Raw genomic sequence first — 57,540 nt, 5'->3', positions numbered from 1 at the left:
GACTGCCGCCCCGCGCCGTTCTCCGGCGGCAGGAAGCGGCTCAGCTGGAGCGGCTGGACCGTCTCGGCGGCCCGCACCACCGGGTCCAGCCAGTCGGGCAGCCCCTCCTTGCTGAGCGCCACGCCCTCGCGCGGCCCGCCCGTCTGCGCCTTGCTGCTCTGTGTCACGGCATCCCCCGTCCGACCCTGCTCCCCCGTCCTGCCCTTTCCAACGCCCGCAGTCTCCTTGATCGTTCCGTTCTCCGTCCCCGAGCGGACCCCTGGGTCATGTCCCTGATACGGCGCCCAGCGGCGGCGCCGGCCGGCCGCCGGCGTCCAGATACGCCTGCGGTGGCTTGAGCCGCTGGCCGGGGAAACCGCCCTTCTCGTACTTGAGCAGCTTCCTCGCCTTCTCCGGGTCGGTCTCGCCCTCGCCGTAGGCCGGGCAGAGCGGGGCGATGGGACAGACGCCGCAGGCGGGCTTGCGGGCGTGGCACATCCGGCGGCCGTGCCAGATCACGTGGTGCGAGAGGTCGGTCCAGTCGCTCTTGGGGAACAGTGCGCCGACGGCCGCCTCAATCTTGTCGGGGTCGGTCTCCGCGGTCCACCGCCAGCGGCGGACCAGTCGCTGGAAGTGCGTGTCCACGGTGATGCCGGGCCGCCCGAAGGCGTTGCCGAGCACGACGAACGCGGTCTTGCGGCCCACGCCGGGCAGCTTGACCAGGTCTTCGAGCCGCCCCGGGACCTCCCCGCCGAACTGCTCCACCAGCCCCTTGGAGAGCCCTGTCACCGACTTCGTCTTGGCCCGGAAGAACCCGCACGGCCGCAGGATCTCCTCGACCTCCTCCGGGTTGGCGGCGGCCAGGTCCTCGGGGGTGGGGTACTTCGCGAACAGCGTCGGGGTGGTCTGGTTGACCCTGAGGTCGGTGGTCTGGGCGGAGAGCACCGTGGCCACCAGGAGCTGGAAGGGGTTCTCGAAGTCCAGCTCGGGGTGGGCGTACGGGTACACCTCGCCGAGCTCGCGGTTGATCCGGCGGGCCCGGCGGACGAGCGCGGTCGGCGACTCCGGCTTCCCGGCCGGCTGCGGCTTCTCGACGGCAGCCTTCTTCGCAGCCGCCGTCTTCTTGGCCGCCGTCTTCTTGGCCGCGGTCTTCTTGGCTGCCGCCTTCCTGGCCGCCGCCTCCTTCGCCGCCGTCTCCTTCACGGCCGCCTTCTTCACGGCTTTCACCGCTTTTGGTGTCTTTTTCGACTCAGCGGCAGCGGCATCGGACCCTTGTTCGCCCACAGCGGAATCACCTCGTACAACCACCCGCCCAGCCCCCTTGGCCTGTGCTCTCACCGGCGATTTGGACACCCGGCCAGCCTAAAGCCCGGCACCGACATCCGCCCCGGACCCGGAAGATCAGCCCCCGATTGGACCCCTGCCGCTTACCTCGGCACACCTGTGCGGCATCCTTGTGACAGATCACACTGTTTGGACCGTCCGGCAAAATGGGGAACACGGTCCCCTGGTACCAAGGGGGAGCAAGATCCCCTGAGCAGGTCGACAAGGAGAGAACTCGTGGACGACGTTCTGCGGCGCAACCCGCTCTTCGCGGCGCTCGATGACGAGCAGTCCGCGGAGCTGCGTGCCTCCATGAGTGAGGTGACCCTCGCGCGTGGCGACTCCCTGTTCCACGAGGGAGACCCGGGCGACCGGCTGTACGTCGTCACCGAGGGCAAGGTCAAGCTCCACCGCACCTCCCCCGACGGCCGCGAGAACATGCTCGCCGTCGTCGGCCCCGGCGAGCTGATCGGCGAGCTGTCGTTGTTCGACCCCGGCCCGCGTACGGCGACCGCGACCGCGCTGACCGAGGTCAAGCTGCTGGGCCTCGGACACGGTGACCTCCAGCCCTGGCTGAACGCCCGCCCGGAGGTCGCCACCGCCCTGCTGCGTGCCGTCGCCCGCCGACTGCGCAAGACCAACGACGCCATGTCCGACCTGGTCTTCTCCGATGTGCCGGGCCGCGTCGCGCGCGCCCTGCTGGACCTCTCCCGCCGCTTCGGCGTGCAGTCCGAGGAGGGCATCCACGTCGTCCACGACCTGACGCAGGAAGAGCTGGCCCAGCTGGTCGGCGCGTCCCGAGAGACCGTGAACAAGGCGCTGGCGGACTTCGCCCAGCGCGGCTGGCTGCGTCTGGAGGCGCGGGCCGTGATCCTGCTGGACGTCGAGCGGCTGGCCAAGCGTTCGCGGTAGTCGCCGTCTCCGGGGGCGCTGCCCCCGGCCCCCCGTTTGTCGGCCTGCGGCCTCGTCCTCGATCGCCGGACGGGCTCAGATGTGGTTGGTCCATGCCTGGAACGGTCCCGTCCAGAGGTCTCGACCCTCTGGGCTTCATCGAGCGCGAGGGCTCGTACGCGCGCGTGCCGCACGTTTTCCGTCCCGTGGTCGCTGCCGCCCGCGACCGGCTGCTGGACGTCTTCGGGGCGCGCCTGGACAGCGCCTACCTCTACGGATCGATCCCGCGTGGCACCGCGCGTGCGGGGCTCAGCGACCTGGACGTGGTGGTCGTGCTGTGCGAGGAGCCGGCCGACGCCGACCGGGACGCGGCCCGTGCCCTCGGCGAGGCCGTCGACAAGGAGTTCCCGCAGATCGACGGGGTCGGGACCCTGCTGTACTCCCGCGCACGGGTGCTCAGCGAGCTGGAGCGGTACGACATCGGCTGGTTCGTGGCCTGCTTGTGCACCCCGCTGCTCGGGGAGGACCTCGCCGAGTTCCTGCCCCGCTACCGCCCCGACTCCCTGCTGGCCCGCGAGACCAACGGCGACCTGGCCCGGCGGCTGCCGCGCTGGCGGGAGCGGATCGCCGCCGCCGCCGACACCGAGGAGGCCCTGCGGCCCCTGGTGCGCTTCATGTCACGGCATCTGGTCCGCACCGGCTTCACCCTCGTCATGCCCCGCTGGAACGGCTGGACCAGCGATCTGCGCGAGATGGCCGAGGTGTTCGCCGGCTACTACCCGGAGCGGGCCGGGCAACTGCGCCGCGCGGCCGAGGCGGGGTACGAGCCGGTCGGCGACGGCGCGGTGCTGCGGTCGTACGTCGACGACCTGGGCCCGTGGCTCGCCGCCGAGTACGCGCGCGTGCACGGCGTGAAGGCGCCCAGGCCCGAGGGCTGGGACTAGGGCAGGACCGGGACCGGAGCGGGAACTAGAACTCGGACTGGATCAGCCCGTGCTCGGTCAGGTAGTCCATCTGGGCCCGTACCGACAGTTCCGCCGCCGGCCACAGGGAGCGGTCCACGTCGGCGTACACGTGGGCGACGACCTCGACGGGGCTGCGGTGGCCGTTCTCGACGGCCGTCTCGACCTGGGCGAGCCGGTGGGCGCGGTGGGCCAGGTAGAACTCGACGGCGCCCTGGGCGTCCTCCAGGACCGGTCCGTGGCCCGGCAGGACGGTGTGGACGCCGTCGTCGACCGTCAGCGAGCGCAGCCGCCGCAGCGAGTCCAGGTAGTCGCCCAGACGGCCGTCCGGGTGCGCCACGACCGTCGTACCGCGCCCCAGGATGGTGTCGCCGGTCAGGACCGCACGGTCGGCCGGGAGGTGGAAGCACAGGGAGTCGGCGGTGTGCCCCGGGGTCGGTACGACCCGCAGCTCCAGCCCGCCGGTCGTGATCACGTCACCGGCGGCCAGTCCCTCGTCGCCGAGCCGCAGCGCCGGGTCGAGGGCACGCACGCGCGTGCCGGTCAGTTCCGCGAAGCGCACGGCCCCCTCGGCGTGGTCCGGGTGGCCGTGGGTCAGGAGGGTCAGCGCGACGCGTTTGCCGGCCTTCTCGGCGGTGTCGACGACGTTCCTGAGGTGGCCGTCGTCCAGCGGGCCCGGGTCGATCACCACGGCCAGGTCGGAGTCGGGCTCGGCGACGATCCAGGTGTTGGTGCCGTCCAGGGTCATCGCGGAGGCGTTGGGCGCCAGCACGTTGACGGCCCGCGCGGTGGCGGGCCCCGGGAGGACTCCGCCGCGCGGCTGGCCGGGCAGGGCTGCTGCGTCCGTCATGGTCAGGCTCCGCCGCTCGTCAGGTCGGTCGGTATGTGCTTGGTGAACTCGTCGTGGCCCGGCCAGGTCAGGACGATCGCGCCGTCCGCCAGGCGGGCGCGGGCCAGCACCGGGGTCATGTCCCGCGCCGGCGCCGCCGCGAGCGTCTCCGCGGCCGTGGCGTACGGCAGCAACTGGCGCAGGGTGGCGATGGTGGGCGGCATCATCAGCAGCTCGCCCTTGTCGTAGCCGACGGCCGCCTCGGCCGGGCGGATCCACACCGTGCGGTCGGCCTCCGTGGAGGCGTTGCGGGTGCGCTGGCCCGCGGGCAGGGCGGCGACGAAGAACCAGGTGTCGTAGCGGCGGCTCTCGAACTCCGGGGTGATCCAGCGCGTCCAGGCGCCCAGCAGGTCCGAGCGCAGGACCAGGCCCCGCCGGTCCAGGAACTCGGCGAAGGACAGCTCACGGGCGACCAGGGCGGCGCGGTCGGCCTCCCAGTCGTCCCCGGTGGTGTCGCCGACGACGGCGTCCGGGGCCGGTCCGGCGAGCAGGACGCCCGCCTCCTCGTACGTCTCCCGCACGGCCGCGCACACGACGGCCTGGGCGCCCGCCTCGTCGACGCCGAGCCGGTCGGCCCACCACGCGCGCGTGGGTCCCGCCCAGCGGACATGGTGGTCGTCGTCGCGCGGATCGACACCGCCGCCGGGATACGCGTACGCGCCTCCGGCGAAGGCCATGGAGGCGCGTCTGCGCAGCATGTGGACGACGGGACCGTCCGGGGTGTCCTTCAGGAGCAGCACGGTGGCCGCGCGTTTCGGGGGCACCGGCACGAGGGTGCCCGCCGCGTGTGCGCGGATGCGGTCCGGCCACTCCGGGGGATACCACTGTCCATCGGCCATTACCGGAGGCTATCCCGTAGGGAGCGAATGTTCGAGGGGGGGCTTCAGCGGGCCCCGGCCACAGCTGCGGCCCTGGCCACAGCTACGGCCCCGCCACCGCCACCGACACCGACACCGACACCGACACCGACACCGGCTACGGCTACGGCTACGGCTACGGCTACGGCTACGGCTACGGCTACGGCTACGGCTCCAGCTCGACCTGGACCTCGACCTCGACCGGCGCGTCCAGCGGCAGCACCGCGACGCCCACCGCGCTGCGCGCGTGCACGCCCTTGTCGCCGAGGACCTCGCCGAGCAGTTCGCTGGCGCCGTTGATCACACCCGGCTGCCCGGTGAAGTCGGTGGCGGACGCGACGAAGCCCACGACCTTCACCACGCGCGCGATCCGGTCCAGGTCACCGGCGACGGACTTCACGGCGGCCAGGGCGTTCAGCGCGCAGACGCGAGCCAGCTCCTTGGCCTCCTCGGCGGTGACCTCGGCGCCGACCTTGCCGGTGACCGGGAGCTTGCCGTCCACCATCGGCAGCTGGCCGGAGGTGTACACGTACACGCCGGACCGCACGGCCGGCTGGTAGGCGGCGAGCGGCGGGACGACCGCCGGCAGCGTGAGACCGAGTTCGGCCAGCTTGGCCTCGACGGTGCTCATCAGGGCTTCTCCCGCTTCAGGTAGGCCACGAGCTGCTCGGGGTTGGGCCCGGGCACCACCTGGACGAGCTCCCAGCCGTCCTCGCCCCAGGTGTCCAGAATCTGCTTCGTGACATGGACGAGCAGCGGCACGGTTGCGTATTCCCACTTGGTCATGGGGGCGACTGTATCCGCTGTGACGAACGGGACACGTGGGCCACCGCACGCCCGGTTGTCCACAGCCTCCCGCGTGAGTGTCCGGCCGACTGGTTAGTCTCGAAGACGTGAGCAGGCTCCAGGTCGTCAGCGGCAAGGGCGGGACCGGAAAGACGACGGTCGCCGCCGCACTCGCGCTGGCCCTCGCCACCGAGGGGAAGCGGACGCTTCTCGTGGAGGTCGAGGGTCGGCAGGGCATCGCCCAGCTCTTCGAGACGGAGGCGTTGCCCTACGAAGAGCGGAAGATCGCCGTAGCGCCGGGAGGCGGTGAGGTCTACGCGCTCGCCATCGATCCCGAACTGGCCCTTCTGGACTACCTCCAGATGTTCTACAAGCTCGGCGGGGCGGGCCGGGCGCTGAAGAAGCTGGGCGCGATCGACTTCGCCACCACCGTCGCGCCCGGCCTCAGGGACGTCCTCCTGACCGGCAAGGCGTGCGAGGCGGTGCGCAGGAAGGACAAGGCCGGGCGGTTCGTCTACGACTACGTCGTGATGGACGCCCCGCCGACCGGCCGCATCACCCGCTTCCTGAACGTCAACGACGAGGTGGCCGGGCTGGCCAAGATCGGCCCGATACACAACCAGGCGCAGGCCGTGATGCGGGTGCTGAAGTCCAAGGAGACGGCCGTGCACCTGGTCACGCTCCTGGAGGAGATGCCGGTCCAGGAGACCGCCGACGGCATCGCCGAACTGCGGTCCGCGCGGCTGCCGGTGGGCCGGGTCATCGTGAACATGGTCCGCCCGGAGGTGTTGGACGCGACCGACCTGGAACTCGTACGGACGGTCCCGCGCACGGCCGTGGCACAGGCGCTGTCGGCGGCCGGGCTCGGCGGGGCGCGGCGCGGCGGCAAGGCCGAGCAGCTGGTGGACCCGCTGCTCGGGCAGGCCGCCGAGTACGCCGAGCGGTACGCGCTGGAGCACGAGCAGCGCGCGGTCCTCGCCGAGCTGGACCTGGAGCGGCACGAACTGCCGCTGCTCGCCGAGGGGATGGACCTCGCGGGCCTGTACGAACTCGCCACCGAGCTGCGGAAACAGGGGATGTCATGACTCCGGACCCGGCCAAGGACCCTGCCAAGGAGCCGGCCAAGGACCCGGCACAGGACGGCGCACGCCGACTGGCCCACGCGCCCGCACTCGACGTCGATCCGCTGCTCGACGACCCGGACACCCGGATCGTGGTGTGCTGCGGCTCGGGCGGTGTCGGGAAGACCACCACCGCGGCGGCCCTCGGCCTGCGGGCGGCCGAACGCGGCCGCAAGGTGGTGGTGCTGACCATCGACCCGGCCAGGCGGCTGGCGCAGTCCATGGGCATCGACTCGCTGGACAACGTGCCGCGGAAGGTGAAGGGCACCGAGGGCGGCGGCGAACTGCACGCCATGATGCTCGACATGAAGCGCACCTTCGACGAGGTCGTGGAGGCGCACGCGGACGCCGAACGGGCGGCCGCCATCCTGGCGAACCCCTTCTACCAGTCGCTCTCGGCGGGCTTCGCGGGCACGCAGGAGTACATGGCGATGGAGAAGCTGGGCCAGTTGCGGGCCCGGGACGAGTGGGACCTGATTGTGGTCGACACCCCGCCCTCGCGTTCCGCGCTGGACTTCCTCGATGCGCCGAAACGCCTTGGTTCCTTCCTGGACGGCCGGCTCATCCGTCTCCTCACCGCCCCCGCGAAACTGGGCGGCCGGGCGGGCATGGCCTTCCTGAACGTCGGCATGTCGATGATGACCGGCACCCTCGGCAAGCTGCTCGGCGGGCAGCTGCTGAAGGACGTACAGACGTTCGTGTCCGCGATGGACACGACGTTCGGCGGGTTCCGCACGCGCGCGGACGCGACGTACAAGCTGCTTCAGGCGCCCGGTACGGCGTTCCTGGTGGTGGCGGCTCCGGAGCGGGACGCGCTGCGGGAGGCCGCCTACTTCGTGGAGCGGCTGGCCGCGGAGGACATGCCGCTGGTCGGTCTGGTCCTCAACCGGGTCCACGGCAGCGGCGCCGACCGACTGTCGGCCGAGCGTGCGCTCGCCGCCGCGGAAAATCTTGAGGAGCCCCGCATTGTGGATCAGGATGGCGGGAAAGCTGGACTTCGTAACTCTCCCGACACGTACGGCAGTTCAGAATCACCCGCGTCTGTGCCGTCCAAGTCCCGGACCGACGAATCCCCCTCGTCAGGGCCTGAGGACACGACTGCGGACATGACTGACGAATCCCCCTCGCCAGAAAGCCCGGACCGCACTGTCGACCAGCTCACCACAGGCCTGCTGAGGCTGCACGCCGAGCGCATGCAGCTGCTCTCCCGCGAGCAGCGCACGCGTGACCGCTTCACCGCGCGCCATCCCGAGGTGGCCGTGGTGGAAGTGGCCGCGCTTCCCGGCGATGTGCATGACCTCGCGGGGCTGCGGGACATCGGCGACCGGCTCGCGGCCGGCCGGCCGGAGCTGCCGTAGACCAGCCAGAACAGTCAGTCCGGTCCGGTCTAGCTCACCGCTGCGTAGTTCTCGTACACCTCGTCGCTGTCGAGGGGGACGATCCCGGTCCCCCGCTCGTACTCCGAGCGCGCTGTCTCCAGGAGCCTGCGCCAGGAGGTCACGGTGGGCCGCCGGCGCAGCAGTGCGCGGCGCTCCCGCTCCGTCATGCCTCCCCACACGCCGAACTCGACGCGATTGTCCAGCGCATCGGCCAGGCATTCAGTGCGTACCGGACATCCGGTGCACACCGCCTTGGCCCTGTTCTGCGCTGCTCCTTGAACGAACAGTTCATCCGGATCGGTAGTGCGGCAGGCAGCCTGCGCACTCCAGTCGGTTACCCAGCCCATACCGGCGCCGTCCTCTCCCGAATCGAGGCTCCCCCACGGCGGCAGCGGCATATTCACCGCCGCCAGTTGAGGACGTTACGGAAGGTGGGCACAGCGCAACACCCCCTTCGGGCCCAATCTTGAATGGCCCGAACGGACTATGGGTAAGCGGCAGATCACCCGCGGGAGTGAGCTGACGACATGCGTGATGATCGCGGCAAACCGGGACAGCTACGGTGCACCACAACGGACGCCAGCTGACACACAAGGCGGATTCGGACACGCCATCAACACATCACCCGAAAAAAAGTGGGTGGATTCCGAAACGATTCGGGGTCGCCGGACGTATTGATACATGGCCGCACTGCTGTGACAGTTGAGAGCAGCTTAGGCCAAGGCCTGTCCGCGTGTCCGGCGAATGGCAAGGTAGACCGTTCATGTCGTCGTGCCGTCAGGCGGCGTCGGCGGTGTCGCCCCCTGCGCCCGGCCGGGTCGCCCTCTATGTCACGATCCGGCACTCGAACATCCCGAGAGCCACCGCTCCCGCGGAACGGCCAGGACTACGGATTAGGCTGCCCCCATGCCAAAGAAGCGCTCGGGCGGTGGTCTGTCGACCACGCAGCAGGCCGCCAAGTTCCTCGGTGTCAGTGTGCTCGCGGGAGCCGTGATGGCGGGCATCGCGCTGCCCGCGGCCGGGGCCCTGGGCCTCGCGGCCAAGGGTTCGGTCCAGGGCTTCGACGACATCCCGGCCAACCTGAAGAGCCCGCAGCTCAGCCAGCGCACCAGGATCCTCGACAGCAAGGGCAACCAGATCGCCCAGGTCTACTCGCGTGACCGCACGGTGGTGGACCTCAAGGACATCTCGCCGTACATGCAGAAGGCGATCGTCGCGATCGAGGACTCGCGCTACTACCAGCACGGCGCCATCGACCTGAAGGGCGTGCTGCGCGCGCTGAACAAGAACGCGCAGAGCGGCGGAGTCGCCCAGGGCGCTTCCACGCTCACCCAGCAGCTGGTGAAGAACTACTTCATCGAGGAGGCCGGCGACGACCCGACGAAGGTCGCCGAGGCCACCCAGCAGACCCTCGGCCGCAAGGTCAAGGAGCTGAAGTACGCGATCCAGCTGGAGGAGAAGCTCGGCAAGAAGAAGATCCTTGAGAACTACCTGAACATCACCTTCTTCGGCGAGCAGGCCTACGGCATCGAGGCCGCCTCCCAGCGCTACTTCTCCCAGCACGCCAAGGATCTGAACCTCCAGCAGTCGGCCCTGCTCGCGGGCATCGTGCAGTCGCCGAGCCGCTACGACCCGGTCAACGACGAGGCCGAGGCGACCAAGCGGCGCAACGTCGTGCTCGAACGCATGGCGCAACTCGGCGACATCTCCCAGGCGGAGGCCGACAAGGCCAAGGAGGCCCCGCTCGGCCTGCACGTCACCCAGCCGAAGAACGGCTGCATCACCGCCGTCAAGGGCGCCGGGTTCTTCTGCAAGTACGTCGAGAACGTCTTCCTCAACGACCCGGTCTTCGGCAAGACCTCCGCGGAGCGCGCCAAGCTCTGGAACCAGGGCGGCCTGACCATCCGTACGACCCTGGACCCGCAGGCGCAGGACTCCGTGCAGAGCTCGATCAAGGACCACGTCTACAAGTCCGACTCGGTCGCGGCCGCCGCCACCCTCGTGGAGCCCGGCACCGGCAAGATCCTGGGGATGGGCCAGTCGAAGCCGTACGGCTACAACAAGAACGAGACCGAGTACAACTTCTCGGTCGACCGCGACTACGGCGGCTCCAACTACGGCTTCCCGACGGGTTCGACCTTCAAGCCGTTCGTGGCCGCGGCCGCCATCGAGGGCGGCAAGTCGGCGACACAGGAGTACTCGTCGCCGTACAAGATGAACTACCCGAGCCCTGTGCAGCAGTGCAACGGCAAGCAGTGGGTCAACACGGACAACGAGCAGGTCGAGAACGAGAACGAGTCCGAGGTCGGGCCGTACCAGATGAAGAGGGCGATGGCGAAGTCCATCAACACCTACTTCGTCCAGCTGATCTCGGACATCGGCCTGTGCCCGGTGGTCAAGATGACCGACTCGCTCCACGTCCACCAGGGCGACGGCTCGAAGCTCCCCGAGACCCCGTCCATCGCCCTCGGTGCGATCGGCCTCTCCCCGCTGACCATGGCGAGCGCGTACGCCGCCTTCGCGGACCGGGGCATGTACTGCACGCCGGTCGCCATCGAGTCGATCACCCAGAAGGTCGGCAACGAGCAGAAGTCCCTGGCCGTCCCGAAGTCGACCTGCTCGCGCGCGATGAGCCAGAAGACCGCGGACACGATCAACACCCTGCTGCGCGGTGTGATCGACTCCGGTACCGGTCAGCAGGCCGGCCTGGACGACCGGGAGAGCGCCGGCAAGACGGGTACGACGGACTCCCGCAAGAACGCCTGGTTCGTCGGCTACACCCCCAACCTCGCGGGCGCGGTCTGGGTCGGCAGCGCCAAGCAGAACATCGAGATGACCAACATCACCATCGGTGGCGTCTACCACTCCGAGGTCTTCGGCGCCGACACCCCGGGCCCGATCTGGAAGGACGCCATGACCGGCGCCCTTGAGGGCAAGTCGTCCGAGTCCTTCAACCTCGTCGACATCCCGGACGAGAACGACCACGACAAGGGCAACGGCAACGGCAACGGCAACGGGGGCGACGACACGGGCGGCCTGATCGGCGGTCTCATCGGCGGCCTGACGACGAACGGCGGCACGACGGACGGCTCGACGAACGGCGGCTCCACCCCGACCCCGACCTTCTCCCTCCCCGACGGCTTCATCCAGGGGAACGGCAACGGCGGGAACAACGGGAACGGCGGGAACCGGGGCTGATCTCCCCCAGGGAGGTTTCCCGCACTACCCCGCACGGCATGGCACTGCCTTCCACGACGGTGGGGCCGCACCTCTTCCTCAGAGGTGCGGCCCCACCGTCGTACCGCCGTACTGCCTGGTCCGCTCTCCGCTCACTCAGCCCTGGAGCCGCTTCTTCACCGCGGCGGCGACGCGGCCGCCCTCGGCCAGGCCGGCCACCTTCGGGTTGACGATCTTCATCACGGCACCCATGGCCCGCGGCCCCTCGGCGCCCGCCGCCTTCGCCTCCTCGACGGCCTCGGCGACGATGCCCTCCAGCTCCTCGTCGCTGAGCTGCTTGGGCAGGTACTCGGCGAGGACCTCGCCCTCCGCCTTCTCCCGCTCGGCGCTCTCGGCACGGCCGCCCTGGGTGAAGGCCTCGGCCGCCTCCCGGCGCTTCTTCGCCTCCTTGGCGATCACCTTGAGCACCTCGTCGTCGGAGAGCTGACGCTTCTCCTTGCCCGCGACCTCTTCGGTGGTGATCGCGGCCAGCGTCATCCGGAGGGTGGCCGAGCGGAGCTCGTCGCGCCCCTTGATCGCGGCGTTGAGGTCGTCCTGCAGCTTCGACTTGAGCATGGTGGTCATGGCACCGATTGTCGCAGGTGCCGCACCCGGACCGTCCACCGTTTTCCCCGCCCCCCGTCCCAGCCTCTCCCCGCCCCCGTCCCAGCCTCTCCCCCCTTCGCGGTTCCCTTCGCGGTCCCCTTCGCAGTGGCGGGCTCCTCTCCGCAGTGGCCGGTCTCAGCCCCCTCCCCGCGTCTGACACGATGGTCTTATGCGCGCTCGTTACGGAGTACCCCTGGGAATCGCGGCGTTCGGCGCCGCCGGTGTGTTGTACTCGGCCGGTTTCGAGGTCCGTTCGTTCCGGCTGCGCCGGGTGACGGTCCCGGTCCTCCCGCCGGGCATGCGCCCGCTGCGGGTACTCCAGGTCTCCGACATCCACATGGTCGGCGGCCAGCGCAAGAAGCAGCGGTGGCTGCGGTCGCTGGCGGGCCTCCGCCCGGACTTCGTGATCAACACGGGCGACAACCTGTCCGACCCGGAGGGCGTCCCGGAGGTGCTCGACGCGCTGGGCCCGCTGATGGAGTTCCCGGGCGCGTACGTCTTCGGCTCCAATGACTACTACGGCCCCAAACCCCGCAACCCCGCCCGCTACTTGCTGGAGAAGACGAGCGGCAGGCACGGCCTGAACGGCAACCCGCCGGTGGTCGGCGCGATCCACAACCCGTGGGAGGACCTGCGGGACGGCTTCGACGGGGCGGGCTGGCTGAACCTGACGAACACGCGGGGCGTCCTGAAGATCGAGGGCGTCTCGGTGGAGCTGACGGGCCTGGACGACCCGCACATCAAGCGAGACCGCTATCCGCAGGTGGCGGGCGGCCCGTCCGGTACGGCGGACTTCTCGATGGGCGTCGTACACGCGCCGTACCTGCGTGTCCTGGACGCCTTCACGGCCGACGGCTACCCCCTGGTCCTGGCCGGCCACACCCACGGCGGCCAGGTCTGCGTCCCCTTCTACGGCGCCCTGGTCACCAACTGTGACCTGGACACGGACCGGGTGAAGGGCCTCTCCCGCCACACGGCGGAGGGCCGTACCTCCTACCTCCATGTCTCGGCCGGCTGCGGCACCAGCCGCTACACCCCGGTCCGCTTCGCCTGCCCGCCGGAGGCGACGCTGCTGACACTGGTGGGACGGGAGTAGCCCGGGGAGACCGGACTGCGGAGACCGGGCCGCGGAGACGGGCAGGGGAGGACGGGCCGCCGGAGGCCGGACCGGGGAATAACCCACCCGGCGTAGACCAAAATGCCGCACATGCCCCTTTCTCTCTACTTTGAGGGCATGACGACTCCTCCGATACCCAGGGACATACCCGACCTCCCCGCGGTCCCGGGCACGCCCGTACTGATGCCCGGACACGTCCCGGCGACGGCGGTGGTCGCCCCTGTCCGCCGCCCCCTGACCGCGGTGTTCCGCCTCGCGACGGCAGTACTGGCGTCGGCGGGCGTGGCCCTGGAACTGCTGCTGGGCAGTCCCGACCGGATCATGAGTTACTTCGGAGTCCAGGCGGCGGTGCTGCTGGCCCTGGTCAGCCTCGCCTCGGCCCGCCGCGCCTGGCAGGCGGCCCGCCCCGTGCCCTCGGCCCTGACGGGCGCGGCGCTGCTCTACGCGGTGATCTCGTCCCTGGCCTACCACCTGCTCCTGGGCCACACGACCCCGCCGTTCTCGATGACGGGCGCGACGCACCCCCCGGTGGCCTGGCACGGCCAGTGGCTGGCGCTGCAGCTCCTCTACACGGCGGCCCCCGCGGCCGCGCTCCTGGACTGGCTGCTGCTCACACCGCCGGCCCGGCTGCACCTCCGCCAGACGGCCGCGTGGATGCTGTACCCCCTGGCCTACCTGGCCTTCTACCTCACCCGAGCCGAACTGCTCCTCCCCAAGACACCGGGCCGCTACCTCTACCCCTTCCTCGACGCCGAGCAGCACAGCTACCGCGCCACCCTCGCCAACGCCCTCCTCCTGGGCCTCTCCTTCTACGCCCTGGCGGTCCTCCTGGTAGCCCTGGACCACACCCGCCCGAACCCGGTCGGCCGCCGCCCCTAAACCGGATTTCGTCTCCAGCCACCGGTGGGCTAAAGTAAACGAGGTCGCCGCGACAAGCACCACAGCAGCGACACCGGGGTGTAGCGCAGCTTGGCAGCGCGCTTCGTTCGGGACGAAGAGGTCGTGGGTTCAAATCCCGCCACCCCGACAGCCAAAACAGCAGGTCAGGTCCGGTACTGAGAGATCAGTGCCGGGCCTGATCTGTTGTGTGGCTCCGTTTTGGGAGCCATTGGGGAGCCGACTTCGGGGAGCCGAACCGGCGCGGCGCAACAAGGACGCGGTGCCGGTACGGCGGGGTGTCCTCGGCGCTTCCATACGCGTGCTGTAGGGCGTCCCATTTGGTTGCCATGAGCAGCTCTCTGGCCGTCGGAAGCAGTCCGGACCACATGGGGGGCGCCACGTTCCTCGTCTCGATCCGTCACATGCATACACTGCCGAACAGCACTGACAACCGGTTGCGCCGGCGTGCCGGGGGATTCGGCACGCACACCTCGCTCGCTGCCGCCTTTTCTTCTCAAACGCTCGAACGACCTAGTATCCCAGCAGGTCGACGGCTCGCTGTCTGACAGATGCACTTCGGCAGGACAGCAGGTCGCGCCCGTACCTCGTTCGCGTGATCGCCGACGCCTGGACGGCCGAGCGGCCGCGCCGGGAACAGTCGGGCCGGCCTGCACGGTTGCATCGACCGAGGGACCGGCGCCGCACGGGCGGGGAACGCGGAGGCCACAAGGTCGTCCGCCTCACCGGGATCCGGGCCCCAAGATCGCGGTAGGCCCATCGCGACCTCGGACCACGACGTATTTCTGCAGGAGGACTGTTCCATGACTGACCGGCCCTTGACGCTGATGGCGGTACACGCCCACCCCGACGACGAGGCCACCGGAACCGGAGGGGTCCTGGCGCGGTACGCGGCGGAAGGCGTCCGCACGGTTCTCGTGACGTGTACCGACGGCGGTTGCGGTGACGGACCGGGGGGCGTCAAGCCGGGCGACCCCGGACATGAACCGGCGGCGGTCGCCTTGATGCGCCGTCAAGAACTCCAGGCGAGCTGTGACGTCCTGAAGATCAGCCATCTGGAGACGCTGGACTACGCCGACTCCGGGATGATGGGCTGGCCGAGCAACGACGCCCCCGGATCCTTCTGGCAGACCCCTGTGCAGGAAGGCGCGGCCCGGCTCGCGGAACTCATGCGGCACTACCGACCTGATGTGGTCGTCACCTATGACGAGAACGGCTTCTACGGCCACCCCGACCACATCCAGGCCCACCGCATCACCATGGCGGCGCTGGAGATGACCTCGCTGGCACCGAAGGTGTACTGGACCACGATGCCCCGCTCGATGATGCAGCGGTTCGGCGAGACCATGCGCGAGTTTCATGAGGACATGCCGGAGCCGGATCCTGCCGAGGCCGCCGCGATGGCCAAGATCGGCCTCCCCGACGACGAGATCACCACGTGGGTGGACACCACCGCGTTCAGCGGTCAGAAGTTCGACGCCTTGGCCGCGCACGCCAGTCAGGGCGAGAACATCTTCTTCCTCAAGATGGGCAAGGAGAGGTTCGGCGAGTTGATGGGCATCGAGACCTTCGTACGTGTCCAGGACGCCACGGGCGCGGCCATACCCGAGAATGATCTCTTCGCCGGACTGCGCTGATCCGTCCGCCCTGCCGGGGAATATGGTCAAGATCGGCATGACGCGCCGACTCGAACCTCTGGAGCAGGTCTACGAGTTGAGCGGCGCGGCCGTGCCTTTCCGGTTCGACTTGCACGCGCTGATCTTCAGCAAGGACGCGGTCGGCCTGGAGACGGAACTCCACCGGCAGTTCGCCTCGCAGCGGGTCAACCAGGTCAACAGCCGGAAGGAGTTCTTCCACGCCACCCCGGCGGAGGTGCGCGACGCACTGCAACGGTTCGCCGGACAGCATCTGATCGAGTTCACCGAGGAACCCCAGGCGCTGGAATGGCGGGCCGGCAGGCGCACGGGCGGCGAAGCCGGTGCGCCTGCCGCGGGCGCAGGAGGAGTTGCCGCCCGGACAGCATGAGGTGCGGCCAGGCATCACTACGACCGCCGTCATGGGCTGGCTGGAGCGGGCCGCGAAGCTGAGGCAGTGGAGCCGGGACGGGGTGCGGGCGCCGCGGTGGAGGCCGATCTGACGCAGCTGCTGGCGGAGTACGGTCCACCGCGCGGGACCACGCCCGCCTGCCCCTTCCGCCATCTGGTCAGCGGCGGGGTGTGGGAAGTGCGGACCGAGTACGGCGCCGGCAGCCCAGGCACCGGGGTGCGGGAACCACTCGGGTCGTCCTGACACCGGCGGACCGCTCCGGGCACGGTTCCGCAAATCCCTTGCTCCCGTGTCCGAGGCAGGCACTAGAGTTCGATGTGTTGCGTGATGTTCACAGCAACCGTACAAAGAGCGCGGTCGGCCTTCGGATCTCAGAGGCGACGAAGCCGCGCCATTCCCGTGGGGGGAATCCAGCAGTGAGAACACGCTCTTTGGTGTCGGCGGCTGTGTCCGCCGCACTGGGCGCCGCACTCCTCGCCGCGCCCGCGCTGGCGTACGCGGCCGACGGCGGCACACCCGGGCAGGACCCGGCCGCCACCGTGACCATGAACCCGGCGGCCGATTCGACGCCGTCGGACACGCCCACCAGCACCGCGTCCGACACTCCGTCGGACACCCCGGCTCCCGCCGATCCGACCGCGTCCGACACTCCGTCGGACACCCCGACGCCCGCCGATCCGACCTCGTCCGACACTCCGTCGGACACGCCGACGCCCGACCCGAGCAGCAGCGCGCCTGCCGACGGCACCGGTGCCCCGGTGTTCGGCACCGTCGGCTCCGACCCTTCCGACGCCGGCTTCCTGACGGTCGCCGTCTCCTCCGACTCGGCGATCACCGAGGTGTCCGCCGACCTGACGGAGCTGCACGGCGCGGACCCGTCGACCGTCGCGGTCACCGGCTTCACGCTCGTCTCCGGCACGCCGCAGGACGGCGTCTGGCGCTCGCCGCGCATGTCGCAACTGCCTTCGTACGGCAGCTACGACGTGACGGTCAGCGCCCAGGACAGCGACGGCGACAGCACCTCGGCGGCGCACGCCACCACCGTGGACGTCGAGCCGGAGCCGGTCTTCGCCGACCGCAGCATCAGTCCCGCCGCGCTGGACGTGGAGCACACGCACGTCACGCTCAGCGGCCGTATCTCGCTCTTCGACCCGATCACCGGCGACACCTCGCCGCTGGCCGGCCAGACGCTGAGTGTGGTGGCCGAGTACGCCTACAGCGCCGTCACCGCCGCCGACGGCAGTTACGCGATCGACGTGGCACCGAAGTTGAACGGCGACAACGCCACGTCCGTGCCGGTCTCCCTCTCGTTCTGGATCGCCAACCCCGACGGCACGAACACCTATGTGCTCGTTGACAGCAAGACCCTGCCGGTCGTGGTCAGCCCGAGCCGGATCCGGCTGGACCACTCCAGCGTCCAGATCAAGTTCGGCGCCAAGGCGTCCTCGTCCGGTGTCGTGGAGTATCTGTACGACGGCACCTGGCGCCCGGCCAAGGGCGTCGCGCTCGACATGGGTTACTACGCCACGACGACCAGCGGTGCCGGCGGGCGTTTCACGCTCACCGACCCGTACATCCCGTACGACGACACCACGTTCACGGTCGAGACCAGCTCCGACAGCTACCTGGCCGACCCGTATCTGACCGCCTCGCACGCGCAGTTCAAGGTCGACGTCATCAACAAGACGAGCATCTGCTTCTGTTCGAGCTGGATCGACGAGTACTCCGACCTGCACATCCAGGGCAGCATGACCGCCAGCAACGGCAAGGTGCCGCCGAACCGGAAGCTGTACCTCCAGCAGTCGGCCGACGGCAAGACCGGCTGGAAGTCGCTCGGCTGGTTCACCACGAAGTCCGACGGCACCTTCAACCTCGACGGGTACGTGGCCGTGCCGAAGGGTTACTGGCGGCTGTACTCGGCGGGTTCCTCGGACTACCAGCCCGGTTACTCCAACTCCGTGCACTTCAACCGCACCGCCACCAGGATCGCCGGCTTCAACGCCGGTCCCGAGCCGGTGCGCAAGGGCCACACCGTGACCACCACCGGCACCTTGCAGAGGCTGAGCGGCACGAAGTGGGTGGCGTTCGGCAAGCAGCGTGTCTACATCCTCTTCCAGGCCAAGGGCAAGAAGTCCTGGACGCAGTTGGGATCCGTCAAGGCCGACTCGCACGGTCACTTCACCGCCCGCTTCACCGCGAGGCAAGACGGCACCTGGGTCGGGGTCTACCTCGCGTCCGGCTCCTACGTGGACGCCGAGAGCTACCACGACTACGTGGACGTGCGCTGAGCAGTCTTCTCTGACGACCACCAAGGGCGCCCCGCGAACCTCCGGGGCGCCCTTCGCCATTGCCGCCGCTCGGCTGCACGCGCCACCGCTGGTGTCAGTGCCGCGCCCTGCGGTGGAGCCGACGCGCACGCGGACAGGGCGAGGTCGGCAAGCCCGCGTTCGTCGTCGTGACCAGGTCGCCGCCGCAGTCGGTGCGGCTCACCGGCCTCGACTGGACGTTCGTCACCACCGGTCTGCACGACGCCGTCACCTCCGCGCGTGAGCGCGCCGAGGCGGCGTCGTCGGGCAGTGGCAAGGACCTCGACGTCATCCTCATGGGCGGCGGCGCCACGATCGGCTCGGCTCTCGACGCCGGCCTGGCCGACGTGCTGTCCCTGAACCTCGCGCCCGTCGTGCTGGGCACCGGGACACCCCTGTTCAACGGAGCGGCGTCACGCGCACTGGTACAACGGACCACGACCTCCACGTCGACCGCGACGCACCTGACCTACGACGTCCTCTGACGACGTCGCCGCGGCCTTCGGCGATCCCACCGTGGCCCTCACCTCGGCTACGTTCCGCTTCTGCCGCCTCGGCTCTGGTACGGGCTGGTCAGGGCCTTGCCGACGGTGCCGGCCGACGTGTCGTGAGACTCAGCGAGTGGTGCACCGGACGGGCCCGTCGTCCTTCGCCGCTGGTTCAGGCGGTGCCGCTCGGTGGTCCAGGCCATGAGAGCGAGCGCGGAGGCCGCCGAGATCGCGCCGCCGAGGATCAGGGCGGAGCGGGGGCCGAGGGCGTCGGAGACGACGCCGACGAGGGGGGCGCCGACGGGGGTGCCGCCCAGGAGCACGAGGAAGTAGACGGACAGGACACGCCCACGCAGGTGCGGATCGACGTGCAGCTGCGTCAGGGCGTTGGCGGTCGTGGTGACGGTCACCGCGGCGAAGCCGACGGGGACCAGCAGTGCCATGAACGCGCCGTAGCCGGGCATCAGGCCCAGCGCGGCCTCCAGTACGCCGAAGGCGATCGTGGCCGTGCTCAGACGTCGTGCGGTGGGCGGTTGCCTCCCGTTGGCCGCGAGGAGCGCGCCGACGAGGCTGCCCGCCGCATAGGCGGCGGAGAGGCAGCCGAAGGCCGCCGCGCCGGAGTGGAAGACGGTGATGGCGACGAGGGAGATGGTGACCTGGAAGTTGAGCCCGAAGGTGCCGACGAAGGCGATGAGCGTGATCGGCAGGAGCAGTTCCGGGGTGGTGGCGATGTGGCGGAAGGCGTCGGTCAGGCGCTTGTCACCGGGGTGGCGTCGGCCGCGGGGCCCGAGTTCACCGGACGGAATCGTGATCAGCCCGTACAGGACTGCCAGGTAGGAGACCGCGTTGATCAGGAACACCGGGCCGGTACCGGCAGCGGCCACGGTCAGGCCCGCGGCGGCGGGTCCCAGGATGCGGGCGACGTTGAACTGGGCGGAGTTCAGGCTGACCGCTGCGGCCACCTGCTCGCGGGCGACCAGTTCCGGTATGAGGGCGTTGCGGGCGGGGCTGTCCACAGCGGTGGCGGTGCCGAGGGCCACGGCCAGGGCGTAGACGGACGGCAGGCTCACCGTGCCGGTGACGGTCAGGACGCCGAGCAGCAGGGACTGGGCCGCCATGCATGTCTGGGTGATCAGCAGGAGCCGGCGTCCGGGCCAGCGGTCGGCGAGGGCTCCCCCGGTGAGACCGAACAGGGTCTGGGGCAGGAACTGCAGTGCGGTCACGATGCCGACCGCACTGCCGCGGTTGTCGGTGAGCTGAAGGACCAGTAGGTCCTGAGCCGCTCGCTGCATCCAGGTGCCGATGTTGGAGGTCAGTTGGCCGAGCAGGTAACGGCGGAAGGCGCGGGCGGTGAGGGTGGCGAGGACCGGACCGTGCTCTCTGCCGCGTGATGGGCGACGCTGCGGGCTCATGCCGGTCGGCCCGCGTACGTGTCCGTGACGGGCGCGTCCAGGTCGTCGATGTGGTGGAAGGTCGGGTGGGGGTGCATGAGGAACGCGTGGTGGGAGATGTTCCACGCGTACGCACCGGCCATGGCGAACGCGATCCGGTCGCCGATCCGTAGCCGGTCGACCATGACGCGGCGGGCCAGGACGTCCTTGGGCGTGCAGAGTTGCCCGACCAGTGTCACCGGTTCGCCGCGGACCTCTGGCCGGTCCCAGGAGTGGTGCCAGGTCTGGTCGGGGACGACCTCGAAGGGCTGGTCGTGCTGTTTCGCGGCCGGGGTGCGCAGGTGGTGGGTTCCGCCGCGCAGGACGGCGAACGCCTGGCTGCGGCTGCGTTTGATGTCCAGGACCTGGGTGACGTACCAGCCGCAGTAGGCCGTGACCGAGCGGCCCGGTTCGATCCGCAGCGTGACGCGGGGGTGGCGCTCCAGCGTCCGGCACAGCCCGACACCGAACCCGGCCCAGTCGAAGAGCTCGTGGGGACGGCCGTAGTCGACGCCCATCCCGCCGCCGATGTTGACCTCGGCGAGGGCGGTCCCCTGTTGCTGCGCCCAGCGGTCCGCCCAGCCCATGACCTGGGCGACGAGGGCCAGGTGAGCGCGCGCGTCGAGGCCGCTGGCCACGTGGACGTGCAGCCCGCGCAGCCGGATACGGCCGTCGGCCGTGATGATCTCCAGGCATCGGTCCAGCTGACCGGGGTCCAGGCCGAAGGGGCTGGGGCAGCCGCCCATGACCAGTGCGACCGAACGGAGCATCACCGGCACGTTGACGCGCAGCAGCACGTCGACCGTGCGGTCGCCCAGCACGGTCGTGAGCGTGCGCAGTTCGTGTTCGCTCTCGACATGCAGGCGCTCCACGCCCGCGTCCAGGGCCTCGGCCAGTTCCGCCGGGGTCTTGCCGGGGCCGCCGAAGTCGATCCGCGCTTCGGGAAGGAGGCCGCGGACATGGCGGATCTCGCCGCCGGAGGCGACCTCGAACCCGTCGACGTGCTCGGCGAGGGTCTGCAGCAGGCGGGGGTCGGAGTTGGCCTTGGCCGCATACAGCAGTTCGACGCGGTGGGGCAGCGCCGCCCGGATGGCTCGGACGTGTGCGCGCAGACCGGGCAGGTCGTAGAGGTAGGCGGGCAGGTCCTCGTCGGCCAACTGGCGGACGTGGTGCAGAAGTGCGGGCCTCACGGCATCACCGCGCGGGGGAAGTCCGCGCCGAGCGGGCTGGGCAGGGGGACGTAGCGGGCGTGCCGGTCGGCCTGGCGGGCCCAGCGCAGCAGGAGGTTGGCCTTGGCGGGCAGTGGGACACCGGAGAGCAGGGCACGCAGGCGGGGCGGTTCACCGGCGGTGCGGGCGTACGCGTCGACGCGGTCACGGACCAGGCCCCACAGCGCGGGTTCCAGCGCCGGCCGAAGGTCGGCCAGGGCGCCGAGCACCTCGGCGGCGTGGTTGACCAGCAGGCAGTACGCGACCCGGTTCCAGCCGCGCTCGGCGTCGTAGGTCAAGGGCCCGCGGACGTCCTCCGGCAGGGTGGACAGGAAACGCTCATGGTGACGGGACAGGAGCTTGGTGCCCTCCAGGTCGCGGAACAGCATCTGCGCGGGCATGCCGTCCGAGGTCACGCCGACGACGACGTTCTGCAGGTGGGGTTCCAGGACGATGCCGTGTTCGAAGTACGCGGCCAGCACGGGTGGCAGCAGCAGTCCGAGATACGCCTCCCACCAGGCCAGGAGGTCGCCGTCGCCCCGGGCCAGCAGGTGGGAGACGTGGGCCTGGCTGGTGGGGTACTCGTCCGCGATCGCGGCGGCGAGCAGGGGGGTCACGCCCGGACGGAGGTGGGGCCGCAGGCCGGAGCGGACGATGACGCCGAACCCCTCGATCAGGTCGGTGTCGCCGTCGGCGGCGAGTGTGCGGTAGCCGGGCTCGGCGAGCAGCGCGCAGCCGGGGAAGCGGCCGGCGAGCCGGGCCATGACGGGCTGGACCAGCCGGTTCAGGGCGACCGCACCCGACAGTTCGTAACCGGCGTTCTTGCGGAGGCAGTTGGTGATGCGGACGTTCAGGCTGAACTTCAGGAAGGTGTCCGCGTCCGGCTGGTAGAGCGTACGCACGGACGCGGTGGGCACCCATTCGGGCCCGCTGTCACCGGCATCCACGACGGCGCCTGCTGCCATCGCCGCTCGCAGCCCCTCGTGGCCGCGCAGCAACCGGAACTGCCAGGGGTGGACGGGGAGCGTCACGTATCCCGGGTCGGCCGACGGGCAGAGCCTGTCCAGCTCGCCCGACTCGCCCTCTTCCCGTACGAGTTCGCGGCGTACGGCCAGGTGGCGCAGGCGGATGCGGGCTCCGGCCTCCGGTCCGTACGCCAGCCAGTCCGCTGTGTCCCCGCTGCGGGCCTTGGGCGTGGGGTGGAAGCGGTGTCCGAACACCAGCGCCTGCTCCGAAGCCGGATAGAGGTCCGGACAGAGATCCGGTCCCGGTGCCGGACGGGCCCGATGGTCCAGGGCGGCGCGGTGTTCCAAGGTGGTGCGGATGGTCGCGTGGCTGTCGGCGACCTGGTCCTGGAACTCCTCGTTGGCCGTGCCGGTGCGCAGTTCCAGTTCCTCCTGGACGTAGCCGGCCAGTTCCCGCCAGTCCACAGTGACCCATGCGGCGTCGTGGAGTCTTTGGACGGGGCCCTGGAAGCGGTGGGCACCGATCATCGAGACCCGGCGAAGCCGGGCCCGCAGCAGAAGGTCCAGGTGGGGCAGGCGCAGCAGGAGGTGGTCGTGGTCGACGGTCACCTGGTGCTCGGGGGCGGACACCTCGCGGACGAGGCAGTTGAGCAGGGTGTGGGCGGTGACGGCGTCGGCGGTCGCGTTCGGCAGGCCGGTCTGTGCCGCGGTTGTGGCGGCGGGCGCGATGGCGGAGGTGGTCATGGGGTGCTCCAGTGCGTCAGAGGTGGCGGTACCGGCTGAGGGGATTGGGGATGGGGACCCACTGGGCCTTGCCGGGTTCCTCGGCCAGACGCATCGCGATGGTGGCCTTCAACGGCAGGGTGTCGCCGAAGAAGACGGCCTCGTCCCCGTGGTCCGGCAGTTCGGCGTATGCACGGCGGCCGGCGTCGGCCACCGTCTCCCACAGCGTCCCGGGGTCGATGGCGCGGGTGCGGGAGAGGACGTCGACCAGCTCGCTGAAGACCCCGCTGAGAAGCGCGCCGAACAGTTTGGTGCGCAGCGCGTCCATGTCGTCGCCTGCCCTGGTGCCGGCCAGGGGTGGCAGGGTGCCCCCCCAGGCGGCCAGCCTGCGCGGGCTGATCCGGACCCCGTCCAGGTCCCGGTAGAGCACGCGTACCGGCTTCCCGTCCCGCAGGACGACCAGGGTGTTCTGGCCGTGGGCCTCCAGCGCGACCCCCATGGACAGCAGGGTCAACGCGGGCGGCAGTACCAGCGTGGCGAAGTCCCGCAGCCAGCGCACCGGATCACCCGCCACGACAGCGGCGCCGGTCGCGTGCACCGCCGTCAGTGGGACGGCGATCCCACCCTCGCCGAGGTGGGAGTCGGTGGACTCCCTGAGCATCGCGGCCAGGCTGTCGGAGGCTCGCCCGCCCACCCGGACCGCGCCGCCGCCCAGCTCCCGGAGCACCCGCAGGCTCTCACCGAACCCGGCTTTGTCGACGACTGCCGCGACCAGGTCCGACAGGGCCGGTCCGTCGGCCACCTCCGCCGGTGAGATGGTCCTCCGGTAGTTGGTGACCTGCACGTCCAGGGCGGTCTTGATGTGGTGGCCGGGCAGATCGGCCACCGGTGCGAGCGTACGCAGCGACAGCAGCGGCCGGGCAGGGATCGTCCGCCCCGTCACGGCGAGGTCGCGATGGGCCGCCAGCACGTGGTCCCGCTGCCAGGGGTGGACCGGGACCAGGAACGTGTCGCCGTCCCGCAGTTCCGCAGGCCATGTGCCCGCGCCCTGCCAGCGTTCGGCCGGGACGGCCAGCAGGGCCAGCTCGATCAGCGGGTGGTGCTCGGGCGCGTAGGCCAGGACCTCGGCGACGGACATGCCGGAACGGGTACGGCAGCACGGGTGCTGCGGATGGCCGTCGACCACCGCCTGCTCCGCATCGGCCGAATCACGCAACCGGCCCGGCCTCCCGGGATTCGCGGCGCGGGCCAGGGCGAGGTTGACGACACTGTTGTCCAGTTCGGCGGCGAGGCGACGCACCGCCGAGCCGGACTGCCCCAGCAGGGCGAGGAGTTGCGCCGGTCCGCGAACCGGCCCCGCGGGTCCCGACACGGTGAAGTCCCCGGGCGCCCGGGCGAACCGCTGGGCGCACACATCGGGCGCCGCGAGCCGGTCACCGTTCCGCAGCGTCACCACCAGTGCGTCCGCCTCACGCCGCCGGGTCCGCACGCCGGGCAGCGGCTCCCGCGCGAGGGCGCCCCACAGCCGCGCCAGGACGGTGGCCCGGGCCCCGGGTAAGGCCGCCGCGAACGGCTCGACCAGATCCGGGCGCACCCGCCGCAGTTCGTCGACCGTCCTCCCGGGCATCGCATCCCCCCTTCCCGGCGGGAAGGAGGGACTCATGGACGTGTCGGGGGTACCTGAGGGCATGGCGGATTCCCGGAAGTCGAGTGGTTTCTCCAGTACGCGGCGCACCTGACTCAGACCGCACGTCGGACACTAGGGGAAGGCGGGTAAGCGTCGATCAAGCAGGAATGCAGGTGATTCTCAGGAATTCCGCGGCGAATACCACGAAGCTCCAGAGAATCCGGGTCGCACACGAGTCTTGCCGTGACCCTGCGACGGCCGCACAAACACTTGCGCACAGTGCGGAGCGGCTACGCCTGCAACACGGAAACCCGCAGGTCATGCACTGCTCGCATCCGCCCACGAAAAGGCAATGACACAGAGTCGAGGCGATCACGACGTCCTGTTTCCTGACCATCTCCTGGCCACAAGCTGGCAACACGTTGGATGTCCCGGCACACCCCTCGCCCGCGCGGCCGCCATCCGGCTGAATTCCTCGTCGGCCGGCCGACGGCCCGGCGCGTTCCGCCGTCATACGAGGAACCCGAAGGGTCACTGATACGAGGGAACAGCGCGGCGGTTGCACAACGCGACACGGCTGCTGTTTGTGAGCCTGTCGGCATGCATCTGCTGCTGATCGAGGACGACGACCGGGTGGCCGGGCCCCTGCTGGAGGGACTGGGCCGTTTCGGGTTCACCGTGGAACACGCGAGAACTGGTGCCGACGGCCTGTCCGCCGCGGAGCCGGCGATGGTGCTCCTGGACCTGGGGCTCCCCGACATGGACGGCATCGACGTCTGCCGGGAACTGCGGGCCCGCTCCTCGGTCCCGATCATCATGATCACCGCCCGGGACTCCGAGACAGACCGGGTGCTCGGTCTGGAACTGGGCGCGGACGACTACGTGTCGAAGCCGTTCGGGGTCCGGGAGCTGGTGGCTCGGATCCGGGCCGTGGCCCGACGGACCCGGGCCGTGCCCGGCGACGCGGTGGATCCGGCCACGGCAGCCTCCGACGGCCGGGTCCTGGCTTCCGCGTCCGGCGCCCAGCGGATCGGTCCCCTCAGCGTCGACCGGCGAACCCGCCAGGTCCGCGTGGCCCAGGTGCCGATCGCCCTGGCTCCCAAGGAGTTCTCCCTGCTCGTCTGCCTCGCCGAGGATCCCGGAGCCGTCTTCTCCCGCCAGCAGATCCTCGACACGGTGTGGGAGCCGGACTATTTCGGTCCCACGAAGACCCTCGATGTGCACATCGCCGCCCTGCGCCGCAAACTCGGTGATCCCTCCTGGATCGAGAACATCCGCGGCATCGGGTTCCGTCTTGTTCCGCCCGCAGGCGCCGACCCGACCCCGGACACCCCGGATCAGGCCCGCAGAGCCGCCCGATGACCCGCCGTCTGCTGCTCAGCTACCTCAGCCTCATGGCACTCGTCCTGCTGGCCCTGGAAGTTCCCTTCGGTTTCGTCTATGCCCGCAACGAGCTGAACCGCTTCTCCCACACCGCGGAGCTGGGCGCGGTCACGCTCGCCTCCGTGTGCGAGGAGAAGCTCGAACACGGGCGGGCGTCGGACCTGCCGGAATTCGCCCGCGACTACGCTCGGCGCACCGGCAGCAGTGTGGTGATCACCGACCGAGGCGGCACGGTCCTCACCGACTCCGCCGGCGTCACCGCGGTGGGCAAGGACCTCTCCTCCCAGCCGGACATCGCCACCGCCCTCCGCGACCGGCCCGCCACCGGCATCCGCGACGATCTCGTCCCGGGCGTCAAGGTCCTGTTCGCGACCGTGCCGGGCGGGTCCGGCGACACCGCCCCGTGCGTCGTTCGAACCCTCTACCCGCTGACCCCGATCGCCGAGAAGGTCCATGCCACCTGGGCCGCACTCGGTGTCGTCGGCCTGGGCGTGCTGGCGGTGGTCGCGCTGATCGGCTTCGCGCTCGCCCGCTGGATCACGCGCCCGCTCCGGGCTCTGGAACGCGCCACGGCGCAGCTCGCCGACGGCCGCCTGACCGACCCTCCGGCCACCGACCGCGGCCCGCCCGAACTGCGCCGGGTGACGGCCTCGTTCACCCGCACGGCAACCCGGCTCCAGCACCTGCTCCACACCCAGCAGGCCTTCGCCTCCGAGGCGTCGCACCAGCTCAAAACCCCCCTGACCTCCCTGCGCCTGCGTCTGGAGAACTTCGAACCCCACCTCGCCGCCTGCGCGCAGGACAGTCTCGGCGACGCGATCGACGAAGTCGCCCGCCTCAGCCGCATGGTCCAGGGGCTGCTCGCCCTGGCCCGGCTGGAGAACTCGGCGATCACCCCGGAGATCGTGGACCTCGACGCCGTCGTCGCGGACCGCGCGGCCATCTGGACCGCGTTCGCCGGCGATCAGCGGGTCGGCATCGCGGTGGCCGGTACGAAGGTCGGCCAGGTGTGGACGGTCGCGGGCGCACTCGAACAGATCCTCGACAATCTGCTGTCGAACGCGCTGTGCGTCTCCCCGCCCGGCACCACGATCACCCTGACGACCACCACCGCGACGGCAGCCGACGGCTGCACGGTCGAGCTGCATGTGATCGACCAGGGCCCGGGTATGACCGAAACTGACCGGCAGCGGGCCTTCGACCGCTTCTGGCGTGCCGCTGACGCCCACCACGACGGCACCGGCCTGGGCCTTTCCATGGTTCAGCGGCTCACCGAGGCGAGCGGTGGGGACGTCTCCTTGAACGCGGCGCCGGGCGGCGGCCTGGACGCGGTCGTCAGGCTGCGGCCGGCGTCGGCGGTCCGCGCTCGCCCTCACCTCACGGCCCATCGCAAGATTCCGCCACTGCGTAACAGCGGCGCGGCAGGCGACCGGCCGAACGCCGGGACCGTCTCGGGTGGAGACCCATGACCGTGCCGGGCTCACGGGCTCCGTCGGCGCTGTTCCCGGCGCCCGTCACCTGCTTCGGCGACGGCCGCCGTGAGGCGTCGCGATCCGCCTCACGTGACGCCGTGCTCGTGCAGGGGGCCGACCTGCCAGCCGTGTGCCTGGCAGGTGTCGAGGATGCGGGGCAGGGCCGCGAGGGTGGTGCGCCAGGAGCCGGTGGCGGAGGTGCAGTCGGAGTCGTGCAGCAGGATGGTGCCGCCGCCGCGGAGGTCGCGCAGGACGGTCTCCTGGACGGACCGGGGGGTGGCCCGGCGGCGCCAGTCCTCGCCCCAGCAGGTCCACAGCACGGGGGTCAGACCGAGGCGGCGACAGGCGAGATGGGCGGCGGTGGTCATCACCCCGTACGGCGGCCGGAAGAGCGTCGGGGGCCTGCCGGTGGCGTCGGCCACGGCGTCGCGGGCGCGGGCGAGGTCGTCGTAGGTGGCGCGGGGCCCGCGGAGCAGCAGGGGGCGGTGGTGCCAGCCGTGGACGGCGATCTCGTGCCCGGCGGCGGCCATCTCCTTCGCCAGCCCGGGTGAGCGGACCAGCATCGAGCCGAGCAGGAAGAAGGTGGCACGCACCCCTCGCGCGTCCAGCAGGGCGAGGAAACGCGGGGTCGAGAGGTGGTCGGGGCCGTCGTCGAAAGTGAGGGCGACGTGGTCCGCCGGGCCCTGCCCGGCCAGCCGGGGCATGGCCCTGTTGCGCAGCGGCCCGAACGTGGAGATCACGGGTGCGGCGTTCAGGGCGGCCAGCGCGGGCAGCGCCGCGGCCGAGGCGAGCGCGGTGGCACGGGCGAGACGGGCCGGGGTCATCGTCCGTCTCCGTCCAGGTAGTGGGCTACGGCGGTGAAGCGGGCGGGCGTCTCGCTGTAGGCGTAGGCGAGCGGGGTGGCGACGCCCAGCGAGACCGTGGCCGCCACGGTGGCGGCCGTCAGGGCGATCCGCCGCCCGCCCCGCAGGCGCGTCGGCGCGGGCCGCGCGGTCGGCGTGGGACGGTGCCCGGTTCTGGCGGCGATGGCGGGCACCGGCCCCGGGGCCGAGCGGTGCAGTTCCAGCCCCACCGCGCGCTGGGTCCGGCCGCGCGGTCCGTGCAGGAGCTCGGCCAGCACCGGGCCGAGCTCCGCCGGGTCGCGTATCCAGGCCGCCAGGCCCGCCTCCTCCAGGGCGGCGGCGTTGGTCTGGCCGTGGCCGGGGATGCAGCGGTAGCTGGCCACCGGCAGCCCGGCGGCGAACGCCTCCAGCGAGGTCAGACCCCCGGCGTTCTGCACCAGGACGTCGCAGGCGTGCATCAGGCCGGGCATGTCCTCCACCCAGCCGAAGGCGTGCTCGATGCCGTCCTGGCGCAGCTGCTCCGCGAGGGCCTGGTTGCGTCCGCACACCACCACCGGCACCGCCACCCCGGTCTGCCGTATCTCGGCGGCGGCGCGCCGCACCGGGCCGACTCCCCACGAGCCGGCCACCAGCAGGGCCAGCGGCGCGCCGGCAGGCAGGCCGAACCGCTCGCGGGCGGCGGCCCGTTGCCCGGTGCGGGGCGGGGTGAAGCGCGGATGGGTGACAGGGCCGACGACGGTGACGGCGGCGGCCCCCTGGGCGTGTGCCTGCGCCGCCGGCACCGGGTGCACGGCCAGGTGTGCGTCGATGCCGGGCGCCACCCACAGGGTGTGGACGGAGAAGTCGGTCAGGTAGGTGAAGGCCGGAACCGTCAGCAGGCCGCGCCGGCGCAGCGCGCCAAGGACCTGACCGGCCCCGGGGTAGGTCGAGACGACCGCGCAGGTGTCCGGCGCGAGCGACCGCAGCATGCGCTGCTCGGCGGCGCGGAACAGGGCCCGCCACACCACGCCGGGGCGTGCCGCCCGGTCGGTGGCCGCATACAGGCGCTGATAGCCCTCCGGTGCCCAGGTCAGCATGCGGTGGTAGGCACCGCACAGCAGCCGGCCCGCACAGGCGGGCAGCAGGTCGAGGAAGTCGTGCCGGTCCACCAGGAACCCCTGATCGGCCAGCCTGTCGGCCAGTCCTGCGGCGGCGCCGTCGTGGCCCGCGCCGACGCCGGCGGAGATGATCGCGATCCGCCCGGCGGACGGGCTCTGCGGCGGTGCGGTGGACAGGGCGGCCACCTGCTCCGGCACCAGGTCGTCACGGTGGGGCACGGCCGATCAGCCTCCTGACGGGATACGGGGCACGGCCGGGCGTGCTCCGGGCCGGACGGCGCCGCGGGCAGGCCAGAGCCGCGCGGATGCGCGCACTCGGGCCACGACTCGACCGCGGTGGCGCCGTGAGGTGAAGCTACTACATGATGTAGAACTTAGGGAATGGCAATCCCGGCAGGGGGCCCGGACACCGTTCCGGCACCGGCATCCCGGGGCGAATGCCGGTCAAGCTACTACAAGAAGTAGAAGACAGTGGTGGAGAACCGAGGGGAGGGGCCCGCCGATGGCAGCAGGTCTCACGACCATGGCAGGAGCGCTGGATCCGCAGTCCATGCTGACGGCGTTCGGCGCCTGGGCCGTACTGGCCGTGGTCTTCGCCGAGACCGCCCTGCCCGCCGTGGGTGTCTTCCTGCCCGGCGACACACTGCTCCTGCCCGCCGGACTGGCGTGCTCGCTCAGCACACTCGGTGCGGCCCGGCTGTCCCTGCCCCTGGTGCTGGTGTGCGCGGGCGCGGGTTCGCTCGCCGGCGCGCAGACCGGTTTCTGGCTCGGGCGGCGCGGCGGCCGGTCGACGCGGCTGCGCCGGCCGGGGAGCCGGGCCGAGGCCCGGATGCGGCGGGCCGAGGTGCTGTTCACCCGCTACGGGCCGCGGCGGGCGGTGCTGCTGGGGCGTTTCGTGCCGGTGGTGCGCACACTGGTCCATCCGGCGGCCGGGCTGCTGGGCATGCCGACGGCCTCCTTCACCCTGTGGCAGTCCGTGGCCGGACTCGCCTGGTCGCAGTCGCTGGTGCTCGCCGGTTACGTCCTCGGCGAGAGCGGGCGGCACGGAGTGGCGTACCTGGCCCCCGCCGTCGTCGCGGTCGTCGCCGCCGGGTTGCTGCCTCCCGCCGTCGAGTGGCTCCGCACCCGCCGGGCCGGCCGCACCCCGGCCGGAACGTCCCCTGACGCGCCTGCGGCGGACGCGCGGACCACCTTCCCGCCGAACCGCGGGCGGGCAAGGCGCCGGTGACCGTCGGCGGCCGGGCCGAGCGGTGACCGCACCGCGACACCGCGAGTAGGCAACAGAGGCCGCGTCCGCCGCGGAATCGCCGCCGCGCCCTTCACCGGCCGCCCGGGCCGAGCTCGATCGCCCCCGCACCGCCCCGCTCAGGCGCCGCCCCACCACACTGTCCGGCCGCCCGGGCCGAGCTCGATCGCCCCCGCACCGCCCCGCTCAGGCGCCGCCCCACCACACTGTCCGGGCGCAGCGTCGACGCTTCCCGCGCGCCGCCCGTCAGGACAAACGCCGATCCGGCACACACGGTGGGGCAGCACCCCCACGGCTCGGCACCTACAAGATGTAGTAGATTTGCCGTGCGATCACCCTGGCGTCACCGCAGGGACACCAGCACGCAACGCACGGACACCGGCCGCGTGGCCGGTGCGGGCCCCGACGCCGTCGCCCCGTGCTCATCCGGTACGCGTTCGACGTACTCAGACGGAAGGACGTCTCGCTATGACCGCGGCCGCCACCGCGCAACTGGCCTTCGACGGATCCGGTGTCGACGGCTCGTGGTTCACCTCGGTCACCGACTTCGCCCGTGACACCAAGTGGCTCAACACCCCGATGGAGCTGTGGACCAACCTCGGCCTCGGGGTCTTCGCGATCCTCATGGTCATGGGCTGGTGGTCCGCGCGGCGCCGCGGCGCACAGGCGATGACGCTGGCGCTGGCCGCGCCGGTCGCCGTGCTGACCGCCTTCGCCGCCGCCGAGGTCGTCAAGAAGATCGTGGCCGAGGTACGGCCCTGCCGGTCGATGCCCCACGCCTACCTCGTCGACAGCTGCCCCGCGCCCTCCGATTACGCGTTCCCCAGCGGGCACGCCACCGTGGCCGCGGCGACCGTGGCGGCGCTGTTTCTCCTCGACCGCCGCCTGACCGCCGTCGCCGCCGCGTTCGCCGTGCTGGAGGGCTTCAGCCGCGTCTACGTCGGCGCCCACTACCCGCACGACGTCCTCGGCTCCGCCGTCCTCGCCCTCCCGGTCGCCTTCCTCGTCAGCCTGGCGCTGCGCCGCTGGGCCACCCCGCTCGTCGGCCACCTGGGCCAAGGGGCGCTGCGTCCGTTGCTGACGGCGGAACCCGCCATCGTCACGCGGCCCGCCCGGCAGGCCGCGTCGACAGGTGATCCGCGATGACCCACCACGCCTGAAGGAGGGGCCCGGGCGCCGGATCGTCGGCAGCCGGCCTCACAGCATCTTGCGCCGTGCCAGAAGGACCGGCACCAGAAGTGATCAGAAGTGCTGTTCTCCGGGGTCCGGGCGGTCATGGCCGACGCAGCAGGCGTCCGGCCCGTGCCCATGGTCGTCGTCCTGGCCGGTCGGCGCAGCGGTGGCGGTGTCAGCGTGTGCCGCGCACAGTGCCCACTGCGCGCTGTCCAGCATCCGGTCGCTGTCGGAGGCGGCGTTGGCCAGGCTCGCGCAGCAGATCGCGAGCAACAGGCCGCCCGCCAGCAGGGGCAGGCTGCGCCGGGTGGGCGGCGGGGCCAGCAGGGCCCGTACCCGCTGGGGTACCGCCCCGCCGGTCACGGCCAGCGCGGCGGAACGGGGTGCGCCGGCGGATGCCAGGGCCGCACGGCCCACGGCGTGGGCGACGACCGTGCGGTCACCGACCCGTTCGGCGGCCTCCTCGTCGGCCCAGCGTTCCAGGACGAAGTTGCCCGCGACGGCCACGGGCCTCAGCAACGGGTTCAGAGCGGCGGTGAGCCGCCACACGCTCTGGAAGACGTGGTGACGGCCGCGCAGATGGGCCCGCTCATGGGCGAGCAGGGCCTCGCGCTCGGCGGCGCCGAGACAGCGCAGCATCCCCCGGGAGACCACGATCCGTCCCGGCGCCCCGGGCAGTGCGAAGGCCCGTGGGACGGCGTCGTCGAGGACGGCCAGCTCCGTCCGCCCGGGCAGTTCGGCGCACTCCCGCCGGGCCTGTACCAGGTGGCGCCCCTGCCGGACGGCGGCCACACCGAGCGCGGCGACGCCCACGGCGAGCACCAGGGTGCTGACCGCCGCGACGGTGGCATAGACCGGGTCCTCGGAGCGCAGCGCGGACGCGGACCACCGGCCCTCCGCCGCGATCTGCGGAATCTGCGCCACGCCGGTGAAGGCCAGCAGGGCGAGTGACCCCGCCCATCCGGCCGCCGTCACCAGCGCGGCGCAGGCCAGCGCCCAGGCGGCCGGGCGCGGCGGCAGCCGACGGGCCACGGGGGGCGCGAGGACGGCGAGCGCCACCGAGACGAGAAACGGGATGTAGACGCTGATCAGCACCGGCTCACCGCTTCCCGCGTGGGCGCGGGCTCTCGGGGGGTGTGTCGCCGTGCCCGGAGAGCAGCTGGTGCAGCAGGTGCTCGTCCTGCGCGGACAGCTCCGAGACGAAACGGGCCAGCACCGCCTCGCGGTCGGACCCGCCCTGCAGCAGGGAGTGCATGCGCTGGGCGGTGTGCGACGCCTCGTCACGGGCCGGCTCGTAGGCGTAGCCACGGCCCTCGCGGTGCCGTACCAGCATGCCCTTGTCGTGCAGCCGGGACAGGATCGTCAGGACGGTCGTGTAGGCGAGGTCGCCGGGCAGCCGTTCCCGGACGTCCCGCGCGGTCAGCGGGCCGTCGGCGGCCCAGAGCGCGGCGAGCACATCGCTCTCCAGTTCGCCGCGCGCCCGCCTGCCGGATGCCTCGTGCGCTTCCGTTTCCTCGTCTCCCCGGCCTGTCACCGCACCGTCCGCCTTCCCTCGCCGTCGGTGCGGACAGGCTACCCGCTCACCTCCTACTTGTCGTAGGACGTGTCCTTGCGGGAGACCGCCAGGTAGCCGACGAAGCAGGCGATGGCGAGCGTCCATGCGGCGGTGACCGGTCCGAGGCCGAATCCGAGTCCGCCGCGGGCGTGCCCGAGTGCCATCCAGTCGGCGAGGGAGGCGCCGAGGGGGCGCGTGATGACGTAGGCCGTCCAGAAGGCGGGTACCGCGGCCAGGGCGCCGAAGCGATGGGCGAGCGCGGGCAGGCAGATCGCGACGGCGAAGAGGACGACCGACCCGAGGTAGCCGAATCCGGCGGTCGCGGTGAGGTCGCCGGCGGCGGTGCCGAGGGCGAAGGTGGCCAGGACGGCCGCCCAGTAGAAGAGCTCGCGGCTGCGGGTGGTGATGCTGTGGATGGACAGGGTCCGCTCGACGGCGTACCAGAGGGCGAACACCGCGGCCAGCGCGACGAGGAAGAGCGGCGTGGACACGGTGTAGGGCACGCCGAGGCCGACGTGCAGCACGTCGGCTGCCATCGTGCCGAAGACGCTGACCATGACGACGGCGGTCCAGTAGATCCAGGCGACGTACCGGCGGACGGTGAACTGCACGGCCAGGGAGGCCACCAGGGCGAGTGCGCCGAGCCCGACGGCCGGTATCGGGCCGAGGACCTTGGCCAGCAGGTCCGACGCGGTCTCGCCCATCCCGGTGGTGAGCACCTTGATGATCCAGAAGTAGGCGGTGACTTCGGGCACCTTGTTCGCCATGGTGCGCAGGGGGGCCAGGGGCCGGTCGTCGAGGAGACGCTCTGTGGTCATGGTCCGCACGATGACATGGCCATATCCCGGTGCCCCCGGCGCCTTTGCCGTCGCTTGGGGACTTCTGGTGCATGAATTTCACCGCCGGGCGGCGAACCTGACCACAACCTGAACGCCTCGTCGAAGTCCCTGGTCAAGACGGTCAAGAGGGTGATATGGACGGCACGCCCGCTGTCGTGATCGTCATCGGGGTGCCGGTGACCGCGATGAGAGACGTCCGTGACCGCACCGCACGGAAGCCGCCCAGGGGTGTGACGACGCAGTCGGCGGAGGCGTGCGGGGCGAGGGTGACGGGGCCGGCCGTGACGGTCCACCAGCCGGAGGCGTGGTGCGCGGGCCTCGGACCGCCGCTCGCATGGCGTCCGGCCGAGCGGCTACGCCCGTGCGCTGCGGTTCCTGCCTTCCTGGACGTGCGCATAGGCCATGAGGCCGAGCAGGACGGCCAGCAGGACGGCCGAGGACCCGGCGGTACCGAGGTTCAGACCGCCCTTGGCGACCGGCTTGGTCAGGAAGTCGCCCGCCGTGGCACCGAGCGGACGGGTGAGGACGAACGCGATCCAGAACAGCAGGACGTTCGGCACCACGGGCACCTTCATCAGGACGGCCAGCACGGCGAGCAGCCCGGTCACGAGCAGCGCGCCGCCCGCGTAGCCGAGGCCGGAGCTGTCCGAGAGGAAGTCGCCCATGGAGGTGCCGAGCGTGTTGGAGACGAGGATCGCCGACCAGAACAGGGCCTCGCCACGGAAGGTGACGATGTCACGGATCTGGAAGGTCATCCCGCTCAGCCGCCAGACGGCGAAGATGACCATCAGGATCGAGAGCAGGATCGCCGCGCCGGCCGGATAGCCGAGGCCGAGACCCTGCGGTCCCCAGCCGAGCGAAGTGGCGCCTTTGGACAGGTACTCGGCGCTGGCGTCGCGGTTCATGAAGTCGGACATCGTGGTGCCGGCCATGCTGGTCGACAGGATGACCGTCCAGTAGAAGAACGGGTTGTACCGGCTGGAGCGGAGCTGGACGACGAGCGTCACCACGAAGACCAGGAACAGGACGACCGTGGTGACGAAGTAGCCGAGCTTCAGGGTCTGGGAGAAGAGGTCTCCGGCGGTCTCGCCCAGCGTCGTCGCGGCGATCTTCATGATCCAGAACGCGAGGGTGACTTCCGGCAGCTTCTTCATCACCGACTTGGTGGCGCTCGCGGCGTCGAGGTCGGTGAGGACTTCCTGCTTGTGCAAGGTGGGGGGCTCCTTGTGTGGTCGAACGGCAGGGCGCCCGCCCCGCGTCGGGGGCGGGCGCCTCGCCGGATGGGCGACCGCGACGAAGCGATCACCGGTCAACGACCTTCGCAGCGCCGACCTGAACACATCCTGAATGCCTACGGCGTGCCTGTTCAGGCGGCGTGGCGCGCGGTCCGGCGCGGCGACGCCACGTCCTTCCGGGGCACCGCCGGACGCCGGAACCGCCGCCGATCAGGTCCCTCGGCGCATATCCGTGAGGAGGGTGCGGAGTTCGGCCTCCTGGCGGGCCGGCGCCATCGGCGGGTTCGAGTGGTCGATGCCGAAGGTCTTCAGGACCTGGTCCATCTGGGCGTCGAGGAACGTCCAGCCGGTGTTGTCCAGCGGCTGCAACGATGCCTGGTCGGCATCCCAGAGGTCTCGCAGCGACTGGGCGGCCGCGTGGGCCCCGGTCGCGTTCCCCGACTGTGCGTCCTTGAGCGAGGTCGATGCGAGTGTCCTCAGCGCGTCGACCTTCGTGGACGGGAATTTCTTCACGGCCTGGCCAGGGGCGAGCTGGACGGTGGAGGTGGCGTCGGTCTCCGGCGCCGGCCCGACGTGCGGCCGGCTGTGCGCCCAGCCCAGAAGGGCCCCGGTGGCGACGGCGAGGAGGCCGAAGCCCGCCAGCGCGATGCGCTCCCTGCGCGGGTCGCCGGCGATCTGCGGGGTGTGCGCGGCGTCGTAGGTCTCGGTCACGTCGGAGCGCGTCACCGTCAGGTAGACGACAGTCGCCAGGATCAGGCCGAGGAAGATCAGGCTGGTGGTGAAGGTGCCCAGCGCGAGGCCGGTCGGCTCGCCCGGCTGAGCGACCTTCGGGGAGGCGAGCCAGTCACCGATGTTGGCGCCCAGCGGGCGGGTCAGGATGTAGGCGAGCCAGAAGGACAGCACCGGGTTGGCGCCGGACTTCCGCAGCAGCGTGATCGACGCGATGAGGCCGAGCGGCAGAAGGACCGAGACTCCCGGGGTCCAGCCGGTGAGCTCCAGGGTCCAGTCGCCGGTCGCGGTGCCGAGCGCGAAGGTGACGAGAACGGTGAGCCAGTAGAACGACTCGCGCGACGGCGTCGTGACCGAGTGGATCGAGAGGGTGCGCTCGCGCAGCCACCACACGCCGAAGACCACGGCGAGCAGGACCGAGAACACCGCGGAGCTGATCCACAGCGGTACGTTGAGCTGGTCGGTCAGGATGTCGGTGTACAGCGTGCCCGTGACACTGACAACGACCACGGTCAGCCAGTACGGGAACGGGACGTACCGCTTCAGCCGCAGCTGGACCCCCAGAACGACCACGAACACCGCGGTGAAGATCCATGCCGTGTTCACCAGGCCGACGCCCAGCTTCATGTTGATCCAGTCGGCGAAACTCTCACCGACGGTCGTGCACAGGATCTTGATCACCCAGAACCAGACGGTGACCTCGGGAACCTTGTTCAGCATCAGCCGCCCACTGCGGCGCGTGCGGGCTTCGCTCGTCGTTGTCATGCGGCGAGGCTGGCCCGGCCAACCTGCACACAACCTGACTACGCGACCGCCTCCGGCATGGGGAAGGTCACCTCGACCCGACCGTGGCCATCCGCGATCGCCCGGACCGCCACTCCCGCGGACGCGGCGAGACGCCTCACCACGGCCAGCCCCAACCCGTTCCTGTCGCCGCCGGTCACACCCGCTTCGAAGACCCGGTCGACCTCCGCAGGATCGAATCCCGGGCCGTCGTCGAGGACATCGATCACGACGCCCTGGGGCTGGATGCGCGACGTGACCCAGACGCGCGAACTCGCATGTCGCAGGCCGTTCTCCAGCAGGGGCGACAACACCGCCACGACGAGTTCGGCTGCCACGGCGACATCGACGTCGGCCGGGACGGCGAGCTCGATGGAGCGGCCGGCGATCGCCTGTCGCGCCGCCGCCCTGAGATCGCAGCGGCTACCGCCGTCGATCCGTGTCCTGGCGGCACCCAGAATCGTCGTGATCGCCGTGTTCAGGCGGTCGACCTCGGTCAGAACGGTCTCCGGTGCCAGATGATGACCGGAGAGTTGCGCCAACTGCGCCTCGCCGCGCAGGACCGTCAAGGGCGTCCGCAACTCGTGGGCGATCTCGTCGGTGAGCCGACGCTCGTCCGCGAGCGCGTTGTCCACGCGGTCGAGCAGGCGGTCGAGCGTTCGTCCGAGCTCCCCGAATTCATCGCGGGGAACGCCGAGGTCGAATCGGCGCCCGGGTTCGTGATCGCTCCAGTCGTCGGCGAGAGCGGCCATGTCGTGAACCACCCGCAACGCACGGCCCACCACGAGATGTGCGACGACGCCCGCGAGCAGGATCGAGATGCCACCCAACATGAGCGACATCGCCAGGCTGCGCTGCTCCGACGTCTCGTACGGCGCCAGATCCACCCTGACGACGGCCATGACGCGGTGGCCTTCGAGCCGGATCGGCTGGGCGTACAGAAGGTAGCCGCCGGCCGTGGTGGTCCGGGACCGCCCGGAACCGGCAAGCGCCTCGACGCGGTCACGGAGGCTGCCCGGCACGATCCCGTCGACGAGGTTCCCGTCGGCATACACCCACGAGACCGTGTCCAGCGCCTCGTTGCCGCTCTCGATCAGCACGACGTGGCCGCCGCGTACGGTCACGTTCGCCGCCACCGACTCCGCACGCGTATGCGCCAGGGCGTTCGCGTCGGCGTCGGTCACCCGGCTCAGCAGCACGTGGGAGACCACCACCAGCACCGCGACCACCGCTGTCGCGATCAGAACCGCGAGCGCGACGACCCGCCCACGGAAGCCCGTCACTCCCATCGATAGCCCACCCCGCGGACCGTCGCCAGGCGCTCGGCCACGCCCAGCGCGCCGAGTTTGGTCCGCAGCCGGCGAACGAAGGAGTCAAGGGTGTTGTCGCTCACCTGCGCGCCATGCGGCCAGCCGGCGGCGACGAGGGCGTGGCGGCGTACGGCGTCGCCCTGCGAGGCGATCAGCCTGCCCAGCAGCCGGAACTCGGTCGGCGTCAGGCTCTCGCTTGTCGAACCGCAGGTCACGACATGTCTCGCCGGATCGAGAACGACGCCCCTCGGTGGGATCGTCGCGGTTGTTCTGCGCAGCAGGGCGCGGACCCGCACCAGCAGCTCCGGGACGTCGAACGGTTTCGTCATGTAGTCGTCGGCTCCCGCCTCGAAGCCGCCCACCTTGTGATGCATGCCGTCCAGAGCGGTGAGCATCAGCACCGGGGCGTCGACGCCGCGTGCCCGCAACGCCAGGCAGACATCGCGGCCGTCGGCGTCCGGGAGCCCCAGATCCAGGACGATCAGTTGCGGGACCGGCGCGAGCTGCCGCAGCAGGCCGTCCGCCGTGGAAGCGACTGCGATCGTGTGGCCGTCATGCTCCAGTGCGCGCCTGAGGACGTCGCGGACCGCTGCGTCGTCTTCGCACACCATAATAAAAGCCACACGCAGACCCTAGGTACTCCCCCGAAACTTCTCCATTTTCCCTGGTCAGCGCCCCTGTCGAGCGTTGTTCACCCGTCGGCGCCCCCGCGATCGCCCGGCCGTCCGCCCGCGCCCGGAGCGCGGTCAGTGCACGGCGCGGTAGCGGTGCTCGGGGCGTCCGGTGGCTCCGTAGCGCAGTTCGAGCCGGACCATGCCCTCCTTGACCAGGTAGGAGAGATAACGCTGGGCCGTGGCGCGGGAGACACCGGTGCGTTCGGCGGCTTCCGCGGCCGACAGGGCGTCGTGCGCGGCGCGCAGGGTCTGGTGCAGCAGGGCGAGGGTCGGCGCGGAGTGGCCCTTGGCGGGGACGCGGGGCACGGCCGGCGGGCGGGCGGCGCTGAACAGCGCGTCCACATCGGCCTGGTCGGTCTCCGGGACCGCCCCGAGCGCGTCCATACGGTGCTGGAGCTCGCGGTAGGCGGTGAGCCGTTCGGCGAGGTCGGGCGCGCCGAAGGGCTTGACCAGGTAGCCGACAGCACCGAGTTTCATCGCGATCCGCACCGAGGTGATGTCCCGGTCGGCGGTGATCATGATGGCGTCGGGGCGGTCCCCGCCCTCGTCTCCGCTCAGCCGGCGCAGCACGTCGAGTCCGCTGCCGTCCGGCAGGAAGATGTCGAGCAGCAGCAGGTCCGGGTGGAGATCGTGCACCGCGTCCAGCGCCGCGTCCACGGTCGCCGCCTGGCCGACCACCTCGAAGCCCTTGACGCGGGACGCGTAGTCGCAGTGGATGCGGCTGACCCGGAAGTCGTCGTCCACCACCAGGGTCCGGATCACCAGCGGTCACCTCCCGCGGTGCCGTCCGGCGCGCCGACCGGCACCGGCGGAGCCGTCGTGAAGAGAGCGCCCTGTGGGGGCGGGGCGGTGTCGGGCACGGGCAGGGTCAGGGTGAAGACCGCACCCGGCCCCTCGCTGACCGTGATCGTGCCGCCGTGCCGCTGCACCAGCCGGTGGACGAGTGCGAGTCCGAGGCCGCGCCGCGCGGTGCCCCGGTCCGGACGGGTCGACCAGCCGTCCTCGAAGATCGACTCGGTGGTGCCCGGCGGGATGCCCGGCCCGGTGTCGGCCACCTCCACCCGCACCACGTCGACGGCCTCGACCAACGACAGCCGCACCTCGGGAACGCCCGGCCGCGCCGGTCCGGACGCGGACGCGTCGATCGCGTTGTCCAGCAGGTTGCCGACGATGGTCAGCAGCCGGCGCAGATGCGGCGGGTCCTCACCGAGGGCGGAGTCGTCGCTGAGGACGATCCGCACCCCGCGTTCCGCGGCCACCGTGATCTTGGCGACGATCAGCCCCACGAGCAGCGGATTGCCGATCCTCTCCCGTACGGATTCGGTCAGCGCCTGCTCGGCGCCGGCCGTCTCGACGGCGAACTCGTAGGCGGCGTCGTGGTCGCCGATGTCCAGCAGCCCGGCCATCGTGTGCATCCGGTTGGTGAACTCGTGCTGCTGGGCGCGGAGCGCGTCGGTGAGCCCGCGCACCGAGTCCAGTTCCCGCAGCAGCCCGATGAGCTCGGTGCGGTCGCGCACGGTGACCACGGCGCCCAGTTCACGGCCGTGCAGGGCCACCGGCATCCGGTTGACGACCAGGCAGTGGTCGTCGGTGAGCACGCTGATGTCGCTGCCCGCCACGGTGCCGTCCAGGGCCCGGCGCAGACGTCCGTCCGGCAGCACCTCCTCCAGCGTGCTGCCGAGCGCGGTACCGAGGCCGAGCAGGTCGCGGGCCTCGTCGTTGACCACCGTGATCCTGCCGTCGGGGTCGAAGGCGACGACTCCCTCACGGATGCCGTGCAGCATCGCCTCCCGGTCCTGCAGCAGCCCGGCGATCTCCTCCAGTTCCAGCCCGAACGTCGTCCGCTTGAGCCGCCTGGCCAGCAGGAACGCGGCCGCAGAGCCCAGCGCGACGGCGATGGCGCTGTACAGGCCGAAGGTGGGCAGCTCACGCCACAGCTCGCCCAGCACGTAGTGCTCGGGTATGCCCGCGGACACCTCGCCGACCAGCTTGCCGGTGGGCCCGTACAGCGGAGCCTTGCCGTTGGCGGAACGCCCGGTCGCGCCCTGGTCGGTACCGACCTGGGGCCTGCCGTCCAGCACCACGATCGGATCGCCCGTCGGTTCGCCGACCAGCGCCGGGTCGGGGTGGGAGTGCCGGACACCGCGCAGATCGAGTACGACCACGTACGACGCCCCCGACGCCTTGCGGATCCGTTCGGCCACGGTCTGCACCACATCGCCGCCACCCCCGTACTGCATGGCGTGCCGGATCTGCGGCTCGGCGGCCGTGGTCTGCGCGATGTCGAGCGCCCGCTGCTCGTAGGCGCGGTCGATCTCGCCCCGCTGCGCGAAGGCGAACAGCACGAAACCGATCAGCCCGGTCAGCGCCAGGATGACCAGCTGGTTGGCCAGGATCCGCGCGGAGAGCCGCCCCTTCCCGCCACGGCCGACCGGGATACGGATGGGTTTCACCGGTGTCTCTCGCCTGTCGTACGGCTGCCGGGCGCGGCCTGTGTGCCGTACCCGTGGTGGCGTGATTGTGCCCCCGTCCTCGGCCTTCTGCCCACCCCCGGCTCACTGAGCAGAACGAGCAGAAGTCCGGCTAACACGGCTAACGCGGGATACGGGTGAAACAGCGACGTAACACCCGGTGGCCCCTAGCGTCTGCCTTCCTCGACCCCCGAGGTTCGACCCCCGAGGTCAGGAAGGAGACAGCCGCAGATGGCTTCACGCAACTACGCCGCGGTGAGCCCGGTCGCCGAGAAGGGCGGCCAGGACAGCGCGCGAGTCGAGATTTCAGGGCTCACCAAACGATTTCTGACCCCTGCGGGTGAGGTGTTCACCGCGCTGCAGGACGTTTCGTTCACCGTGGAGCCCGGGCAGTTCTGCGCGGTGGTGGGCCCGACCGGCTGTGGCAAGTCGACGACGCTGGGCATGGTGTCCGGGCTCGACCGGCCCAGCGAGGGCTCGGTCAGGGTCGGCGGCCGTGAGGTGGACGGTGTCACCGACGGCGTCAGCTTCATGTTCCAGGCCGACGCTCTGCTGCCCTGGAAGACCGTGCTCGGCAACGTGCTGATGGGCCCCGTCTTCCGCGGGGTGCCCAAGCAGCAGGCGCAGGCCTCGGCGCGCGACTGGCTGCGCCGGGTGGGCCTCACCGGGTTCGAGGACCGCTACCCGCACCAGCTCTCCGGCGGGATGCGCAAGCGCGTGGCGATGGCCGCGGCACTGATCAACGAACCCCGGATCCTGATCATGGACGAGCCGTTCGGCGCTCTGGACGTGCAGACCAAGGCGATCATGTCGACCGAACTGCTCGGTTTGTGGGAGCAGATCCGGCCATCGGTCATCTTCATCACCCACGACCTCGACGAGGCCGTGGCCCTCGCCGACCGGGTCGTCGTCATGACGTCCAGCCCCGGTTCGGTCAAGGCGGTCTTCGACATCGACCTGCCCCGCCCGCGCGGCTCGGTCCAGGAGATCCGCTTCCAGCCCCGCTTCATCGAACTTCAGCACCAGATCTGGGACTCGCTGCGCGAGGAGGTGGAGCGCGCCTACGCACGCACCGCAGGAGGTACGGCATGAGCACGGCGTCCGCAGTTTCCCCCGCGTCCGTCAAGGACGGCGCACAGCTTTCGGCCGCGGCCGCCGCCAGAAGCGCCCGCCGGCGGCGCGTCGCCCTGGTGTGGGCCGGCCGTGTCGGCCTCGCGGTTCTCGTCATCGGTGGCTGGCAGGCGTTCACCACCTGGGGGATCGTCGACCCGTTCTTCTTCGGGCAGCCCTCCGGCATCGCCAGGCGGCTGGTCGACCTGCTCCGGCACGGAACCGAGTTCGGATCCTTCTACGCGAACATCTGGACGACGATCCAGGAGGCACTCGCCGGCTTCGCCGTCGGGGCCCTCACCGGCGTGATCTTCGGTGTCGCGCTGGGCCAGAGCCGCTTCCTCGCCGACGTCCTCGGCCCCTACATCAAGATGGTCAACGCGATCCCGCGGATCGTCCTCGGCTCGATCTTCATCGTCGCGTTCGGCATCGGCGTGCTGCCGAAGATCCTGCTCGCCGCGGTGCTGGTGTTCTTCATCGTCTTCTTCAACGCCTTCCAGGGCGTACGCGAGGTCGACCGCAACATCCTCGCCAACGCCAAGGTGCTCGGCGCCTCCCAGCTGCAGATCATCCGGCACGTCACCGTGCCCTCCGCGCTCACCTGGATCATCGCCAGCCTGCACAGCGCCTTCGGTTTCGCCATCGTCGGCGCCCTGGTCGGCGAGGTGCTGGGCGCGCAGAGCGGCCTCGGTCTGGTCATCAAGACCGCGCAGAACAACTTCGACCCCAACGGCGTGTTCGCCACGATGCTCGTCATCTCGGTCATCGTGCTCGGCGCCGAGTGGGTGATCGGCAAGCTGGAGCACCGGCTGCTGTCCTGGCGACCGCCGGCCCCCTCCGAGGCGTCCAACGCGCTCTGACGCGGTCCCTCACCTCATCTCACCTCATCTCACCTCATCTCACCTCATCTCGCCTCACCTTCCCTCACCTTCCCTCACCTCCCCTGCTCTTCCCTGTTCGACCTCAGAAAAGGAATGTGGCCAGCCATGTCCAGACGACCCGCCACCGTCGCCGCGTCGCTTCTCGCCGTTCTCACCCTCGGCGCGGTCAGCGCCTGTTCCGGCAGCTCCGGCAGCACCACCGCGAGCAGCGGCTCCGGCTCCACACCGACCGTCAAGCTCATGGTCGGCGGCATCGACAAGCAGATCTACCTGCCCTACCAGCTCGCCCAGAACCTCGGCTTCTACAAGAAGTACGGCGTCGACGTCCAGCTCAGCACCGAGCAGGACGGCGGTGTCGGCGCCGAGGAGGCGATGGCCTCGGGGCAGGTCGACATGGCCGGCGCCTGGTACAACCACACGATCGAGTTCCAGGCGAAGGGCAAGGCGGTCGAGGACGTCGTCCAGCTGTCCGGCGCGCCGGGCGAGCGGGAGATGTGCACCAAGAAGTCGGGCGTCACCTCGGGCGCCGACTTCAAGGGCAAGACCCTCGGCGTCACCGACCTGGGCTCGGGCACCGACACGCTCACCCAGTTCCTGGCCGCCAAGAAGGGCGTCAAGACCAGCCAGTTCCACCGGATCGGGGTCGGCGCGGGTTCCACCGCCATCGCCGCCCTGCAGAACGGCAAGGTCGACTGTGTGATGACGACACAGCCGACGGTCGCCGCGATCCAGAAGAAGGGTGTCGGCACCTCCGCGATCGACCTGGCCACCACCCAGGGGGCCAAGGCGGCCATGGGCGGCGCCTACCCCGCGGCCAGTGTGCTCGCCCGCACCGACTGGGTGAACTCGCACAAGGACACGGTGCAGAAGGTCGTCGACGCACTCGTCGCCACCATGCACTGGATCAACACGCACAGCGCGGCCGACATAGCGAACAAGCTGCCGACGTCGTTCGTGTCGAACCAGTTGGTGACCAAGGCCGACTACATCACCGCCCTGACCGAGGACAAGGGCCAGTTCCTCCCCGACGGCATCATGCCGGCCGGTGGTCCGAAGACCTCCCTGGCCACGGAGCAGCTCGTCGGCAACGTGAAGGGTTCGGTGGACCTCAGCAAGACGTTCACCAACGACTTCGCCGTCCAGGCCAACAAGACCGAGGGATTCAAGACCACCACCACCCCGGCAGGACCGACCGGCTGACCCCGCCCCACACGGGGCCGCCCAGGTGACAGCCACCCGGGCGGCCCCGCAGGGCCGCCGAGCCGCCAGCGGACGACGCGTACGTGGCCGTCGCAGGAGGTCGGCGCCGAGGTCCGCGAGCGGCTCAGTGCGATGACTTGTCCCAGCGCGGGCGACGCCCCGACGCGGCTGCTGTTCGGCCGGCCTCCGGAACCACCCCGACGGTCACCCGCCCTGCCGCACCCCGGGTGCCAGGTACGCCCGGAGCACGCCGACCCGCTCCTCGGGCCAGGCGCGCGCGTACGCCGGCGGACGGCCACCCGGCGCGGTGAGGACGGCGAAGGTCGTGCGGCGGGCGGCGCGGGTCAGCTCGGCCACGGTGGTGCTGGCGTCGTGCCCCTTCGTCTGGGCGGAGCCGCAGCCGGTGTAGAAGGCGACGGGGACCGCCTCGTAGCCGCTGAGCAGGCACGGTTGCCGTACGCCGAGTGCGTGGAGGGCGGCGGCGGTGCGGGCCCAGTCGGCGCGGGAGGCGGCCGAGCTGTGCACGGTGTGGTCCAGGACGACGTACTGCACGGCCAGATGGCCTGCCAGGCCGACCGCCACCAGGCCGGTGACCAGGATCCGCCCGGCCCGGCGCGCCGGGGCGGTGACCAGGTGGACGAGGCCGTGGGCGACGGGGAGGGCGAGCAGGGCGTAGGCGGGCAGCAGGAAGCGGGGGGCCGCGTAGCCGATGAGGAACAGGTAGGGGACCGCGGCCGTGACGGCGCAGACCAGGGGGAGCAGGACGGGCAGCGCGCGCCGGGCGCGGACGGCGACCACCGCGCCGAGGACCGCGAGGACGGGCAGCGCGAACCACCACAGGGTCACCAGGGGGCTGGGGGCGGCTCCGGTGCAGGGCCGGCACAGGGTGCGTCCGCCGAGACTGCGCAGCTGGTCGAGGACGGCGAGGTGCCAGCCGAGGCCGCCCTGGACGGCGGAGGCGTCGGACAGGCGCTGCGCGAGGCCGCCGTAGCTCGTGTACGCCTCGATCACCCACTCGCCGGCACCCGCCACCAGCCCCATGACCAGCACGACGAGCAGACGCGGGCGGCGCGGGGAGAGCAGGGAGAGCGCGAGCAGGGGCAGCACGACGTAGACCGCGTCCGTCGGACGCATCCCCGCCATCAGCGCCGCGCCCGCGAACACACCCCACCAGGCCGCCCGGTCCCGTGCGTTCGCGCGGGCGCGCAGGAAGCAGCCGGCGCAGGCCAGGGCTCCGATGGCGACCCAGTAGTTGGGCATGGCCTGGGGGCCGTAGAACAGCGTGACCCACAGCGAGGCGAACAGGGCGCCGGCCATGGCCAGGACGCCGGGCCCGAGGTGGCTCCGCCACACGCGCAGGGCGAGGTAGAGGGCCAGGCCGGAGAGGACGGCCAGGTAGCTCCGGAGCAGGTCGGTGGAGTCGGACCACGATGCGATCGGGGCGACGAGGAGCGAGATGCCGCGGGAGCGGGGCGCGCTGAAGTAGGCGGCGGGCACATGGCCGCTGACCTGGCTGACGTAGACGGTCTCGTCCCAGCCGAGGCCGAGATCCGGCCGTACGACGAGGACGAGTTGAGCGAGCGTGAAGGCGGCCGCGACCGCCCCGAGCCCGGCCTCGCCCCGCGCACGGCGAGGCCGGACGGCCTGCGCGGGGAGGCCGGTGCGGGGCGCACCGGTCGTAGTGGCGTTGGAGCCGTCGGCCATCTGGCACCTCTCGTCGTCACCCGCCACGGAGCCGGATCCTCCTACAGCGCGTAGGAGAACAGTCCACCCTACGTCTTGTAGGGTGAGAGCCGGGTGAGAAGACGCCTGCGCGCTTCTCCGTAAAGTCCGTATGGCGGACGACGGCCGACGCAAGGCACCTTTCGGTCAGCCGGTACCGGGTCGGGCGATTCCCTGGTCGTAGGCGAAGATCACGGCCTGGACGCGGTCGCGGGCGCCGATCTTGGCCAGGACGCGGCCCACATGGGTCTTCACGGTGGACTCGGACACGACGAAGCGGGCGGCGATCTCGCCGTTGGTCCAGCCCTTGCCGATGGCGACGAGGATCTCGCGCTCGCGGTCGGTGAGGGAGGCCAGTCGCGGGTCCTCGCCCGGGTCACCTCTTCTGGTGGGCACGAGCCGGGCGTACTCGTCCAGGATGCGGCGGGTGAGGGCCGGCGCGATCACCGCGTCGCCCCCGGCGACCGCGCGGATCCCGGCGAGGAGTTCCTCCGGGCGCGCGTCCTTGAGGAGGAAGCCGCTGGCTCCGGCCCGCAGGGCGGCATGCACGTACTCGTCGACGTCGAAGGTGGTCAGCACGAGGACACGGGAGCGCCCCCCGGCCTCGGCGATCCGGCGGGTCGCCTCGATGCCGTCCATACCGGGCATCCGTACGTCCATCAGCACGACGTCGGGACGGAGTTCGGCGGTCCTGCGGACGGCCTCCACGCCGTTCGCGGCCTCACCGACCACCTCCGTGTCGGGCATGGAGTCGAGCAGCACCCGGAAGCCGTAGCGCTGCAATTGCTGGTCGTCGACGACGAGCACCGTGGTCACCGGGTGCCTCCCTGCGGTGCCAGGTCGAGGGCGGCCTCCACGGCCCACCCCCCGCCGGCCGCCGGTCCGGCGCTCACGGTCCCTCCGTACAGCGCCGCTCGTTCGCGCATGCCCACCAGTCCGTGTCCTTCCTCGTTCCATGGTCCGGGATCCTTGGCCGGTCCGTTGTCGCGGATCCGGAGGACCAGCCGTTCGTCCCCGACGACGACCGACAGGTTCACCCGGGTGCCGGCGCCGGCGTGCTTCAGGGTGTTCGTCAGAGCTTCCTGGACGATGCGGTAGACCGTGAGCTGCACTCCCCGGTCCAGGGCGTCCACCTCGCCGACGGTCCGGTAGACGATCTCCAGGCCGGCGGTGCGTACGCCGTCGCACAGCGTCTCGATGTCCGCGAGGCCGGGCTGGGGGCTGAGTTCGGGCGTCCGGCGGGTGCCGTCCGACGCCTCGCGCAGGACGCCGAGCACGCGGCGCAGCTCGCCGAGGGCCGTCCTGCCGGTGTCGCCGATGAGCTGCAGGGCCTCCTTGCCTCGCTCGGGAGCGGTGTCGGTGGCGTACGCACCGGCGTCGGCGAGGGTGATGATGACGGAGAGGTTGTGGCCGACGATGTCGTGCATCTCGCGGGCCACCCGGGCGCGTTCCGTGGCGGTCGCGAGCCTGATCCGCTGGTCGCGCTCCGTCTCCAGCCGCGCCGCCCGCTCCCGCAGCCCCGCGAGCTGCGCCCGCCGGGTCCGCACCATCAGGCCGACGGCCAGGGCCGCGGTCGCCGTGCTCAGCAGGAAGAACAGGGCGTCCCAGACGGAGATGGCCGGCGAGACCCGCACCGCGACCAGCACCATCCCCGCCGCCATCACCGCGGCGGCCCATGGCAGCCTGCGCAGCCGCCCGTGCAGGGCCAGGCTGTACAGGGCGACGAACAGGGCGACGTCCGCGCGCAGCGCGGCATCCAGCGACCACTGCAGGACGAAGACGGCGGCGATGGCGACGAAGGCCGCCATGGGCCGGCGCCGCCGCCACAGCAGCGGCAGCACCAGACCGGCCTGCAGGGCCAGCACGGCCGCCAGGGGGAGCTGGGTGAAGGCGAACTGGAACCTGTTCCGGCCGTCCCCGTCGCCGTCCCCGGCCCCCGAGCCACCGTGGTGCAGCAGGTCCGGCAGGCAGAACATGAGGAAGACCAGCGCCGCGACCGCGGTGTCCAGCATCCACGGACGGGCGCGGTCCGCCTGCCGCAGCCGCTGGCCGGCCCGGGCGAGCCGGGCGGCCAGCGGTCCCGTTGCCCCGATGTCCCCGGCGGGGGTGGGCGTCGTCAAAGTGGTCACCTGCCCATGGTGCGGGCCGTCAGACGTCGCTGCGCACCAGCCGGTACGCCGCCCCCGCCAGCGCGAGCACCGTCCAGCCGAGGAACACCAGCAGTCCGGCGCCCGGCGACAGGGTCGTGGCGTCGTGCGTGAGGGCGAACATCGACTCGCCCGCGTTGGACGGCAGGTAGGGGCTGATGTTGTCCTGCCAGGAGCTGGGCAGCAGGGAGATCAGGCCCGGGATCAGCATCAGGCTGGCGACCAGTACCGAGATGCCGCCGGCCACCGACCGCAGCAGGGCGCCCAGGGCGGTGCCGATGACGCCGACCAGGCCGAGGTAGAGCCCGGCGCCCAGCAGGCTGCGTACGACGCCCGCGTGCGAGAGGCCCATGGCCGCGGGCGTGCCCGACACGAGCTGGCTGCCGAACAGGAAGGCGACGAACACGCCCAGGGTTGCCACCACCAGCGCGACCAGCCCGAACACGGCCGCCTTGGACCACAGCACGGGCAGCCGGCGCGGTACGGCCGTGAGCGTGGAGCGGATCATTCCGGTGGAGTACTCCCCCGCCGTGACCAGCACGCCGAGCACGCCGAGGGCGAGCTGGGCGAAGTTGGTGCCGAAGAGGGACAGGCTCACGGCGGTCGCGGTGGCGAAGTCACGGTCCTGGTGGCCGGAGCCGATGCCGGACTTGTAGTGGTTCGCGGCGATCAGGCCGAAGGCGACGAGGAAGAGCAGGCCGAGGCCCAGGGTGATCCAGGTCGAGCGCAGCGACCACAGCTTGGCCCACTCCGAGGCGAGCACGCGCCGGCCGGTCACCCGGTAGGCGGGGCGGGCCGGGGTGGCCGGGGGCGCCTCGACGGGCGCGGTCAGGGTGCTCATGCCGCACTCCCCTCGGTCACGCGGGTCTCGATGCCGGTCGTCGAGCCGTGGTACTCCACGGCATCCCTGGTCAGGTTCATGAACGCCTCCTCCAACGACACCGTGCGCGCGGTCAGCTCGAACAGCGCGATCCCGTGCTCGGCCGCCTTCAGGCCGATCTCCCGGGCGCTGAGCCCGGTCACCTGAAGCTCCTCGGAGCCGGCGCGTCCGGTGATGTCGACGCCGGGACCTGCCAGTGCCTCCCGCAGCCGGGCCGGCTCCTGGGTGGCCACCTGCACCGTGTCGCCGCCCGCCTCCCGGACGAGGTCCGCCACGGTGGTGTCGGCCAGCAGCCGCCCGCGCCCCACGATGATCAGATGGTCCGCGACCAGGGCCATCTCGCTCATCAGGTGCGACGACACGAACACCGTCCGGCCCTCGGCGGCGAGGGCCTTGAGCAGGTTGCGGATCCAGAGCACGCCCTCCGGGTCGAGGCCGTTGACGGGCTCGTCCAGCATCACCGTCTGCGGATCGCCCAGCAGCGCCGCCGCGATACCGAGCCGCTGCCCCATGCCGAGGGAGAACGCGCCGGCCCGCTTCTTCGCCACGCTGCCCAGCCCGGCCAGTTCGATCACTTCGTCGACCCGGCGGCGCGGAATGCCGTGGGTCAGCGCGAGCGCCAGCAGGTGGTTGTAGGCCGAGCGGCCCGGGTGGATCGACTTCGCCTCCAGAAGCGCCCCCACCTCCTGCAACGGCGCCTGGTGACGGGCGTAGTGCTGCCCGTTGACGGTCACCGACCCGCTGGTCGGGGCGTCGAGCCCGACGATCATGCGCATGGTCGTGGACTTGCCGGCGCCGTTGGGCCCCAGGAACCCGGTCACCGTACCCGGCTGCACGGCGAAGTCCAGCCCGTCGACGGCCGTCTTCTCGCCGTACCTCTTGGTCAGCTGCTGTGCGTCGATCATGCGCGTCTCTTCCTGTCGGAACCGGCGCCCGTCTGTCGCCCTCGACGCCTCACCGTCCACGCTAGGAGGCGAAACGCCCCGACTCGGTGGTACCGGGGACTGATCCACGCCCCCCGGGTCGTACCGCGGTACTACGCGCCGCTGCGACTGCGGTCTCACCGGGCGGGGGCCGACGGTCAGCGTGTCCCCAGGGACGTGTGCGGACTGCCGTGTCCGGACGACCGTCTCCGGCCGCTCGTGTGGGCCGTGTCGGGCGGTCGCGGGGGGCCGCGCCCGCATTCGAGAACGCGACCTCGGGTGTGCTGTGTCCGCGGTGCGGCGTACGCTGGCAGGTCGCTGTCGCAGTGCGCGGGGGAGGAAGCGGGAGTTGGCTACGGGCAGAGCGGCTTCGGACGTGTCCGCTTCATCCGAGGACGGTTCATGGGGGCGGTTGCTGGCGGACGTGGCCAGGAGCGGGCGGCGGCTGCGGCGCGCGGAGCTGGAGTCGCTTCGCGAGTACGGCGATCGGGCCGCCGAGGCGGGGCGGGGTCTTGCCGAGCTGGTCGACGAACGGCTGGCGGCGACCGGCAGGGTCTGGGAGGGGCAGCCGGTGGACGCGGCGTCGATGGCGGCGCTGCGGGCGGCGGTGGCGGCGCTCGCCGCGGGTCACGGCCGGGCCTACCGCGAACGGCTGCACCGGGAGGAGGCCGGGCGGCGGGAGTTCGTGGCCGACCTGCTGAGCAGCCGCAGCGACCTGGGACGGCTGGCCGAACACGCCGAGCGGTTCGGGCTCAATCTGGCCTGCGCCCATGTCGTCGCGGTCGCCGAGGGCGACGGCTACGACCTGGAGGACCCCCAGGTGCGGGCGCTGGAGCGGCAGTTGCTCGGCCGCTTCGGCGAGGCGGAGGTCCTGCTGGCGGTGAAGCACGGGCGGCTGGTGTGCATCGTGCCCGCCGGCCCGGCCGAGGCCGCGGCGGTCAAGGCCTTCACGGAGCTGACGCTGGGCCGACGGGTCGTCGTGGGCCGTCCGCACAGCGGGCCCGGCGGTGTCGTGCACTCCTACGAGGAGGCGCGGCACGCGTTGGAGCAGGCGGCCCAGCTGGGACTGGAGGGGCAGCTGCTGAACGCGGCCGACCTGCTGGTCCTGCCGGTGCTGCTGCGGGACCGGGAGGCCCTGGAGGAGTTGGTGCGCGGGGTGCTGGGCCCGTTGCGGAGGGCGCGGGGCGGAGCTCAGCTGCTGCTGGAGACCCTGATCGCCTACGCGGAGTCGCGCTACGTCGCGGCGGAGGCGGCCCGGCGGCTGGGGGTGAGTGTGCGCGCCCTTGCGTACCGCATCGCGCACATCGTCCGGCTCACGGGACTGGACCCGGACGACGCGCTGCAGCGGTACACCCTGGAGACGGCGGTGTTCGGCGCACGGCTGCTGGGGTGGCCGGATCAGTCGGCGGACGGATAGGCGGTCGCCGGACAGACGGACGCCGGATAGGCGGCGCACAACGCGTGCCAGCGGGCCGTCTGTTCGGGGGTGGACCGGCCGCGGAGCCGGGCGAGTCCGAGCAGGTTGGCCTCCGCGGCGCTGCCCAGGGTCCGGGCCTCGGCGAGGTAGTGGTCGTCGAGCAGGGCCTCGACCTCGGCGTCGCTCTGGACGGGGTCGATCCGGGCGGCGAGCTGGGCCATGGTGCGGTAGGAGCCCTGGAGCAGGAAAGGCGGTTCGCGGCGGGCGGCGTCCTCCTGGGCGGCGGAGGCGATGTAGGCGCTGTTGACGGCGAGGACGGTCCGCTGGACGCGGCGCAGACGGGTGAGCGTGGCCAGCACCCGGTCCAGGTCCGGTACGGGGTGGGTGAGCTGGTCGGCCTGTGCGCCCGGGTCGCCGTCGGCGAGAGCGGCCAGCAGGGCGAGGTCGGCCGGGGCGGCTCCGGCGAGGGGGGCCAGCACCGGGTTGGCGGCGAGGGCGTTCTCCAGGAAGGAGAGCGCGAACAGTTCCTGGTGGCCGGTGAGCACCTCGCCGAGGTTCCAGACGTCGGCACGGTTGGCGAGCATGTCGGGGATCTGGAAGCGCTGCCCGTTCGCGGTGTGGGGGTTTCCCGCGAGGCAGACGGCGAACCGGCGCCCGCGCAGGTCGAAGCTGCGGGCGACGCCGCCGCTGACGGCCTCGACGCGGCGCTGCGCGTCGCACAGCGGGATGAACTTCTGCAGCAGTTCCGCGGAGACGTGCTGGATGTCGTCCACGTGCAGCAGGACGTTGCTGCCCGCCTCCAGGGCGAACACGATCTTCTCGACCTCGCGGCGGGCGGCCGCGTCGGGGGCGCGGTCGGGGTCGAGCGAGGTGGTGCCGGCGCCGAGCGCGGGGCCGTCGGCGCGGACCATGAGCAGGCCCAGGCGGTCGGCGACGTACTCCAGCAGGCTGGTCTTGCCGTAGCCGGGCGGGGAGAGGAGGAGCAGCAGGCCGCTGCGGTCGGTGGGGCCGGTGGTGTCGAGCGTGCCGAGCTGCTTGGCCAGGTTGTCGCCGACGAGCGGCAGATACACCTGGTCGATGAGCTGGTTGCGGACGAAGCCGGCGAGCGGACGGGGGCGGTGGTCGTCCAGGCGCAACCGGGCCCGCTCGGCGGCCAGGACATCCGCGCGCCGGCGCTGGAAGGCCCGGAAGGCCGGGACGCGCTCCTCCCTGAACACCCTTGCGTGGTGCGGAAGTTCGTCGATGCGTACGGTCAGCTTGCCCGCGCGGACGCGCGGGTGGGTGCCGAGCAGACCGTCGACGGTCTCGCCGACGGGAGCGGTGATCTCGTAGCGCGGCAGGTCGGGTGCGCACAGGTGCGCCACGGCCTCCGGCACGCCCTCGCCGTCGGCGCCGTCCACATGCATGGCCGCGTACGAGCCCAGCCACGCGGCGGCGAGTTGGTGCCGGGCGGGCAGGTCGGGGCCGAGCACGCCCAGGTCCGCGGTGAGGACGGGGGCGGCGTCGGTGTGGCGGAAACCGTCCAGGAGGGTGCGTGCGGCGACGCCGGTGGCGAATCCCTCGTGCGCGTCGGCGAGTTCCTCCTGGAGGTAGTCGCCCACCCGTGGCACCGGCGGCAGTCCGGCGGCGGCGGTGAACGCGGTGACCGCGTCCGAGAGTTCGGCCGCCAGATCGGACGCGGCGGTCGTCGGCGCCGCGCCGTCGGGGCCGAAGTGGACGCGGGCCAGCGCCAGCGAGCGGGCGCGGCGCTGCCAGGCGGCCCGCTGGGCGTCGGTCGCGCCGTGCGCCCAGAACAGCTGGGCGATCGCGCGCACCTCGGCGGGGTGCCGCAACAGCCCTGCGTCCGCCCGCAGTCGGAGCAGCGCACCGAGGATGGCCGCGGCGTCGTGGTCGTGGACGCCGCGCTCGTACCCCTCGTCGTAGCCCCGCTCGGCGGCGCGGCGGACCTGGTCGAGCAGCGGTTCTCCCGGTGCACCGGCGGCCGTGGACAGCAGCGAGGCGGCCAGGTACTCGGCGCGGTACAGCGTCGGCGACTCGCTGACCAGGGGCTGCGTCCAGAACTCGCGGCCGGTCAGCAGCTCGGGGAGGTCGGCGGACCGGCGGTAGCCGGTTCCGGTGACGACAAAGGCCAGACCGTCGTCACCGTCCGGCTGGAGGGTGAGTTCCACCGGTTCGCGGCGGACGGCGAAGCGGTGGCGGCCAAGGCGGACGGTGGCGCCGCCGTCCTCGGACAGGTCGGCGCGGTCGCGCAGCTCGCGCAGGGCGGTGCGGACGGCACCGAGCAGGCCGTCCTCCAGCTCCTGGGCGCGCACCTGGTCGTCGAGGGCACGCAGTTCCCCGGCGGCGGCGCGGACGCGCAGCGCCATCGGGTCGGCGGCCTGCGCGGCGTGGATGTCGGCTGCCGAGCCGAGCCCGGCGAGCCTGCGGCGCAGTGCCTCCAGGGCCCGCCGGGCGGAGGCGACGGCCCGGTCGGCGCGGGCGGCGGCCTCGTCCAGCAGGGTCTGCCGCCGGGCCGCGAACGCCTGCCGGATCTCCTCCCGGCGCAGCGCCAGGTCGGCGGCGAGGTCCTCGGCCTCGGCGAAGCGGGCCTCCAGCGCGTCCACCCGCAGCAGCAGGCGGGCGAGCTGGTCGTCGCAGGCGGCCGGGGTGTCGGCGGCGGACAGGGCGGCGGTCGTCGCCTGGGCGAGCAGCGCCGACTCGGCGGCGTGCGCGGCGCGGTGCTCGGCGTCGAGCAGGGCACGGCGGCGGGTGGTCAGCACCGCCCGGGCCCGGTTGACCGCCGCGAGGACCTCGCCGATGGCCAGCAGCACGGCCGTGCCCGCGCTCGGGTCGGCATCGGCCGCGCCGGTGACCAGGTCGGTGACGGTGGCCAGGGCGTCCGCCTGCTCGGTGAGGCGGTCGGCGAGCCTGGCGGCCTCGGCGGCGGTGGCGATCGAGGCTGCTTCCTCGGCGGCGAGCCGCGCGGCCGCGAGGGGGGCGCCGAAGGCGTCGGGACCGGCGAAGAAGGCGAAGGCGCGCTCGGTCGCCGCCGCGAGCTCGGCGGCCAGGTCCGCCTCGACCCGGTCGAGTGCGGCCAGGTCGAGCTGGGGCAGTTCGCGCAGTGTGCGGGTGCGGCCCTGGGCCCGGCGCAGTTCGGTGAGGAGGACGGTCCAGGCGTCCGCGTCGGCGGGCGGTTCGCCGTGGGAACGGCGGACCAGCGCGGCGGCCTCCGCACGCGCCCGGTCCAGCGCCTGCGCGGCGCGCGCGGCGAGCTTCCGGACCCTGGCCTGCTCGGCGACCAACTGCTCGGCAGCGCCCCGCAGTTCGGTGAGCGGTTCGAGCAGGCCGGTGTCGGCCAGCCAGTAGTGGCGGTCCGCTGCCTTGGCGCAGGCGTCGAGGATCAGCTCGGGGGAGGCCGTCGCCGGGTTCCCCTGCTGGTTCTCCGGTTGGCTCTCCTGGTGGTTCTCCCCTTGCTTCTCCTCTTGGCTCCCCTGGTGGTTCTCCCGTTGGTTCTCCTGTGCGACGGCGGTCGCGCCGCGGACCACGTCGAGGCAGTCGGCGATCCCCGCGACCAGGTCGGCGTTGCCGATCCGCGCCAGCGGGCCGTCCCCGACCGGCTGGGCGGCGGCGTGCTCGGCGGACTGGAAAGGGGTCTGCCACAGCTGGAGTTCGTGCGTGCGCACGGGCTCGTGGTCCGGTCTGAGCAGGATGAGGGTGCCGTCCGGCAGCAGGGCGTACGCCGCGCCGTGCAGGGCGCTCGCGGCCTCGCGGCGGACGGTGTTCCACGGCAGCAGCAGGACCTGGGCCCGGCCCGGCCGGCACAGGACGTACAGCAGGTCCTCGCCGTTGGGTGAGGGGAGCACCGCGTCGAAGCGCAGCTCGTCCGCGGCGGACGCACCGCCGCCGATACGGAACGCCCGATGGCTCCCGTCCGCCAGCTCGTAGCCGCCGGGGAAGATCAGGCCCTGTTCGGCGGGCAGCAGCCTGGCACCGCGGCCGAGGGAGTCCTGTCGACGCACCGAACCGGTACGGGTGTTGACGACCAGGTAGCGGTCCGCCGCCTCGTTGTAGGGGCGGACCCGCAGGAGCAGCAGGGGACCGGTCGCCGCGTAGGCGACCGTGGCGTCGGCCAGACTCTGCAGCGGCTCGTCGACCGCCTCCTCGAACAGCGGGCGGTCGCCGGGGTGGGCCCGGACCGTGAGGCTGCCGCCGGTGGTGGCGACCGAGACCGCCCCCTCGCCGCCTTCGATCAGGATCCTGCCGTCTGCGTGGTACTCGCGTCCGGTCGTCGTCCACGGCAGCTCGGAGCCGGGCGGCTGCGGCAGGTCGCGTTCACCGTGGTTGCCCAGGTACTCGACCCGGTCGGCCCCGTCCGCCGCCGACTGCCAGCTCAGGACGCGCAGATCGCCCTCGTTCTCGCCGGTGCGGAACACGGCGAGCAGCCGCCCCGACGCCGTACGCCTCAGGTCGGTGAGGCGTGCGCCCCGGTAGTAGCGCAGCAGCTCGGCCAGGTCGCGGTGGAACCGCTCGTCGTCGAGCAGCCCGGGGACCTCCTCGGGCCCCAGCCGCGAGCCGTCCAGGGCGTGCAGCGACAGCAGGCCCGCGTCGAGGCCGGGCGCCGAGGTCCCGAGCAGGAGGACGTCGGGCCGTATCGCGACGATGCCGCGGGCGGTGCCTTCCCCGGCGGTGCGGGGGCGGGCCGAGCCGACCAGCTCCAGGGGGCGTGAGCCGAATGCCTCCTGTCGACGGGAGTTCAACTCGGCTGCACGTCGCCCCAGTTCTGCCGCGCGGTCGGACAGGCGTGCCCGCAGGATCTGGTAGGTGCCGTCCTCGACGCCCATGGCTGTCCCCGTTCCTCCTCGTCGTCGTCGTTCGTCTGCCGCGCCGTCGTGGCTGGTCGCGCAGTTCCCCGCGCCCCTTCGGGGGCGCTTTCGTCGTCGCTACTTGGCAGTGCCGTTGGCGAGCTGCACCGGGTCGGCCGGGACGGTGTTGCCGTCCGTCTGGCCGCCGAGCAGCTTCATCAGCAGGGCCAGGTTCCACGGGCCGCCCGCTGCCAGGCCGCGCAGCACCTCCGTCGCGTCGTCGCTGAAGCTCTTCTCGCCGTTCAGCCAGTCCGCCCCGAGGGCCTGCATCGTCTGGGAGCCCTGCACCGCGCCGTCGACGGCCTTGCCGAAGGACACCGCGCCGACCAGCCGCTCCAGGAACACGCTGTCGCCGCCGACGATGTCGATGTCAGCGCTCTCCAGGCCGGCGGCCAGCACCGCCGCCTGGGCCTCCGCCACCTTGCTCTGGACCTCCAGCGCGGCCATCCGGACCTCCTTGTCCGCGGCCAGGCGCAGCCGGAACTCCTCGTGGCCCCGGGACACCTCGTCCAGCGCGGCCATCGCCGCCGCCTTCTCCTTGAGACCGGCGGCCTCGCCGAGCAGCCGCTCCCGGATGCCCACTGCCTCCGCGTTCGCCTTGCTCTTGGCGACCGCGGCCTCGGCGAGCCCGACCTTCTCGACGGCCGCCGCCTTCTCCTTCAGGCCGGCGGCCTCGCCCTCCAGCCGGGCCCGCACGCCGGCCGCCTCCGCCATGGCCTGCCGCTCGGCCACCTCGGCCTGGGCCAGTCCGGCCGCCCCGGCGAGGGCGCGTTCGCCCTCCGCCCGGCGCACGT

The 57,540-nt window shown here is 71.7% G+C and carries 48 protein-coding genes, 1 tRNA gene and 2 pseudogenes (2 of these 51 only partly in view); 21 read left to right on the top strand and 30 right to left on the bottom strand.

Going from position 1 to position 57,540, the window contains the following annotated elements; all coding sequences use genetic code 11:
- Both OHB00_RS28570 and nth read right to left on the bottom strand, forming a co-directional pair.
- Positions 1 to 167, bottom strand: the start of a protein-coding gene (locus OHB00_RS28570; protein ID WP_406438839.1) for an NUDIX hydrolase. Its footprint begins 547 nt before the window's first position; 167 of the gene's 714 nt are visible here — the first part of the coding sequence; the start codon lies at positions 165 to 167; its stop codon lies beyond the left edge, outside the window.
- A 97-nt stretch (positions 168 to 264) separates the two neighbouring features.
- Entirely contained in the window at positions 265 to 1,206 is a 942-nt protein-coding gene (gene nth, locus OHB00_RS28565) for an endonuclease III (RefSeq protein ID WP_406438837.1), read from the bottom strand.
- Between the two features lie 333 nt (positions 1,207 to 1,539).
- On the opposite strand from nth, the gene OHB00_RS28560 reads away from it, so the two are divergent.
- Both OHB00_RS28560 and OHB00_RS28555 read left to right on the top strand, forming a co-directional pair.
- Complete coding sequence (locus OHB00_RS28560) at positions 1,540 to 2,214, top strand: Crp/Fnr family transcriptional regulator (RefSeq protein ID WP_018547939.1); 675 nt, start codon at positions 1,540 to 1,542, stop codon at positions 2,212 to 2,214.
- 92 nt (positions 2,215 to 2,306) lie between these two features.
- Entirely contained in the window at positions 2,307 to 3,137 is an 831-nt protein-coding gene (locus OHB00_RS28555; protein WP_406438835.1) for a nucleotidyltransferase domain-containing protein, read from the top strand.
- A 25-nt stretch (positions 3,138 to 3,162) separates the two neighbouring features.
- On the opposite strand, the gene OHB00_RS28550 is transcribed toward OHB00_RS28555, so the two are convergent.
- From OHB00_RS28550 to OHB00_RS28535, 4 genes are all read right to left on the bottom strand, one after another.
- On the bottom strand, positions 3,163 to 4,005 hold the full coding sequence (locus OHB00_RS28550) for an MBL fold metallo-hydrolase (protein WP_406438833.1): 843 nt from the start codon (positions 4,003 to 4,005) through the stop codon (positions 3,163 to 3,165).
- A gap of 2 nt (positions 4,006 to 4,007) precedes the next feature.
- A complete protein-coding gene (locus OHB00_RS28545) occupies positions 4,008 to 4,883 on the bottom strand; it encodes an NUDIX hydrolase (protein ID WP_406438831.1) in 876 nt (291 codons plus the stop codon).
- Between the two features lie 184 nt (positions 4,884 to 5,067).
- The gene (locus OHB00_RS28540; protein WP_406438829.1) at positions 5,068 to 5,532 is read right to left on the bottom strand and encodes a RidA family protein; all 465 of its coding nucleotides are present in this window, start codon (positions 5,530 to 5,532) and stop codon (positions 5,068 to 5,070) included.
- Positions 5,532 to 5,687 (bottom strand): hypothetical protein, encoded by a 156-nt coding sequence (locus OHB00_RS28535; RefSeq protein ID WP_406438827.1) that lies wholly within the window; start codon positions 5,685 to 5,687, stop codon positions 5,532 to 5,534. Before OHB00_RS28535 ends, OHB00_RS28540 begins: the two co-directional genes overlap by 1 nt.
- Before the next feature lie 107 nt (positions 5,688 to 5,794).
- Here OHB00_RS28535 and OHB00_RS28530 point away from each other — a divergent pair, with 107 nt between their 5' ends.
- Both OHB00_RS28530 and OHB00_RS28525 read left to right on the top strand, forming a co-directional pair.
- Complete coding sequence (locus OHB00_RS28530) at positions 5,795 to 6,772, top strand: ArsA family ATPase (RefSeq protein WP_406438825.1); 978 nt, start codon at positions 5,795 to 5,797, stop codon at positions 6,770 to 6,772.
- Positions 6,769 to 8,166, top strand: coding sequence for an ArsA family ATPase (locus OHB00_RS28525; protein WP_406438823.1), 1,398 nt, complete (start codon positions 6,769 to 6,771; stop codon positions 8,164 to 8,166). Before OHB00_RS28530 ends, OHB00_RS28525 begins: the two co-directional genes overlap by 4 nt.
- A 29-nt stretch (positions 8,167 to 8,195) precedes the next feature.
- Here the strand turns inward: OHB00_RS28525 and wblA are convergent, their stop codons facing one another.
- Positions 8,196 to 8,534, bottom strand: coding sequence for a transcriptional regulator WblA (gene wblA / locus OHB00_RS28520; protein ID WP_132856581.1), 339 nt, complete (start codon positions 8,532 to 8,534; stop codon positions 8,196 to 8,198).
- Between the two features lie 559 nt (positions 8,535 to 9,093).
- Between wblA and OHB00_RS28515 the strand changes: the two genes are divergently transcribed.
- The gene (locus tag OHB00_RS28515) at positions 9,094 to 11,385 is read left to right on the top strand and encodes a transglycosylase domain-containing protein (RefSeq protein ID WP_406438821.1); all 2,292 of its coding nucleotides are present in this window, start codon (positions 9,094 to 9,096) and stop codon (positions 11,383 to 11,385) included.
- A gap of 135 nt (positions 11,386 to 11,520) precedes the next feature.
- On the opposite strand, the gene OHB00_RS28510 is transcribed toward OHB00_RS28515, so the two are convergent.
- Positions 11,521 to 11,988 carry a GatB/YqeY domain-containing protein gene (locus OHB00_RS28510; RefSeq protein ID WP_406438819.1) on the bottom strand — a complete coding sequence of 156 codons (468 nt, stop codon included), beginning with the start codon at positions 11,986 to 11,988 and terminating at the stop codon, positions 11,521 to 11,523.
- A gap of 190 nt (positions 11,989 to 12,178) precedes the next feature.
- Here OHB00_RS28510 and OHB00_RS28505 point away from each other — a divergent pair, with 190 nt between their 5' ends.
- The 8 genes and pseudogenes from OHB00_RS28505 to OHB00_RS28470 form a co-directional block, all read left to right on the top strand.
- On the top strand, positions 12,179 to 13,105 hold the full coding sequence (locus tag OHB00_RS28505) for a metallophosphoesterase (RefSeq protein WP_406438817.1): 927 nt from the start codon (positions 12,179 to 12,181) through the stop codon (positions 13,103 to 13,105).
- A gap of 138 nt (positions 13,106 to 13,243) precedes the next feature.
- Complete coding sequence (locus OHB00_RS28500) at positions 13,244 to 14,005, top strand: Pr6Pr family membrane protein (RefSeq protein ID WP_406438816.1); 762 nt, start codon at positions 13,244 to 13,246, stop codon at positions 14,003 to 14,005.
- A 74-nt stretch (positions 14,006 to 14,079) separates the two neighbouring features.
- Positions 14,080 to 14,153 (top strand) — tRNA-Pro (locus OHB00_RS28495).
- Positions 14,154 to 14,826: 673 nt separating this feature from the next.
- Complete coding sequence (locus OHB00_RS28490; RefSeq protein WP_406438814.1) at positions 14,827 to 15,660, top strand: PIG-L family deacetylase; 834 nt, start codon at positions 14,827 to 14,829, stop codon at positions 15,658 to 15,660.
- Positions 15,661 to 15,697: 37 nt separating this feature from the next.
- Positions 15,698 to 16,048, top strand: coding sequence for a GIY-YIG nuclease family protein (locus tag OHB00_RS28485; protein ID WP_406438813.1), 351 nt, complete (start codon positions 15,698 to 15,700; stop codon positions 16,046 to 16,048).
- A 31-nt stretch (positions 16,049 to 16,079) separates the two neighbouring features.
- A pseudogene (locus OHB00_RS28480) lies at positions 16,080 to 16,294 on the top strand (restriction endonuclease); the annotation flags it as partial.
- Positions 16,295 to 16,515: 221 nt separating this feature from the next.
- Entirely contained in the window at positions 16,516 to 18,357 is a 1,842-nt protein-coding gene (locus OHB00_RS28475; protein ID WP_406438812.1) for a hypothetical protein, read from the top strand.
- A 131-nt stretch (positions 18,358 to 18,488) separates the two neighbouring features.
- Positions 18,489 to 18,860: pseudogene (locus tag OHB00_RS28470) on the top strand (dihydrofolate reductase family protein); the annotation flags it as partial.
- 47 nt (positions 18,861 to 18,907) lie between these two features.
- Here the strand turns inward: OHB00_RS28470 and OHB00_RS28465 are convergent.
- The 4 genes from OHB00_RS28465 to OHB00_RS28450 are packed head-to-tail and all read right to left on the bottom strand — an operon-like array spanning position 18,908 to position 24,816.
- Complete coding sequence (locus tag OHB00_RS28465) at positions 18,908 to 20,275, bottom strand: MFS transporter (RefSeq protein ID WP_406438810.1); 1,368 nt, start codon at positions 20,273 to 20,275, stop codon at positions 18,908 to 18,910.
- Positions 20,272 to 21,483: a type III PLP-dependent enzyme gene (locus tag OHB00_RS28460; RefSeq protein WP_406438809.1), complete on the bottom strand. Its 1,212-nt coding sequence runs from the start codon at positions 21,481 to 21,483 to the stop codon at positions 20,272 to 20,274. Before OHB00_RS28460 ends, OHB00_RS28465 begins: the two co-directional genes overlap by 4 nt.
- Positions 21,480 to 23,210, bottom strand: coding sequence for an IucA/IucC family protein (locus tag OHB00_RS28455; RefSeq protein WP_406438808.1), 1,731 nt, complete (start codon positions 23,208 to 23,210; stop codon positions 21,480 to 21,482). The genes OHB00_RS28460 and OHB00_RS28455 overlap by 4 nt, the downstream gene beginning before the upstream one ends.
- 16 nt (positions 23,211 to 23,226) lie before the next feature.
- Positions 23,227 to 24,816, bottom strand: coding sequence for an IucA/IucC family protein (locus tag OHB00_RS28450; protein ID WP_406438806.1), 1,590 nt, complete (start codon positions 24,814 to 24,816; stop codon positions 23,227 to 23,229).
- Between the two features lie 600 nt (positions 24,817 to 25,416).
- Between OHB00_RS28450 and OHB00_RS28445 the strand changes: the two genes are divergently transcribed.
- Together OHB00_RS28445 and OHB00_RS28440 are read left to right on the top strand one after the other, a co-directional pair.
- Positions 25,417 to 26,178, top strand: a complete 762-nt coding sequence (locus OHB00_RS28445; protein ID WP_406438804.1) for a response regulator transcription factor — start codon at positions 25,417 to 25,419, stop codon at positions 26,176 to 26,178.
- Entirely contained in the window at positions 26,175 to 27,668 is a 1,494-nt protein-coding gene (locus tag OHB00_RS28440; protein ID WP_406438802.1) for a sensor histidine kinase, read from the top strand. Before OHB00_RS28445 ends, OHB00_RS28440 begins: the two co-directional genes overlap by 4 nt.
- A gap of 89 nt (positions 27,669 to 27,757) precedes the next feature.
- Here the strand turns inward: OHB00_RS28440 and OHB00_RS28435 are convergent, their stop codons facing one another.
- Both OHB00_RS28435 and OHB00_RS28430 read right to left on the bottom strand, forming a co-directional pair.
- Positions 27,758 to 28,495, bottom strand: a complete 738-nt coding sequence (locus OHB00_RS28435) for a polysaccharide deacetylase family protein (protein WP_406438801.1) — start codon at positions 28,493 to 28,495, stop codon at positions 27,758 to 27,760.
- Entirely contained in the window at positions 28,492 to 29,829 is a 1,338-nt protein-coding gene (locus OHB00_RS28430) for an MGDG synthase family glycosyltransferase (RefSeq protein ID WP_406438799.1), read from the bottom strand. The genes OHB00_RS28435 and OHB00_RS28430 overlap by 4 nt, the downstream gene beginning before the upstream one ends.
- A 283-nt stretch (positions 29,830 to 30,112) precedes the next feature.
- Between OHB00_RS28430 and OHB00_RS28425 the strand changes: the two genes are divergently transcribed.
- Complete coding sequence (locus OHB00_RS28425) at positions 30,113 to 30,838, top strand: DedA family protein (protein WP_406438797.1); 726 nt, start codon at positions 30,113 to 30,115, stop codon at positions 30,836 to 30,838.
- 486 nt (positions 30,839 to 31,324) lie between these two features.
- Positions 31,325 to 32,002, top strand: coding sequence for a phosphatase PAP2 family protein (locus tag OHB00_RS28420; protein WP_406438795.1), 678 nt, complete (start codon positions 31,325 to 31,327; stop codon positions 32,000 to 32,002).
- Between the two features lie 96 nt (positions 32,003 to 32,098).
- Here the strand turns inward: OHB00_RS28420 and OHB00_RS28415 are convergent, their stop codons facing one another.
- The 9 genes from OHB00_RS28415 to OHB00_RS28375 form a co-directional block, all read right to left on the bottom strand.
- Positions 32,099 to 33,124: a M56 family metallopeptidase gene (locus OHB00_RS28415; protein ID WP_406438793.1), complete on the bottom strand. Its 1,026-nt coding sequence runs from the start codon at positions 33,122 to 33,124 to the stop codon at positions 32,099 to 32,101.
- A gap of 4 nt (positions 33,125 to 33,128) precedes the next feature.
- Positions 33,129 to 33,563, bottom strand: a complete 435-nt coding sequence (locus tag OHB00_RS28410; protein ID WP_406438791.1) for a BlaI/MecI/CopY family transcriptional regulator — start codon at positions 33,561 to 33,563, stop codon at positions 33,129 to 33,131.
- Positions 33,564 to 33,616: 53 nt separating this feature from the next.
- Positions 33,617 to 34,402 carry a hypothetical protein gene (locus OHB00_RS28405; protein WP_406438789.1) on the bottom strand — a complete coding sequence of 262 codons (786 nt, stop codon included), beginning with the start codon at positions 34,400 to 34,402 and terminating at the stop codon, positions 33,617 to 33,619.
- Positions 34,403 to 34,776: 374 nt separating this feature from the next.
- Positions 34,777 to 35,634, bottom strand: a complete 858-nt coding sequence (locus OHB00_RS28400) for a hypothetical protein (protein ID WP_406438787.1) — start codon at positions 35,632 to 35,634, stop codon at positions 34,777 to 34,779.
- A 234-nt stretch (positions 35,635 to 35,868) separates the two neighbouring features.
- A complete protein-coding gene (locus OHB00_RS28395) occupies positions 35,869 to 37,152 on the bottom strand; it encodes a hypothetical protein (RefSeq protein WP_406438785.1) in 1,284 nt (427 codons plus the stop codon).
- 38 nt (positions 37,153 to 37,190) lie between these two features.
- Positions 37,191 to 38,399: a sensor histidine kinase gene (locus OHB00_RS28390; RefSeq protein ID WP_406438783.1), complete on the bottom strand. Its 1,209-nt coding sequence runs from the start codon at positions 38,397 to 38,399 to the stop codon at positions 37,191 to 37,193.
- A 50-nt stretch (positions 38,400 to 38,449) separates the two neighbouring features.
- Positions 38,450 to 39,103, bottom strand: coding sequence for a response regulator transcription factor (locus tag OHB00_RS28385; RefSeq protein WP_406438781.1), 654 nt, complete (start codon positions 39,101 to 39,103; stop codon positions 38,450 to 38,452).
- 123 nt (positions 39,104 to 39,226) lie between these two features.
- A complete protein-coding gene (locus OHB00_RS28380; protein WP_406438779.1) occupies positions 39,227 to 39,916 on the bottom strand; it encodes a response regulator in 690 nt (229 codons plus the stop codon).
- A complete protein-coding gene (locus OHB00_RS28375) occupies positions 39,913 to 41,607 on the bottom strand; it encodes an ATP-binding protein (protein WP_406438777.1) in 1,695 nt (564 codons plus the stop codon). The genes OHB00_RS28380 and OHB00_RS28375 overlap by 4 nt, the downstream gene beginning before the upstream one ends.
- Positions 41,608 to 41,856: 249 nt before the next feature.
- Between OHB00_RS28375 and OHB00_RS28370 the strand changes: the two genes are divergently transcribed.
- The 3 genes from OHB00_RS28370 (at position 41,857) to OHB00_RS28360 (ending at position 44,816) form a co-directional block, all read left to right on the top strand.
- Positions 41,857 to 42,717, top strand: a complete 861-nt coding sequence (locus OHB00_RS28370) for an ABC transporter ATP-binding protein (protein ID WP_406438775.1) — start codon at positions 41,857 to 41,859, stop codon at positions 42,715 to 42,717.
- Positions 42,714 to 43,595 (top strand): ABC transporter permease, encoded by an 882-nt coding sequence (locus OHB00_RS28365; RefSeq protein WP_406438773.1) that lies wholly within the window; start codon positions 42,714 to 42,716, stop codon positions 43,593 to 43,595. Before OHB00_RS28370 ends, OHB00_RS28365 begins: the two co-directional genes overlap by 4 nt.
- A 126-nt stretch (positions 43,596 to 43,721) precedes the next feature.
- Positions 43,722 to 44,816: an ABC transporter substrate-binding protein gene (locus tag OHB00_RS28360; protein WP_406438772.1), complete on the top strand. Its 1,095-nt coding sequence runs from the start codon at positions 43,722 to 43,724 to the stop codon at positions 44,814 to 44,816.
- A 204-nt stretch (positions 44,817 to 45,020) separates the two neighbouring features.
- Here the strand turns inward: OHB00_RS28360 and OHB00_RS28355 are convergent, their stop codons facing one another.
- The 5 genes from OHB00_RS28355 to OHB00_RS28335 all read right to left on the bottom strand — a co-directional run bounded on the left by OHB00_RS28355 (position 45,021) and on the right by OHB00_RS28335 (position 50,470).
- A complete protein-coding gene (locus OHB00_RS28355; protein WP_406446015.1) occupies positions 45,021 to 46,520 on the bottom strand; it encodes a hypothetical protein in 1,500 nt (499 codons plus the stop codon).
- A 165-nt stretch (positions 46,521 to 46,685) separates the two neighbouring features.
- Positions 46,686 to 47,354, bottom strand: a complete 669-nt coding sequence (locus tag OHB00_RS28350; protein WP_406438770.1) for a response regulator — start codon at positions 47,352 to 47,354, stop codon at positions 46,686 to 46,688.
- Positions 47,351 to 48,658, bottom strand: a complete 1,308-nt coding sequence (locus OHB00_RS28345; protein ID WP_406446013.1) for a sensor histidine kinase — start codon at positions 48,656 to 48,658, stop codon at positions 47,351 to 47,353. The genes OHB00_RS28350 and OHB00_RS28345 overlap by 4 nt, the downstream gene beginning before the upstream one ends.
- A gap of 28 nt (positions 48,659 to 48,686) precedes the next feature.
- A complete protein-coding gene (locus OHB00_RS28340; RefSeq protein ID WP_406438768.1) occupies positions 48,687 to 49,526 on the bottom strand; it encodes an ABC transporter permease in 840 nt (279 codons plus the stop codon).
- The gene (locus OHB00_RS28335) at positions 49,523 to 50,470 is read right to left on the bottom strand and encodes an ABC transporter ATP-binding protein (RefSeq protein ID WP_406438766.1); all 948 of its coding nucleotides are present in this window, start codon (positions 50,468 to 50,470) and stop codon (positions 49,523 to 49,525) included. Before OHB00_RS28335 ends, OHB00_RS28340 begins: the two co-directional genes overlap by 4 nt.
- 394 nt (positions 50,471 to 50,864) lie before the next feature.
- On the opposite strand from OHB00_RS28335, the gene OHB00_RS28330 reads away from it, so the two are divergent.
- Positions 50,865 to 51,905 carry a PucR family transcriptional regulator gene (locus tag OHB00_RS28330; RefSeq protein ID WP_406438764.1) on the top strand — a complete coding sequence of 347 codons (1,041 nt, stop codon included), beginning with the start codon at positions 50,865 to 50,867 and terminating at the stop codon, positions 51,903 to 51,905.
- Here the strand turns inward: OHB00_RS28330 and OHB00_RS28325 are convergent.
- Positions 51,887 to 56,725 carry a DNA repair ATPase gene (locus tag OHB00_RS28325; protein WP_406438762.1) on the bottom strand — a complete coding sequence of 1,613 codons (4,839 nt, stop codon included), beginning with the start codon at positions 56,723 to 56,725 and terminating at the stop codon, positions 51,887 to 51,889. The two genes, OHB00_RS28330 and OHB00_RS28325, sit on opposite strands and share 19 nt — an antisense overlap.
- A gap of 99 nt (positions 56,726 to 56,824) precedes the next feature.
- On the bottom strand, positions 56,825 to 57,540 hold the 3' portion of the coding sequence (locus OHB00_RS28320) for an SPFH domain-containing protein (protein ID WP_406438760.1). Its footprint extends 1,312 nt past the window's final position; only the last 716 of its 2,028 coding nucleotides appear in the window; its start codon lies beyond the right edge, outside the window; the stop codon is at positions 56,825 to 56,827.

Origin of the sequence: Streptomyces sp. NBC_00631, assembly GCF_045206895.1 — a bacterium.
Taxonomy (GTDB): Bacteria; Actinomycetota; Actinomycetes; order Streptomycetales; family Streptomycetaceae; genus Streptomyces.
This window is presented reverse-complemented; position numbering and strand designations above follow the sequence as displayed.

Bases quoted from the DNA above. Each gene is read 5' to 3' on its own strand.
- OHB00_RS28420 (WP_406438795.1), top strand. From the start codon at position 31,325: ATGACCGCGGCCGCCACCGCGCAACTGGCCTTCGACGGATCCGGTGTC.
- OHB00_RS28455 (WP_406438808.1), bottom strand. From the start codon at position 23,210: ATGACCACCTCCGCCATCGCGCCCGCCGCCACAACCGCGGCACAGACC.
- OHB00_RS28510 (WP_406438819.1), bottom strand. From the start codon at position 11,988: ATGACCACCATGCTCAAGTCGAAGCTGCAGGACGACCTCAACGCCGCG.
- OHB00_RS28340 (WP_406438768.1), bottom strand. From the start codon at position 49,526: ATGAGCACCCTGACCGCGCCCGTCGAGGCGCCCCCGGCCACCCCGGCC.
- OHB00_RS28325 (WP_406438762.1), bottom strand. From the start codon at position 56,725: ATGGGCGTCGAGGACGGCACCTACCAGATCCTGCGGGCACGCCTGTCC.
- OHB00_RS28445 (WP_406438804.1), top strand. From the start codon at position 25,417: ATGCATCTGCTGCTGATCGAGGACGACGACCGGGTGGCCGGGCCCCTG.
- OHB00_RS28405 (WP_406438789.1), bottom strand. From the start codon at position 34,402: ATGACCACAGAGCGTCTCCTCGACGACCGGCCCCTGGCCCCCCTGCGC.
- OHB00_RS28450 (WP_406438806.1), bottom strand. From the start codon at position 24,816: ATGCCCGGGAGGACGGTCGACGAACTGCGGCGGGTGCGCCCGGATCTG.
- OHB00_RS28485 (WP_406438813.1), top strand. From the start codon at position 15,698: ATGACGCGCCGACTCGAACCTCTGGAGCAGGTCTACGAGTTGAGCGGC.
- OHB00_RS28515 (WP_406438821.1), top strand. From the start codon at position 9,094: ATGCCAAAGAAGCGCTCGGGCGGTGGTCTGTCGACCACGCAGCAGGCC.
- OHB00_RS28425 (WP_406438797.1), top strand. From the start codon at position 30,113: ATGGCAGCAGGTCTCACGACCATGGCAGGAGCGCTGGATCCGCAGTCC.
- OHB00_RS28550 (WP_406438833.1), bottom strand. From the start codon at position 4,005: ATGACGGACGCAGCAGCCCTGCCCGGCCAGCCGCGCGGCGGAGTCCTC.
- OHB00_RS28490 (WP_406438814.1), top strand. From the start codon at position 14,827: ATGACTGACCGGCCCTTGACGCTGATGGCGGTACACGCCCACCCCGAC.
- OHB00_RS28545 (WP_406438831.1), bottom strand. From the start codon at position 4,883: ATGGCCGATGGACAGTGGTATCCCCCGGAGTGGCCGGACCGCATCCGC.
- OHB00_RS28360 (WP_406438772.1), top strand. From the start codon at position 43,722: ATGTCCAGACGACCCGCCACCGTCGCCGCGTCGCTTCTCGCCGTTCTC.
- OHB00_RS28555 (WP_406438835.1), top strand. From the start codon at position 2,307: ATGCCTGGAACGGTCCCGTCCAGAGGTCTCGACCCTCTGGGCTTCATC.
- OHB00_RS28435 (WP_406438801.1), bottom strand. From the start codon at position 28,495: ATGACCCCGGCCCGTCTCGCCCGTGCCACCGCGCTCGCCTCGGCCGCG.
- OHB00_RS28465 (WP_406438810.1), bottom strand. From the start codon at position 20,275: ATGAGCCCGCAGCGTCGCCCATCACGCGGCAGAGAGCACGGTCCGGTC.
- OHB00_RS28500 (WP_406438816.1), top strand. From the start codon at position 13,244: ATGACGACTCCTCCGATACCCAGGGACATACCCGACCTCCCCGCGGTC.
- OHB00_RS28525 (WP_406438823.1), top strand. From the start codon at position 6,769: ATGACTCCGGACCCGGCCAAGGACCCTGCCAAGGAGCCGGCCAAGGAC.
- OHB00_RS28505 (WP_406438817.1), top strand. From the start codon at position 12,179: ATGCGCGCTCGTTACGGAGTACCCCTGGGAATCGCGGCGTTCGGCGCC.
- OHB00_RS28365 (WP_406438773.1), top strand. From the start codon at position 42,714: ATGAGCACGGCGTCCGCAGTTTCCCCCGCGTCCGTCAAGGACGGCGCA.
- OHB00_RS28335 (WP_406438766.1), bottom strand. From the start codon at position 50,470: ATGATCGACGCACAGCAGCTGACCAAGAGGTACGGCGAGAAGACGGCC.
- OHB00_RS28395 (WP_406438785.1), bottom strand. From the start codon at position 37,152: ATGACAACGACGAGCGAAGCCCGCACGCGCCGCAGTGGGCGGCTGATG.
- OHB00_RS28440 (WP_406438802.1), top strand. From the start codon at position 26,175: ATGACCCGCCGTCTGCTGCTCAGCTACCTCAGCCTCATGGCACTCGTC.
- OHB00_RS28370 (WP_406438775.1), top strand. From the start codon at position 41,857: ATGGCTTCACGCAACTACGCCGCGGTGAGCCCGGTCGCCGAGAAGGGC.
- OHB00_RS28355 (WP_406446015.1), bottom strand. From the start codon at position 46,520: ATGGCCGACGGCTCCAACGCCACTACGACCGGTGCGCCCCGCACCGGC.
- wblA (WP_132856581.1), bottom strand. From the start codon at position 8,534: ATGGGCTGGGTAACCGACTGGAGTGCGCAGGCTGCCTGCCGCACTACC.
- OHB00_RS28540 (WP_406438829.1), bottom strand. From the start codon at position 5,532: ATGAGCACCGTCGAGGCCAAGCTGGCCGAACTCGGTCTCACGCTGCCG.
- OHB00_RS28535 (WP_406438827.1), bottom strand. From the start codon at position 5,687: ATGACCAAGTGGGAATACGCAACCGTGCCGCTGCTCGTCCATGTCACG.